This is a genomic window from Actinopolyspora alba (assembly GCF_900112765.1).
GTDB lineage: Bacteria > Actinomycetota > Actinomycetes > Mycobacteriales > Pseudonocardiaceae > Actinopolyspora > Actinopolyspora alba.
In genome coordinates this window covers 173,435-231,105 of the sequence record NZ_FOMZ01000006.1, presented here as the reverse complement: position 1 = coordinate 231,105, position 57,671 = coordinate 173,435, and the positions used below count along the sequence as shown (strand labels likewise).

The window sequence follows — 57,671 nt, the reverse complement described above, 5'->3', positions numbered from 1 at the left end:
CCCGTCGGCGACAGCGAACGCGCAGGTCGGATCGGTCCACGGTGGCACTCCCCTCTCCGCTGGTTGCCGATCCGCTGTCCGGCGGGCGCAGGCACCACGGTGTCACGCCCACGATGGTGATGTCCGTACCGCTCATGATCGCATTATTGGTGACGCGGCCGCATCGGTTCACGCACCCGCCGGGAGGTCGAGGAGTTGACCGCTCCTCCGCGGTTGTGATGTTGCCCGAAACCACCGATCCGCCGGTGGCTCTGCCAGCCGCGGTGCTACTCGATCCGTGGGCATCCGGTCGCGGTGCTGGGGTGCCGTCCGTCGTAGACCGTCCCGATGAGGTACGCGCAGGTCGGTGTTCCCGCCGGGCCGCGGAGCTCGCTGATGTTGTCGATACGCAGAACGGCGAGGCTGCGGTCATCGGCGATTTGGGAACGGCCGAAGTCGATCGTGCCCGTGGCCCCCTCGAACGAGGTGTCACGAAGTTGCTGGGCGACCTCGGCGCGGTGTGGGGTGAGGCCGCTCTTCGTCGGCCCCCGCTCGTGGCGGATGGCGATGACGGCGTTGACGAACAACCCCGCGGCGTCGTACAGGCCGCCGACCCGCTCGCCGGGCCAGGGCATGTTCGGCGCTTCCGCTCGGGGCAGCTGTGCGCGTAGTGTCTCGCGCAGCTCGCGGTAGCCGCTGCAGAACGCGTTGAGCTGCGTTCCTCCCGCGGGCAGCGAGTTGGCGCGGCCGGCCACGCAGTCCTCACCCGCCAGGATCACGGGGCTTCCCATGCCGACGTAGGAGACCGTCACACCGTTGAACTCGGTGGTTTTGCGGCTGCGCTGGTCGGAGACGAACCGTGACACCGCGTCCGAAGCCACGATCATGGGGAGTTCGGCTGAGTCCGGGCAGTTGCGGCGGACAGTGCGCAGGAAGTCGCCGAAGGTGTTCTCCCGGCCCGCGTAGAACGCGATTTCCCGGCTGCGGTCGGTGTCCTCGGCGCACAGCGGTGCCAACTCGCTGACCGAACGCTGCCACGTGCGCTCGTCCAGCGCGATGTCGGTACTGTCGAACTTCTCGGTCAGCGCCGAGACGAGCGTCGCCGCATAGATGTTCCGTCCGCTCGTGGACGGGTGGTACAGGGTGACCTTCGGCGAGTTGAGGTGTGCCGCGTAGTTGACGATCAGCTCGGCCTGTTTCTCGTTTCCCGGCACGAGCTGGAAGTAGAGCGGAGTGAGCTCGGCCAGCTCGGTGCTGGTCAGTGTGGAGCCGAGGACGGGGATGCCGTGTTCGCCGAGGATGCGGATGGCCTGTTCGGTCTCGGTCACGCTGCGGTCCATCCCCACAACGCCGAGGATGGTGGGATCGGAATCGACGAGCGGCACGAGAAGTTCCCGCGTCACCTCGGGCGCACCCCGCATTCCTGTCCCACCGTTGGCGATGATGATCCGAAGCAGCGGCTCCGTCGCGGACCGTTTGTTCTGTTCTCGCTGGCGCAGCAGCAGTCCTTCCAGTTCTTCCGCCACGGCGTGATCGGTGCGGGGACCGAACCGGCTGTTGGTCAACCCAGCGAAATAGATCAGTGTGACGTAAGGCCGATGAGGGTTATCGGCATGTAGCCGTTTCGCCCGTTCGTTCTGCGCGTGTACGGCGGACTGCGCGTAACGCAGCCGCTCGTTGGCGCCGAACACCTGTACGGCGCTGTCGCTGTAGCCGAGACACTGCTCGCCGGCGGCCCCCAGACGACTCACGCGGGTGGCGACCGTTCCTGCTGACCATCGCTCGAACGCGGCGCAGCTCGATGTCCAGGATTGGCTGACTGTGATGGCGGGCTGGATCAGACCCGCGGCCAGCAGGACCAGCACGAGTGCCTCGCACACGTACCGTCGTGCCAGCAGCGGAGCACGGCGGGGGTGCCAGCTCGCCGCGTCCTGCCAGGCTTGTCGGTCCTCGCCGGTGGTTTCTGCCTCGGGGGTGGCGGCTGGAAGTTCGATGTGCAGGTAGCGCGCGTCGGGAGCGAGTTTCTGCCGTCGGGTGGGCAGCCGTCGCTGCCATTCGGAGAGGGCTTCGTTCGCGTGTACGGCGGCGGTCAGCGAGGGATTGGGGTCCTGCGGGGCCTGTGGAGGGTCGTCGGTGGCCGCGACGACAAGGAGCGGATCGAGTTTGCCGGTCTCGTTGCGTACCTCGTTGATCAGTCGCAACAATTCCCAGCCACCGTTGGTGTCGCGGACGTTGTCCAGCAGAACCGTGGTGTAGGTGGTACGGCGCCAGCCGGCCCTGTGCGGCAGGATTCGCAATCGTCTGCGCCGGTAGGCGATGCGGAGATCCTCCAGGAAAGCGTGCAGCAGCAGTTTCTTGATCTGTTCCTGGCTTTCGGAGGCGCGCCGGTCGAGCGTCAGGCGTTCGGCGAAGCCCTGAAGGCCGATGGAGTGCCGCGGCACCATGAACGGCTGGCGCATGATCCAGCGTGCTTCGCGGCCGAGGCCCGGGACTCTCCCCGCCAGCCACCGCATCCCGAGGAGCTGGCCGATCCAGAGGAATACGCTCAGCACGAAGCGGGTCAGAGCGTGTGGAACTTCGGAGATGAGCGTGCGCAACCCTCCGGTTCCTGGGCGGCCGCCGGTCCACTCCCGCAGCAGGTGGAGTATGGGCTTGTCGCGTTTTCCCTGTTCCGGCGGCAGGTGTTGCCGTGTCAGCCACTCGATGAGCTTGTAGTTGTCGAACTCGCCGACGCCGCCCGAGGTGAACTCGTCCTTACCGAGTTCCTGTTGGATCGCGTGCAGGAGGGGTAGTAGACGCTGGGTTGTTGGATCGTCGGTGGTGGTGTCGACGACCTCGTCCGCGTCGATGAGGGCGTGGGGAACCTGCGGCAGTGCGGTGTCCAGGGACTCCTTCAGCGTCGGCAGGAAATCCGTGACCGAGTGGTCCCGGTGCAGGCAGACGAGCGGAAGAGGCTGGTCGCCACGTCGGTCGTGCGGTGACGGGGCGGTGAGCAACCGTGGCCGGTGGTACAGGTTCCGGATCAGTGTCAGAAGCGCGTGCAACCCCGTGAAATGCGGGAGGGATCGATCAGACTCCATTGAGCCCCCTCGGATCCGGCTGCGTGAACGTGTCGGGGGATGTTACTCGCCGGAGTCGTCCGCTGTGCCTGATTCGGGAAACCGGACAACCGCACATTCGTACCCAGTGGACAGTGCAGGGTAGCGGTCGTCGAACGTGTCGGGGTGCGGATCGTGTCGGTGCGGTTCGGGTCTGGTGACCTCTGTGATGCGCGGATGGTCCACCTGCTGCGGTGCGTCGCCGTGATCGTCGCCCTCTACCCCGCCGGCACGGTTCTACTCGCCCGCGGAGTGACCGCCGAACGCATCCACCGTGGCCAGCTCCCGGAGCCTGGGCACCGCCGCCGTCGTCGAGGCCCTCACCGGACGCGACCAGGATCTCGACGCATCCGCCGCGCGCCAGCAGCGTCGCCGCCTGGATCGCATCGGGCCTTGGAACACCTGACGCCGGATCTGGTGATCGCGGGTTCAGGCGAGCTCTCCGTCGAGGTGTGGTTCTATCAGCGCTCCCCCGCGCGTGCGCGGATCTTGAGCTTGGCGCAGCGGAACTATGTAGGGTGGGCGGATTCACGATGATTTCGTCACGGTGACGACGAGTAGAGCGCGGGGATCGGCGAATGCCCCGGTTCCGCGGTCGCGTGGCGGCACCCGTTCTCCCCCGATCGCCCCGGTCGCTTCGAAGATTTTCCCTCCGGGGTCCGCGGCGCGTGTTGAGGTTGACCTCGGGTCAGGGGGCACACTGCATCGCATGAACTTCTCGAACTCGACCTGTTCGTCCGATTCGATCTGGACCGGTATGGTGCCGGTCGAAGACACCGCGCTCGCCGTGACCGATACGCGTGGGCCCGGCTGTCCCGTGGTCTATCTCAACGGTTGTTATGCCGATCAGTCGCACTGGCGGCGCGTCATCGGTGAACTCGGCAGCGGCTGGCGACACATCACTTATGACGAGCGTGCCCGCGGCGAATCGAAGCGGTCCGCGGACTATTCGTTCGAGGCGTGTGTCCGTGACATCGACGCCGTCCTCGAGGCGAGGAACGTGGACCGGCCGATACTCGTCGGCTGGTCCTACGGGGCCGCGCTCGCGGTGCACTGGGCCAACCGCAACCCGGACCGCGTCCTTGGGGTGGTCCCGGTCGACGGTGCGATGCCGTACGACTGGATCGACGACGCGGCCCGGGAACGGATCCGGACATTGTTCCACCGGTTGAGTTGGATGTTTCCGATCGCCCGTCGGTTGGGCCTGGCGGCATGGTTCTCCGCCGAGCAGCACGCCGAGGTCAACATCGAGATCAACGAGAGCCTCGGCGCCCTCGGTCCCGTGCTGGACGGCCTGGCCTGCCCCGCCCGGTGGGTGATCGCCTCGGGAGGCAATCTGGGTGGCGGAGCCGAGGAGATGGAACGGGCTCGCGCTACTCTCACCCCCGCACTCACCCGCAACCCGCACCTCGAGGTGAGCTCGAAGGTCGCGAGCAATCACTCGAAGATCCTCCGCAAGGATTTCCGGGCCGTCGCCGACGCGGTTCGCGAGATCGCCTCCACCCGCGAAGCCCCACGTGTCCGGGAGGTGAGTTGACAGATGGCCTATGGCGTCACGATCGGCCAGGCGGCGACATTCACGGGTGTCACGGTCAAGACCGTGCGGCACTATCACAAGCTTGGCCTGCTCGAGGAACCACCGCGTGACCGCTCCGGCTACAGGCGGTACAAATCGGACGAGTTGCTGCGGCTGGTTCAGATCCGTACGTTGGCGGCCGCGGGCGTGCCGTTGGCCGAGGTCGGGGCCGTGCTCGACGCGGATGTCGAGCAGTTCGGTGCGGCAATCGCCGATGTGCGGCGGCGCCTGACCGAGCAGATCACGGAGCTGATCGCGCGGCGCGAGACGTTGCACCAGATCGCCGAGGGAGACCGGGCCCTGCTGCCCGACCGTGCTCTCGACCTGCTGCACCGGATGTCCGACCTCGGCTTCGAAGCTGACTATGTGGCCACCCAGCGGGAAGCCCTGGTGCTGTCCCTGGCGCTGGTCCCCGAGGGTTTCGACAGCTTCCTGACTCTGCTCGAACGTCGGCTCGACGACCCCGGATACGTCAACCTGGCCAAACGCTGCTGGGAGGCCGAGAACTGGCAGCCCGACGACCCCTGTATCGAGGAACTCGCGACCGCCGTGGCCGAGCACTTTCTCGCCAACCCCACGCTGCTGGGGGATCCCACCGATCTGCGGGTCTGGTCCGACGCTGTTCCGCAATACAGAATGATCAACTACCACCGGCAGGACCTCATGCCGATCTCGGCCCGGTTGACCGCGCTCATCGAGACCGAACTCCGCAGCGCGGGCGTACCCGTCCCACACCAATGAGGGAAGTACAGGACCTCACCACGGCACCGAGCGAGGGACACGGCCCGACATCGGGAATGTGCACCCGCTGCCCACCACGGGCTGCTGGCCTTACGAGCCCGGTTTCAACGTACGGCCGAACAGGTCCAGCAACGCCGACCAGTGCCGTTCGGTGGCCTGTTCGTCGTAGGCGGCGGTGTCGGCCTGGGTGTAGCCGTGTCCGGCACCCGGGTACACCTCGCTGTGGAAAGACACCCCGGCCTCCGTCAGCGCCCGGTCGAGCCGCTCGATCTGCTCGGGCGGCAGGGCGTGGTCCTGGTCGGCGTGACCGAAGTAGAGCTCCGCCGTGATGTTCCCGGCCAGCAGATGAGGGCTGTCGGGCTCCTCGCTCGCCAGACCACCACCGTGGAAACCCGCCATGGCCACCACCTGATCCGGATAGGTCCCGGCCGTGCGCAACGCCAGCACCGCCCCCATGCAGTAGCCGGTGACACCGACCGCTCCCCCGTCGGCCTCGGGCCGCTGTCGCAGCCAGTCCAGGTAGGCACCGGCATCACGCATCGCCAGTTCAGGGGTCAGCGCCCGCATCATCGGACCGATCTCGTCGAAGATCTCGGGACGCCTGCCCGGGTCGATGAACTCGGGCAGCTCCACGACCGGAGTACGTCCGTGCCGGTAGAAGACGTTGGGCACCAGCACGGTGTAGCCGGCGGCGGCCAGCCGGTCGGCCATCGCGGTCAGATGCGGACGTACTCCGAAGGCGTCCATGTACAACAGCACGGCAGGATGCGCGGCCCCGTCGTCGGGATGCGTCAGATAGGCGTCGGCGCCCCCGTCCGGAGTGGGTACGTCCACCATGGTTCCCTGTACGGCAGTCATCAACCCTGTCCTTTCGTCCGAGACGGTGATGGCAACGCTGCGAGGAACCGGACCCGAACAACCGTTCCGCACCGGTTTTCGCACCGTCACGGCCGTTCAGCCTATCCAGATCGCGAGCACCGCGCCGTGCCGGTAGCGAGCACACCGCTTCCCCGTCGGGAGCGCTCGGATCAGCCGCGCCGCAGCTGATCGCGCAGTGTTCGCGCCACCCACGCCATCAGCGCGTCGGCTTCGGGCTGATTGGCCGCGGCCACCCGGGATTCGGTCAGCGCGGCGATTCCGAAGGCCCGCCCGTCGGCGTGTTCGACCACGCCGATCTCGTGGCGCAGGTTGAGCAGTGTTCCGGTCTTCGACGCCCATGTCGAGGCATCGGAGACGAATTCCGGGGCCAGGCGTTGTCGCAGCAGGTTGTTGGCCATGAGTTCGCGTACCCGCGTGCCGATGCTTCGAGGTATGTCGGAGGGGGTCCACAGTGCCTGTAGCAGGTCGACGAGGGCTCTGGCCGAGCCTGCGTTGGCACGAGTGACGTCGAGTTGGGACACGGGGTGGCCGTTCCCGGTGGTACCTGCGGTGATGGCCAGTGTGTGAGCGAGCGACACCTCGGTGGGCTCGAGACGTTCCGCAGGGGTGTCGGCGAGGTCACGTATTCGGTGGCGCGCGGTGATGCCGTGCAGCTCCCACTGCCGCAGCAGCCGTGTGACCTCCTCGGGTGAGGTCAGGTCGAACAGCGCGTCGGCGGCCGTTCCATCACTGATCGAGGTGCTCAGGTACAGCAGATCGTCGAGCGCCACGCGAGCCGGGTGATGAAACCGGCTCAGTCCGGTGGGCCCCGGTGTGGTGATGCGGCCCGGTAGCACTTCGACCGTGGTGGAGCCGTCGAGCTCGCCGAGGCGGATGCGTTCGAGTGTGGCGGCGGCCAGCGGGATCTTGACCAGCGAGGCGATCGGGTACCACACGTCCGGGGCGATGCCGAGTTCGTGGCCGGAGTGCAGGTCGCGTACGAGGAACGATCCTCGCAGTCCCCCGTTCTCGAGTTCCGCTCGCAGTCCCCTGGTCAGTGATTCGATGCTCATGCCGTCTCCTGCCCGCCCACTGTGGCTCCGAGGGCTCGTGCGACGACGTGCCGGAGCCGTTCCCGGATGCGTGTGGCGTCGGCGGCGACAACGGCCTCGATGCCGAAACCACGTTCGACCCGCAGCTCACCGATCGCGCGCCACGTCATCCCGAGCTCACGGGCCTGCGCGGCCGAGCACACCAGCAGGTCCGCCGAGCCCAGCACCTCGGCTGTGGCCGCGGTCAGTGAGCCGGCGACGGTGACCTGGGCGGGTCGCAGTCCGACGGCGTCGCGGGTTCGCACGAGGCGGTCCCGGATGTGTGGAACATCGTCCTCCGGCTGGATCCAGACCCGACGCCGTGGTAACCGGCCGGATCGTCCCACACGCAGGCTTTCCAAGTAGACCGGCCCGGGGGCCAGCGCGGTAGTGCCGGCCACCCCCAGTGGAACGCTCCACACACCGGTATCGGCGGGCACCGCCGTGACGGCCGCCCGTACCTGGTGCGTGCGCACCAGCTCGGAACGTTCGCCGGGTGGAGCCGGGCGAAACTCGAGGAACAGCTCGTGAGCACGTGCTTCGGAGTCGAGTTCGGCCAGGTCTCGAGTGGTGCAGGTTTCGGGGACGGCGATCCGTAGCGGACGGAACCTGGCGTGGTGGGCGTCCTGCTCCAGCACGTCGGCGAGCCGGGCCAGGCGTCGTGCCGAGGGGAGCATGTCCCTGCCGAACGGCGTCAGTACCGCCTTCCTTCCCGAACGGTCGAACAGCAGCCCACCGAGATGGCGTTCCAGTGCCGAAACCCGACGGCTGGCCACCGACTGGGGAATGCCGGCCAGGGCGGCACCACGAGTGAAGCTTCCCGCTTCGCTGACTGCCACGAACGCCTTGCAACCACCTACCAGGTCCACAGCCACAGCTTATACGCATTCGGCATCGAATCATCCGTTCGTGACTTGTACAGGATGAGTCGGGATCGATGAGACTGCTCAGGACAAGCGACGACGAAAGGAACCGCCTTGTTCATACGGCGTGCCCGCGGAGCTCTGCTGGCTTCGGCGGCCCTGCTCACCCTGGTCGGCTGCACCGGTGTCGAGGCCGAGCAGTCAGCTCCGCCACAGAACTCGACGCCCGCACCCTCCGCCGCTTCCGTCTCCCACGAGGACTTCGAACGACTCGAACGTGAATTCGACGCTCGCCTCGGTGTCTACGCCGTCGACACGGCGACGGGTCGGGAACTGTCCCACCGTGCCGATGAACGCTTCGCCTACGCCTCCACGCACAAGGCGCTGACGGCGGGCGCGGTGCTGCGGCAAACCTCGCTGGAAGGACTCGACAAGCGGATCACCTACGATCGCGCCGATCTCGTGGCGTACTCGCCGATCACGAAGAAACACGTCGACAGCGGTATGACCCTGCGTTCCGTGCTCGATGCCGCCGTGCGCTACAGCGACAACACCGCCGCGAACCTCATGTTCGACGAGCTCGGCGGCCCCGAGGGGCTCGGCGCGGTGCTGCGCGAGATCGGTGACACCACCACCCACGTCGACCGGATCGAGCCAGAGCTCAACGCGACCGAACCCGGTGACATCCGCGACACCAGCACCCCGCGCGCACTGGCCACCAGCCTGCGTGCTTTCACCACCGGAGACGCGCTGTCGAAGGACGGACGAGCCGTGCTCAACAGGATGCTGCGCAACGTCACCACCGGTGACGAGCTCATCCGGGCCGGAACCCCGGACGGCTGGCGGGTCGGGGACAAAAGCGGCGCCGCCGACTACGGCACCCGCAACGACATCGCCGTACTGTGGCCACCGGAGCGGGCACCCATCGTGCTCGCGGTGCTGTCCGACCGGGACGCGGCCGACGCCGAGTACGACAACGCGCTCATCGCCCGAGCGGCCGAAGTGGCGCTGCGGTCCTTCCGATGAACGCTCGGACATCGGCGCGAGTGGCACCAGTACACTCCGTCCGGCGATGACAACGCGCTGTCCTGTCAAACGGGACGGGCCGATGTTGACGGATGTGGCATGACGACGATCGAGTGGGCCGATTTCGAACGGGTCGAGCTTCGAGTGGGGACCGTCGTCGCCGCCGAGCCGAATACGGCAGCACGCAGCCCCTGCTACGTGCTGTCCGTCGATCTCGGTGAGCACGGCGTGCGCACGTCCAGCGCCCAGATCACCGACTACTACACGCCCCGGGACCTGCTGGGGCGGCAGGTGCTGTGCGTCTGCAATTTCGAACCCAGACGCGTAGCGGGCGTGAAATCGGAAGTGCTGGTCACCGGTGTCCACGACGAGCACGGGGGCGTCGTGCTCGCCGGCTTCGACTTCCCCGTCCCGAACGGCCACCGCCTCGTCTGAGGCGGCTCGCGCGGACTTTTCGTCAAGCATGAGTCCCGGATCCTGCTGCGTCGACATCACCGACGGCGGTGGAACATTCTTTCCCGCTCGTCGGTGATGTTTCCCAGACGGAGCGTGGCGGTTCCGTGCACTCCCGTGGTTGTCGAGCTGGCGGAACTCCTCGAACAGCGGATTCGCGAGTCGGCTCTCCCGCCATCGAGTTCCCGCCGACGGCAAGGGCCAGCTGACCACGTTCCTCCGGTGGCCATCAGCAAAAGGTCCGCAATGGATATTTCCACCACGGACCGCTGCTTTCCATAGTTGTCGCGAATCGGATGCGGCCAACGGAAGGAAGAACATGAGGGTCCTGGTGATCGGTGCGGGCGCGGTCGGCGGCTGTGCCGCGTTACGGCTCGCCGAAGCCGGTGTCGAAGTCACACTGCTGACGCAGCAGGAGCCCGCCGACACGCTGTCCGCGCACAGCTTCGGCTGGGTCAACGCCATCGACAACAAGCACACCGGCTACTACGAGCTGAGTGTCGAGGCGTTGGCGGCACACGAACGTCTGGCCGCCGACACGGTCGACGCGCCGCAGTGGTCGTTCCGGAAGGGCAACCTGCACTGGGGCTCCGACGAGGCGAGCGCGGATGCCCAGCGCCTCGTCGCCGAGAGGTACCACGAGCTCGGCTACCCGGTCGAGGGGAAGATGCCCTCCGAGGTGCTCCGTGACCTGGAGCCGGGATTGAGTCTGGAAAACGTCGTCGGCCCCGTCCACTTCTACCCGAACGACAGGCACGTCCTCGGTGGCCTCATGCTGTCCGCCGTGCTGGCCAGGGCCCGCACGGCAGGTGTGCGGGTGCGGAGCGGTGAGCGGGTCGAGGCCGTGTCCGGTTCCAGTGTCCGGCTGATGAGTGGGGCGGAGATCACCGCCGACGCCGTGCTGTGCTGCGCGGGTCGGGGCAATGTGGATCTGATACCCGACCTGCCGTTGCTGCCGCCCGGCGTTCCGGAACGGCTGACTCGTGGCCTGCTGGTGCGCACCACACCAGTGGCCGAGCCGGTCACCCGGGTGATACACGCACCTGGGCTGAGCATCCGGCCGCACACCGGCAACCGGTTGGTGCTGCACTGCCATGACTTCGACCGCACGCTCACCGAGGACCCCGATGCGGACGCCCTCGCGCAGCGGGTACTCGCCAGGTTGCCGCACGTGTTGCCCGGTGCGGCCGAGGCCCGGGTGGAGAACGTCTTCGTGGGCGTGCGCCCGATGCCCAGTGACGGCATGTCCATCATCGGCCCAGTTCCCGGGAATGACGGTTGCTACGTGATCGCCACCCACAGCGGCGTGTCGCTGGGCCCGGTACTCGGCGAGATCGCGGCCCAGGAAGTGCTCGGCACCCCGCACCCGCTGGCCGAACCGTTCCGCCCGACACGCTTTTGAACCAGCCGGGCATGAGTGCACGGCACGTTCCCGGGCAGTGCGCGGACACGGCGAGCACGATGCCGCACCGGCCAACGGGATCGAAGCCGCGCTGGTCCGGGTATGCACAGCTCTCGCCGCACCACAGCTGTCGGTCGGTGCTGCGCGGGCTGCCCGGCGGTTTCGAGTTGACCTTGCCCTCGGGGGCAGGGTTTAGCGTTCGTGGTGGTGACAGGGATGCGGATCGGTGAAGTGGCCCGCAGGGCCGGCGTGACGAGCAAAGCGGTGCGCTACTACGAGTCGCTGGGTTTGCTCCATCCCGCGCGGCTGGCCAACGGTTATCGGAATTACGGGGAGCACGACGTGCGGCTGGTGCGGCAGATCCGGGAGCTCGGTGAGCTCGGAATTCCCGCGGGACGTAGCCGGCCGTTCCTGGACTGCCTCACGGCCGGTCACGGGCACGCCGACGACTGCCCCGCCTCACTTGCCACCTACCGGGACGCCATCGACGAGCTCACGCACCGCATCGACGAACTGACCACCCGCCGGGCGGCGCTGCGCGAGCAGCTCGCGCGGGCCGCCCGCCGCAGCGAGGTTGATTCGCAGGCCGACACGGTTCGGCAAGCGGGAGCCCACCCGGCCCCGGCCGATGACTCGCCCGCGCCTGCCGGCGGCAGCGTCAGGGAGCTGCCCGGCACGCCGATGCCGCGTCTGCCGTTGCGTGACACCCAGGGCGGGACGGTTCGCCTCGACGAACTCGGAGCGGGGCGCACAGTGGTTTATGTCTACCCGCTCACCGGCAGCCCGCGGGTCGATCTGCCCGACGGTTGGGACACGATCCCCGGAGCACGTGGCTGCACTTCCGAGGCGTGCGGTTTTCGCGATCACCACCGGGAACTGCTGACAGCGGGCGCGGCAGGGGTGTTCGGCCTGTCCAGCCAGCACTCCGAGTACCAGCGTGAACTGGTCGAACGGTTGGCCCTGCCGTTTCCGATGCTGTCCGACCCCACGCACAACCTGGCCCGAGCGCTCGGGCTTCCCACGTTCCGGGCGGATGGGCTGCGGTTGTACGAGCGGCTGACCCTGATCGTGCGCGAGGGCCTGGTCGAACACGTCTTCCACCCGGTCTCCGCGCCGCGAGAGCACGCCGGGCAGGTGTTGACCTGGTTCCGGGAGAACACTCTGCCGAGGAACCAGATCTAGTGGTCCTCGACAACCGTGATCGCGGCGGCCGGGCACAGTGTCGCGGCCTCATGGACCCGCGCCCGACGTTTCGGTGCCGGTGACTCCTCGAGCAGGAAAGCGACTCCGTCCTCGTCACGTTGATCGAAGGTTTCCGGGGCGCTCATGACGCACTGCCCGGCGCCGATGCATTTCTCCTCGTCGATCTCGATTTTCATCGTGCCTCCGTTGGTTCTTCGCCAGTTGGACAGAAAACCGTCTTGATCGTACGCCGACACCACTCCGAGAGGATCGTCTCAACGGAGGCGTGCGCGAAGTGACAGTGAAACTCCGAACGTGACCACCGGCCCTGATATCGGTCCGAGGGCGGCCGACCGACAGCCCGAGGCCACACGCGAGCTGCTGCCACACACCGGCGCCGAGCAGGAACGCGTCGCCGTCGAGACCGGCGGCCCTGTCGGTGCCCGCCGGTAGAGTCCGACTTCTCAGTGGTCGACCGACACGAGATGCCGAGGTGCGTTCCGATGCCCAGCCTGCCCGACCGGCCCCGTTCCGCCCTGCTCGTCATCGACATGCAGCGCGGTGTCGTCGCCGAGGCCCACAACCGCGATGCCGTTGTCGCCAACATCGGTGCGCTCGTCGACCGAGCCCGCGCCGAAGCGGTCCCGGTGGTGTGGGTGCAGCACTCCGACGAGGAACTGGCCTTCGGCTCGCCCGAATGGGAATACGTTCCCCAACTCTCCCGGAACGACGACGAGCCGCTGGTGCACAAGCGCTACGGCGACTCCTTCGAGGAAACCGAGCTGGAGCCGGTCCTGGCCGCACGCGGGGTGGGACGGCTGGTGGTCACCGGCGCCCGGACCGACGCCTGCATCCGCGCCACACTGCACGGCGCGTTGGTGCGCGGCTACGACACCGTGCTGGTCGGGGACGCCCACACCACCGAGGACCTACGGCAGCTGGGCTCGCCGATCGGTGCCGCGGAGGCGATCGCCTACACCAACCTCTACTGGAACCACTCCGGTGCGCCGGGACGTGCCGCCCAGACCGTTCCGACCGATGGGGTCGGGTTCGAACCGGTGGGCTGAGCGCTCCTGGGGACAGCTCCCACCACGCAGCGGGTCGGGCGGCACGGCGCGTGGTGCTACTCGGTCCGATCCGGACGAGTACCACCACGTGAATCGAGCCGACGCAGCACCCGCTCACTGACGCCCACGCAGCGGGCGGCTATCCCGACGTAGCGTTCGGCGAGCTCCTCCGGCGATACTGATCCGGCCGGGTCGTACCAGGTCACGATGGCCTGAAACATGCCGAGCAGCGCTCGTGCGGTGTCCGTGACACCAGCGGTGTCGAAAATCCCCCGCTGTGTACCCGTGTGCAGAATCGTGGCGAACAGGGTCTCGATCTCCTTGCGAAGCGCCGCGTAGTGTTCCCGGTTGACGGAGTCGAGGTGCCGCAGCTCGGAGTCCAACGAGGCCCACTGCAACCGATGTGTCATGCACAGCACGAGGCACTCGACCAGATTCGCGAACCGTTCCACGGGGTCCTCGCTGCTTTCGGCGACCGCCTGGTGAGCACGGGTGACCAGTTCCCGGAGGCCGGACTCCAGCAGCGCGGCGAGCATCGCCTGCTTGTTCTCGTAGTGGTAGTACAGCGCGGGTACGGTGACCCCCACCCTGTTGGCGATCATCCGCACGGACGTTCCGTGGTACCCGTGCTCGTGAAACATCTCCAGGGCGCCACGCAGGATCGGTGACAGCTCCTCACCGGCGAACACGCGCCAATCGGATGTTGACACGGCCGCGGCGGGGTACCGTGAAGCTCGCACGGCAGACATCCCATCACACACGTATCCGCCGACTCCGCCCCTGTGCGGCGAAGCGGGGCGAACCACTTCAGTTCGCGAGCACGTTCAACCGCTCGTCGAGGATCGAGTGCGCCTCGGTGATGATCCTGTCCACCAGCTCCGCGACGGTGGGAATGTCGTTGATCAACCCGAGCACGAGACCTGCGCTCCATATGCCGTGGTCGGGGTCACCGGTCTCGTAGACCTGGCTGCCCCGCGCACCGGAAACCAGTTCCCTGACGTCTTCGAACGCCCCGCCCGAGTCCAGGATCCGCACGACGTCGCGGCTGACCGCGTTCCGCGCGACACGTGCTGTGTTGCGCAACGGTCGAAAGATCAGCTCGGTGTCCAACTCGGAAGCTCGCACCATCTGTTCCTTGATCCGTTCGTGAACGGGGGCCTCGCTGGTGCACAGAAATCGGGTTCCCATGTTGATCCCGTCGGCGCCGAGAGCCAGCGCGGCGAGCAGACCGCGGGCGTCTCCGAAGCCGCCGGAGGCGATCATCGGAACATCGATCGCGTTCGCAGCCGCCGGGATCAGCACCAAGCCGGGAATGTCGTCCTCACCCGGATGGCCCGCGCACTCGAAACCGTCGATGCTGACCGCGTCCACTCCCACACGCTGTGCCTTGACGGCGTGTCGAACGCTCGTGCACTTGTGCAGTACCCGAACTCCGCCCTCGTGGAAGACCGGCACGTGCTCGGCCGGGTTCGCCCCGGCCGTTTCCACCACCGGCACGCCCGATTCGACGATCGCTTGGCGGTACTCCTCGTACGGCGGTGGGTTGATGGAGGGAAGGATCGTCAGATTCACACCGAACGGTCGATCCGTCATCTCCCGGCACCGAGCGATCTCCTTGACCAGGTCCTCGGGGCTCGGTTGGGTGAGTGCGCTGAGGAATCCCAGCACTCCGGATTCCGCGGCCGCCGCGACCAGTTCCGCGCGGCCCACCCACTGCATCCCGCCGAGGGTGATCGGGTGTTCGATTCCGAACATGTCACAGAAGCGCGTTCGCACGGCATGTCTCCTGGTGCCTACTCGGCGATGTGGTGGTCTCGGGACGCTGGGGAAAGCGGAATACGAGTAACGGGCGTCACAGGTCAGCGCGGTGCCATGCGCAGGACGCCGTCCAGTCGGATCGTTTCCCCGTTGAGCATGGGGTTTCGACCTGTCACCACTGCTGAACTTCCCTCGATCAGCATCCCGATTCCTCCCGAACGGTCCGGTCGGTGCCCCTGCGGACCTCCGACGGAGGAACCGCCACGTGTCGAGGTCGTGTCTCGATCGAGCACCCGCGGAGCTTACTTATCGCTCGCTAAGTATTGATCTCACGCTATGGCCCGGGGCGGTGGGTGTCAAGAACGTTCGCCGCGGTTTCCGAGAGGAGCTCGTGCCGGACGCGGCGACGAATGGCCCCGGAACCTGCGTCTCGGAACGTGTCGTCGACGGCGACGAACATCCGCACACACCGCTCGACCATTCGTTCTCCGAGATGCGGATCTCCGCTCATCCAGGCCGACAACGACCGCACCGGCCCACCGATCGTGACGAGTTCCAGCGGTAATGGGACGAGGCGCCGGCCGAAGTGGCCCTCGACGACACGATCGGCTGTGCGGGCTCTTCGTCCCGGATTCTTCCTTGGCCCTGTGCTCCTGAAGCTGTCCTGAGGGGCAGAGTAGGTCGGCGGGTCAGTCGGTATCGAGACCAGGGCGGGCTCGGGTGGTTCCAGTCAGTCCGTGGTCAAGATAGATCCGCTCGTCAGCGACGCCGAGCTCGGTCAGGCGCTGTTGTTGGGCGGTGCGGTCTTGTTCGTCGGCGGAGCAGCCGGTTGGCCTTGATGAGAGGCGAGAGAGTCGCTGCCCAGCTAATCCGCATCGGCGAACGGGCGCTTTTGTCGGTGGGAGCTGATTAACTAGCCGAATGTTCGAAACTCTCGACGAGCTCCGCAGCCTTCAAGTCCTGCTCGACACGTCTTGGACTGACTCCAGCAGCCACCTCAAATCGATCATCCGGCCAGGTGAAAGTACCTTGGACGCCGAGCAGGTCGTCCGAGTCTGCCAAGGCATGTGCACCCTGGCCATTGCCACGGTCACCCGGCATGGTGAGCCACGCATCAGCGGCGCCGACGGGCACCTCCTGCACGGCCGTTGGATCGTCGGCACCCACCGTCAGGCCGCTAAAGCCCGTCATCTCGCGGCGCGGCCCGGCATCAGCGCGACCTTCATGCGCGGCGAGCAGCTCGGCATTTTCACGCATGGACACGCCGTTCCGCTGAACTCCGAGGGGACGAGCAGCGACCCGACTTGGCCGACAATCCGCGACTACCTCGTCAACCACTACGACGGCGACGGCGACGATCCGTTCTGGGACGAGAACGTGTGGTATCGCATCGACCCCAGCTGGATGGTCGCCTACAGCGCCGACCCCGTCAGGCTGCTCGACCAACAACCGTCAGTCTGAAGAGAGCTCGCGCGGGTCCATCTCAGGCCGTCACTCCGGGGCCAGTCGAGGTTGACATCTTCACGTCCAGAAGTTGACAGCGCGATCCATGTCGGCCACGCCGATCACGGGAATCCCGAGCCTGAGCACAAGGTAAGGCTACGACGGTGCAGCTCGGGTCTCGCAAACCGCCCCCTCAGCGGGACGGGATCCCTGGGTGGCCCGAGACCGCGCCGATCCGAGGTCGGATATTCAGCGCCTGGTCTCGTACCTGGTCAGAAGCACGTCGTCGGGAAACGTCCGGATCTCCACCAGGTTCAGATTCACCCAGTTGTCCAGGGCCGTGAAGAACGGCGTGCCGCCGCCCACCAGGATCGGGTGGGCGACGATCGCGTACTCGTCGATCAGCCCGGCCCGCATGGCCGCCGCAGCAAGGGTGGCGCCGCCGACATCCATGGGACCGCCATCCTCAGTCTTGATCCGGGTGATCTCGGTTACAGCGTCGCCGGTGACCAGGCGGGCGTTCCAGTCGACTGCGCTGGTCGTCGAGGAGAACACCACCTTCGGCATGTTCCGCCAACGACGGGCGAACTCGATCTGCGCCGGTGTGGCGCCAGGCTGCTGGTCGGCGGTCGGCCAGTGGGAGCTCATCGTCTCCCACAGTTTGCGCCCGTACAGCGCCAGGCCCGTCTCCCCCACCCGGTCGGACCACCACTGGAACAGCTCGTCGCTCGGCACGCTCCAGCTGAGGTCGTCGCCGGGCGCGGCGATGTAGCCGTCCAGGCTCAGGTTCATGCCAAAAGTCAGTTTCCGCATGGCGTCAGCCTCCCGTGAGTCCGTATTCGGCGTACAGACCAACACGGCGCGGATGATTCATCGGCCAGGCCACAGTGAGGGCCGGTTGACCACCACGCCGAGCGGATGCTGCGTACGGAAGGGAAGCCCTTACGCACACCCGCAGACGCAGCGGGTGGCGTGCCGTGGCCGGGGGAAAGCTGCGTGGCAAGCAGCCCAAGCTCTCGCCCAAGCAGCAGCACGAGCTCGCACTCCGTCCAGCACCTATTCCTGTCGCGGCACCAGCACTGGTGGTCGGGACGGCGCCGGCCGGGGCACCGGTAGAACTCTCGAGGTTGACCACAGCACTCCCCGTACGACACCGAGCTCACGGAGAACATCGTTTTCCCCCACCCCACCCACTCCCGATGACCGCGATCCGGCGCACACCACGATCGAGCAGTCCCCAACCTGCGGCCCGACGTAGGAACCGGGGACTCCGCCGCCACGGATGCCGTGCTAACGACCTGTGATCAGCGGGTGGAATGACCATGGGCGCTCATGGTGTGCCGGTCTCATCGGGGTCCGGAGGCTGCTCGGCCGGATCGTGGAGCAGGGCCGTGAGCAGACGGTTCCGGAGATGCTCGTCGGTCTCGTGCGGTTGGAGAAGGACCTCGTGCAGGTTCCGTAGTCGGGTCCTGGCCTGGGTCAGTTCGCTGGTGACGGTCTCGGCGGTTGCCCGTGCGGTGGCGGCGTCGGCAGCTGCGTCGGTAGCCAGCTGGTGGACCTGGCTGAGTTGGGATTCGGCCTGTTCGGCACGGGTCTCGGCGTTGTCCGCGCGAGTCAGCGCTTGGTTGAGGTGAGTTTGGGCCTGTTCGACGCGAGTCTCGGCGGCCTGGGTGGCCGTCTGGGCGGTGTCGCGGGCGTGCCGGAGGTCTGCCTCGGTGGTCTCGTGCGTTCGGCGCTCGGTCTCCAGCGTGGACCGCAACGCGTCACGTTCGGCCTCCAGGGCGGCGATGCGTTCGCGCGCCTGGGTCAGCTCGGTGGTCGCGGTCGCGGCACGCTCCTCGGCCGTGGTGGCGCGGTCGGTGGCGGCTGTCGCGGTGGCCTCGTGCGCGGCGGCCTGGGTTTCGGCCCGGTGCTGTGCGTCGATGGCGGCGGCTCGCTCCGAGCGGGCCTGCTCGGCCTCGGACCGGGCTTGCTCGGCTTCTCCTCGGGCTTCGGTCGCGGCGGTTTCGGCCTCTGATCGGGCCTGCTCGGCGAGTGCTTGGGCCTGCTCGGCCTCGGTACGAGCGTTCTCCGCGATTCGGGTTGTCTCGTGGGCTTCGGCGGCTTCGGCGCGAGCGCTGGTGGCGGTTGCCGCGGCGGTGCCCAGTTCCTCGGTGACCTGGCCGCGTACCTGTTCCAGGGCAGCGTGCAGCTCGGACAGTGGAGCGGCGAGGGCGTCGGCGGCTCGGGCGAAGTCGCCGGCCGCGCTGTCCAACGTGGCACCGGGGGCGTCGCCGAAAGCCTCGTGCAGGGCGGACTGGGCGGCGGCGAGTTGTTTGCAGGTCTTGCCGCCGGGCCAGGTGCGGTCCGGGCAGTACTCGGGAGGTCGACCACCCCGGGGGCCGGCGGGAGGCAGTGGGGCGCGGCAGACGGCCAGCTTGCACCGGCCCTGCGGGGCCGTGTCGTCGGTGGCAGTTTCCATGATCCATCAGCCTAGTTTTAAGTTATATATATCGCAACATTGGTTTTGAGTTTTATTATAAATAACTACCTTTGCTACGAAAATGTTGTTTTGTTGCTAACCTCGATGAGACGTGCCGCAGGAGGATTCGAAAGGTGAAAATGACTAAGAACAGCCCGCTGGAGCGAGCCGCATCGAGGACGCCGAAAACTGGGCACCCCCATGAACCGTGGCCCGGCGCCGAACAACCGGTACGACTGCTGGCCGCCATCGCCGACTGGCTGGCCGGTTACGGCAATGCCGCCACCCGCCGCACCTACGCCACCGGCCTCGGCCTGCCCGCGGGACGCGAGGAACTGGCCGACTGGGCCGCCGCGGAATCAGGCCCACCCGGCTGGGGGGCCACGGTGGATGCCTACGCCGCAGTCCTCGGTCTCGACCCGCGGACACCGACTCCGCAGACGACCACCCGACGCCCTCCGCCCGCGGCACCGGGAAAACTGCGCGAGCTGCACTGGCTGCGGTGGTGCGCCGCTCACCGGATCGATCCCCTGTCAGCCCACAGCGCCCACGTCAAAGCCTGGCTGGACGAACTGGCCACCGCCGAGGCGGCCCGCACCACTCGCGAACGCATGCTCGCCACCCTCAAAGCCCTCTACGCACACCTCGCCGAAACCGGTTTGACCAGCGGTAACCCGGCAGCGCTCAACCGTCGCCGCCTCGGGCTGTCCGGAAACCGCGAGACCGGCCACGCGCTGAACCTCACCGTGGAGCAGGTGCGCGCGCTCTACACCGCAGCGGCCACTCCTCGACGCGGCGCCTCCCCGCAGGACACCGCCCGCGCCACGACCGTGGTCGCCCTGCTGACCCTGGGGCTGCGCGTCAGCGAGATGTGCGCTCTCAACCGCTCCGACCTGCACACCACACGCGGTCGCCGCGCGCTGCGTGTCCCCGGTAAGGGCGACAAACCCCGCATCGTCTACCTACCCGAGAGCGTCGAGACCACCCTGACCGACTACCTGCACACTCGCGACGCCACCCAGCAGAGCAACCGTCCAGCCCCACGCGGCCAGACCAGCTCCGGTCCCCAACCTCTGATCAGTACTCGCAGCGGCCGTCGATGCACCCGCCAAGGGCTGTGGCAGCTGCTGCGCAGGCTGGCGGGAGCCAGCCCCGAACTGCGCGAGATCGCCGAAGCGCTCCACCCCCACGCGCTGCGTCACTTCTACGTCACCACCGCCGTCGAATCCGGTGCCGCCCTCGCCGATGTCCAGGCCGACCTCGGTCACACCAGCATCGCCACCACCCAGAGCGTCTACAACCACGCCGCCCGCCACCCCGAACGCAGCGCCGCCGACCTCGTCGCCACCACTCTGCACTCGACCACCGAGGTCACCGACCCCACGACGGAACCGGATGAGGACGAAGAGGAGTGACGAACGAGAATCTCACCGCATGGGCCAATAAAATCACGGTGACGGATGTTCCGCAGGCGGCGGAGGAGATGTCTCATCACACCGCCTGCGGGGCGGGACAAAGTTTCAATGGGACAGCGGCAGGCAAGTAGCTGTGCGACCTCCGAGATTCCAGCAAGGTCCGTGGCCATGATCGACCGGATCATGCCTCGTAGTCGAGACCGGACCTCGTCACAGGACGCGGTGGCCGTGGTGGCCCCTGGGCCCAGTCGTCCCGGGGCTCCCGCGAACCGCAAGGTAGGGGTTGCTGGTTGGTGTTGGTGAGGTAGCCGTAAACGGTGGTGCGGGGCACGCCGGACGATTCGCTGCACGGTGAGTTTCGCTCGCCGTCCGCCTTGAACCAACCGGCAGCCGACACCACCCGACAAAATCACCAGATCGATCAAACCGAAATACGATCAGCAACAGCAGTAACGAGTCAGGGTTCTGCACCGAGCCTCATCACAGGTCAACACTGGTTTCCTCCATCCGTGTGGAACGCCCGTGTAGCCGAGCGTCGCTCAGTCCCGGCGAGCTGATGTGTTCGGCTCCGGAACAGATCGGGGCACTCCAGCAGCCCGAGTCCGTCCTCGACGAACTCGCCGGTTTAAGCCCAACGTTGGAGATTGACCGCGCGTAGAAGCCGATCTTGTTTCCCTCGGCGACGAGCACAACCCAGTGCCCGCGTTCGGTGTCCCGGCCGACCTTCGGGTCACGGAAGTGCGGCACACCGGGGGTGGGCGGCACCGGTCCGTCTCCCAGTGGTGAAGGTGTGGCCGGAGTCGGTCGAATACCAGAGGAACTGCGCCTGTGCGTCACCGTTGGCGTGATCGCGCTGGGTGGCGAGCACGATAACGCTGCCCGCTCCGAAACCGGCGGTATCGTCGGTGTCAACGATCGCCGAGCCGGACCACAGATCACCGTTGGCCGTTGTGCTCTTCGGAGTCGCGATCCTTCATCGCGGAACACCATGTTGTCCTCGGTCTTGGCCAGTCACCACGTGGTGCTTGACCCACTGCTGGCGTAGTCCGCGTTGTACAGGTAGTAGTAGTACGTGCCGTTGATGAAGACGGGACGTTGCGGATCATGCTTCCATTCCTTCGGGACGGTAAAGTGGAAATCCGACCGGTGGGTTTCCAGAGAAGTCGGGCGGTCTCCCCGGTAGGCGGCATCGTCCACACAGTCGTTCCCACCGCGGCGAGCCGGAACAGAACTCTTCGGGACATGTCGAACATGGCGCTTCCCATGGTTTCCCTGCCGCCGTCGAGAACGTCCTCTCGACTGCCTGGCTCGTGCGCCCGCGCAGTGTGGTCGGGCGACGTTCTCCAAGCTGGATCCCTTGGTCTCCGGCAGATTCCGGTCCGGGTAGGCCAGCCCCAGCCCCCGGTCGTAGCCAACCGGGCCCCTGACGTGAGTGAGGAGGAACCGGACGCTGTGGACGACGCGTCCGTTTCCACCATCTACGGCCCTCCGCGCCTGGGATGCCCCGCTCAGTCCAAGCTCTGGATCGGAGCAGACCTCGCGGCGCGGAATTTCCATCTTCGGGGTGGCACGCGCCGCGCCGTGCATCAAGAGTCGAGTTGAGTGCTTTCTGTCCGTGCTGGTATGGGAAGCTGGCGGTCTCAGTGGGCGTCGAGTTCGTAAAGTTCCCACGAGTTCAGGGTGACCTCGCCGTTCTCGGCGAACGGACGCACGCGGTTGCCGCGCGGCTGCGGGAACACAAGGTCGGTGAGTACGACCTGGCCACGATCACCGAACACTTCTACGCAGCAGCGGTCCAGCAGAATCCGCATCCGCACGACGCCGTCGTTCGGGATGTGCTCGACTGAGTGCCGTGCCGGGAACCCGTCGCTGACAGTGGCGCCCGAGGCGGCTCGGTCGACGAAAAGCTGCCGAGCAGTGACATCGTAGCCGACGCGGGTGACCTGGTCGCTGCCGGTGAAAACCTCCAACCCGAACGACGTCGCTGAGGCACCGGCGAGCTGGAACTCGGCGGTCATGTCCAGCTCGGATCCACGATACTCCGGCGCGTCGGAGACCGCGCCGGACCAGCGTCGTGGTCTCCTGCGCACCCGTTCCAGTTCTGCGACTGGTCGCTGGGCCAGTCGCAGGTCGGTATCGGTTTCGATGAGGAGCAGTTCCCGCGGTACGGACATGCTGCCCCGCCACGGTGAGGTGGGGACGTCGCTGGCGTACCGCCAGTTGCTCATCCAGCCCAGCCACAGGCGGCGGCCGTCCGCCTCGGGGATGTTCGACCAGGTCACGGCCGCGTAGAAGTCCGCGCCCTGATCGATCCACCGGACTTCGTCGGAGTCGCCGTCGTTATGGAACCGGGTCCCGTCGAACTCACCCAGAAAGTACTGCGTTCCGGATCCGCCGGCCGGACCGCCCGGGTTGATGCTGACTATGAGGACCCACTTGCTGCGGCCGGGGTGCCCCTCGACGGGGAGTCGGAACAAATCGGGGCACTCCCACACACCGCCGTGTGCCCCCTGGTCGGCGCCGAACTCGCTGAGCCGCTGCCAGTTCAGCAGGTCGGGGGAGGCGTAGAAACCGATCCGGTCCCCCTCGGCCAGCGACATGACCCACCGCTGCGTCTCGTCGTGCCAGAAGACCTTCGGGTCGCGGAAGTCGGCCACACCCGGGTTCTCGATGACAGGGTTTCCGGAGTATTTCGTCCAGGTGCGCCCGCGGTCCGCGCTGTAGGCGATGCTTTGCTGTTGGGTCTCGCCTGCGCTGGTGTAGATCGCCACTAGGCCAGGTTCGGCGTCGAAGAGACCACTCGTGTTGTCGTGATCGACAACGGCGCTACCGGAAAAGATCGTGCCGAGTTCGTCGGGCTCGAGCGCGACCGGAAGTTCTTCCCAGTGCAAGAGGTCGTGGCTGACCGCGTGGCCCCACGACATGTTTCCCCACTGATCGTCGTAGGGATTGTGCTGGAAGAACAGGTGGTACTCGCCTCGGAAGTAGACCATGCCGTTCGGGTCGTTCATCCAGTTGCGTTGCGGCGTGAAGTGCACGGTGGGACGCCAGTAAGGGGTGCCTGAGCTCTCGCCCGCGATCGCAGCTCGTGGCTGTGGTGCGATGAGTCCGGTCGTGACGAGCACACCGGTTCCGAGTAGGAAACCACGCCGCCCGAGGTGAGCCGGTCGGTGAACTTCGAACGGGTTGTCGGGGTGATGCATACCGACCTCCTTATCCTTGTCACGCTGGCAACGGCACCAGCGGTGGTTTGGTGTTGGCTGCGCGCCGAGCACGCCGAAAGTCGTCCAGCTCCAGAACAGCCCGGTCATGGTGACGACGTCGATGGAGCTCGGCACCGAGCTCGAGACGGTGACGTCCGGCGTCCAGTACGTCGCCGTACCCAGCCCGGTCTGCCGTGCCGCGCACCGCCATCGGGAACTCGCTGTTGAACATCCAGATGGTCGGGTGGCGGCGAATGCCGTTTCGGCGAAGCTGAGTCCGGTGAGGACACCCCCTGCGATCATTGGGCGCAGCGAACGAAGTGGACATAAGCAGGAACCCTTTTCGGCACGGACAGTTCGTCCCCGGGACCTCTCATCTCACGGCGACGCACAGGATCTCTGGGCGCACGCAGAGATACGGACTCGAAGCCGGGTCAACGGGTTGATGGCCAGCACAGTGACCGGTTTCGACTGGTTCTGTGTGACTTTGGTTTTGGTATTGACCGAGTATGCTTGCTGTCGCGGTGTTGTCAATGGGGCGGTCTCCGCTCGGCGGAGAATCATGATCATCCAAACCGAGCCCTCATCCGAGCTCACGAGCCCGCTGCGAGCTCGTTCTTGAACACAACGTGGCTCAGAAAACTGGGCAACGGCGGTTCCCACCGTTGCCGCCCCTTCCATGGGATCCCGGGGTGTGTGCTCTCCGGAGACGTTCGAATCTGGATAGGCGTCGGGCTCTGTTCGCTCTCGACACGTGTCCGTACGTGCAGCTGGTGGTCGGCGAATGCCTGCGGGGTGCACCCTTGCCACCGTCGAACCCTGTGCATCGCAGGGCCTTCGTCGAGGTTGCCTTCATCGGCCCCGAAAGGGGCATCGGTCTAGGGTGGAATGACGACTCCGGACCAGTCCGAGCTGATGTCGAGCGGAGCACGATCCAGTGCGCGCAGAACCGTCCTACTTGTCGATACGGAAGTCGAGTGACGGTAGCTGCTACATCGCTTTCGGGAGGTACGGCGACCGCACCTCTCTAAAGCGTGTGGCGACCGACTATCTTTCCGGCCGGGACGCATCCGCTGTCCGAGACCGCAAACCCAGTCGCGGACGCCGCTGCTGCCTGCCCCGTGGACAAAACGAAGTACGTATCAGTCGCTGCCGGATAGACCAGGAGCAGGCCTGGATCCCCTGGTGGAGGGGTGCGGTGATGACGCCGGGCGCTCACCCGAGCCCCGCTGGACCAATCGGGTCGGCAAGGAGATCCGTTCTGGTGTACCGGTGCCTTCCCTGATTCTCCGGAGCGCGATCTGGCCGGCGTAGTTGCCCATCTCTCGGGGATCGTTGGTGACCACGCTGATGCCCAGGGTCTCGCCGAGGTCGAAGTCGTCGAAGCCGACGAAAGCGCACGTCGGGTCGTCTCGCAGTAGTGTGCTGACCGCCCCGATGCTGATCCTGTTGTTGAGGGCGATGATGGCGGTCGGAGGGTCGTCACGAGCGAGTAGGTCGGCAGTGGCGGAGGCGGCGGACGTGGCATCGTGGATGCTCGTCAGGATGAGCGTTTCATCCGGGGCTATACCTGCTTCGGTCAGCGCCTCGCGGAATGCGGTGAGTCGTTCGGTGGCGGTGAAGAGTTCGGGGCTGTCGGCCAGGGCAGAGATGCGTCGGTGGCCACGCGTGGCCAGCTCGTGGACCGCCTTCCGCACGTCGGTGTGGTTGTCCCAGAGCACACTGTCGGCGACCACCGTGACCGGCGGTCGGTCCAGGAAGATGATCGGCAGCCCCAGCTGCCGCTCCCCTTCGAGATAGCTGTGGTCGGTCGCGGAGGGAACCAGCATCAGGGCGGTGACCCGGCGTTCGAGCATCGCCTGCACGACGACCTTCTCCCGCTCCGGTTCGTCGTCGGTCGAGGCGATGATCAGTTCGAGGTCGTGCTCACGAAGGGCATGATCGACGCCTGCGGCGAGCTGGGAGTAGAACGGATTGTCGAGATTGCCGATGACCAGTCCCACGGCACCGGTACGCGCGCTCTGACGCAGCTCGCGGGCAAGTCGGTTCGGCCGGAATTTCAACGTCGCTGCCGCCGTGAAGACGCGCTCCCGCGTGTCGGAACGGACGTTGCTCTCGCCGTTGATCGCACGCGCGGCCGTCTTGGCACTCACCCCGGCCAGCCTGGCGACATCCTGCAGCGTGGTGCGCCCCTGCCGCGGAGGGATCTCAGCTGTCACGTCCGCCTCCTTCCTCGTCCTTGAGCCTAACCGCCAACGACGGCTTCGGTCTGGACCACCCGCATCATGTCTATCGATGACATACGTGTCGCTCGATGTTTCCGGTTTTTCCCTGACTAGGCACTTTTTGCCTTCCAGTGCCGGTGTTTTGGCGGCCACTGGTTGTGCAAGCACTCTGTATTCCCTGTTTGACATCGATGACATTCCTGCTAAGTTGACTCGCCAACTGTGGTTTCGGGCACAGCAACTCAGGCCACGGCCGGTCATCACGAAGGAGTGAACAGATGCCCAGTCCCGGCGACCGCGCCCATCTCGCCGCACAGCGCGCCGACCTCCTCCGGTTCGCCCAGGGCGCTCGTCACGAGCTCGGCTTCGGCTGGCTCGACGAGTCCGGTCAGCTCGTCGCGGAGCGACCCGTCGAATTGTGGATCACCTGCCGAATGACCCACGTCATGAGCCTCGGGGTACTTGCCGAAGAACCTCCGGCACCCGGCGGTCCCGATCAAGCCGTCCTCACGGATCTCGCGGCCCACGGCGTACGGGCGCTCACGAGTACCTTCGCCGACGAGGAACACGGCGGTTGGTTCGCCGCCGTGGGGCCACGCGGTCCGGTCGAGGACGCCAAGCAGGCCTATGCTCACGCGTTCGTGTGCCTGGCCGCGAGTTCCGCGGCGGCAGCGGGGATCTCCGGTTCCGACGCCCTGCTCCGCGAGGCCCTCGACGTACACGAACGCCACTTCTGGGACGACGAGGTGGGCCTGGCGGTCGAGGAGTGGGATCGTGCCTGGACGGTGCTCGACGACTACCGCGGCGTCAACGCCAACATGCACACCGTCGAGGCCTACCTCGCAGTCGGGGATGTACTCGGCGACGCGGTGTGGCACCACCGCGCCGGCCGGATCGCCGCCAACATCGTCGGCTGGGCCCGGGCCAACGACTGGCGTATTCCCGAGCACTTCGACTCCAGCTGGACACCGATGCTCGATTACAACCGCGACCGACCGGCGGATCCCTTCCGTCCCTTCGGCGCCACGGTCGGACACGGTCTGGAGTGGGCCAGGCTGCTCGTGGCGGTCGACGCCAGTCTGGGGCAGGCAGCCCCGGACGGTCTGCTCGAAGCCGCGGTCGCGCTCACCGAGCGGGCCGTCGCCGACGGATGGGCGGCCGACGGCGTCGACGGATTCGTGTACACCACCGACTGGCAGGGCCGCCCGGTCGTGCGGGAACGTATGCACTGGGTACTCGCCGAGGCGGTCAACACCGCCGAGACGCTGCGCCGAGTCACCGGCGACAACGCGTATGCCGACCACGCCGATCGTTGGTGGACCTACATCGACCGTTACTTCGTCGACCGCGAGCACGGCTCCTGGCGACACGAGCTCGGTCCCGACAACTTTCCCAGTGCCGAGGTGTGGGCCGGTAAGCCCGATGTCTACCACGCCTACCAGACGGCTCTGCTGCCCGAGCTCCCGATCGTGCCCTCGTTCGCCGCGGCGCTGGCCGACGGCAGTCGACCGGCACGGACCACGACCGCAGCCCCTGGCACCCAGCACCGGTCCGAGAAGGGTTTCCCGGCATGAAAGATCGCACCGCACCAACCCCCGCGGGCAACCTCGCAGGCAAGCAGCTCGTACTCCGAAGCGCCGTCATCGCCGCGCTCGGCGGCCTGCTGTTCGGCTTCGACACCGCCGTGATCTCCGGCACCACGGAGGCGCTGAAGCGGGTTTTCTCCCTGGGCGGGGCAGGCCTCGGCTTCACCGTCGCCACGGCCCTGATCGGCACCATCGTCGGTGCCGCCGCCACCGGGCTCGGAAAGCCGGCCGACCGGATCGGACGCAAGAAGGTCCTGTACGCGATCGGGATCCTCTACACGATCTCCGCCCTCGGCAGCGCCCTGGCCCCCGGCTGGGTGTCGTTCATGGTGATGCGCTTCGTCGGCGGCATCGGGGTGGGCGCGGCCGCCGCGGTCGCACCGATCTACAACGCCGAAGTGGCACCGCCGAAACTCCGCGGCCGCATGGTGGGGCTGTTCCAGTTCAACATCGTGCTCGGCATTCTGCTGGCCTACCTGTCGAACTACGTCGTGCTCCAGGTGGCACCCGAGACGACGGCCTGGCGGTGGATGTTCGGCGTCGAGGCGCTTCCCGCGCTCGCGTTCGTGCTGTTGCTGGCGCTGGTACCGGAGAGCCCACGCTGGCTGATGAAGGTGGGACGCGTGGCGGAGGCTGATCGCTTGATCATGGTCCTCGCCTCGGACGCGCACCAGGCACAGCTGGCCCGCGAGGAGATCATCGAGGCGAACGAGGCCGAGCACACCGAGCAACGAACCTCGTTCTTCACCCGCCCGCACCGCAAGATCATCCTGCTGGCGCTCGCGATCGCGGCTTTCAATCAGCTCTCCGGAATCAACGCGGTGCTCTACTACGCTCCCTCGATCTTCGAATCGGCCGGAATGGACGAAAGCGCCTCGTTCCTCAGCAGCGCCGGTGTGGGGCTGATCAACCTGATCTCGACGATGCTCGCCCTCGTCGTGATCGACCGGCTCGGACGGCGCAAGCTGATGCTCGTCGGATCGTTCGGTTACTTGCTCACACTGGGAATTCTCGCGGTGACCTTCCTCAGCCAGGGTGAGGCGTTCTCCGGCACGGCAAGCCTGCTCGTGGTGGTCATGGTGATGCTGTTCGTCGCCGCGCACGCTTTCGGTCAGGGTGCAGTCATCTGGGTGTTCATCTCCGAGATCTTTCCAACCTCGATTCGCGCACGAGGTCAGGCATTCGGCTCACTGACTCACTGGGGGTTCGCTGCCGCCATCTCCTGGATCTTCCCGTTGCTGGCAGAGGCGATCGGTGGCGGGATAGCCTTCACCTTCTTCTTCGTTTGCATGGTCGGCCAGCTCGTCTGGGTGCTGTTGCTGATGCCCGAGACCAAGGGCGTGCCGCTGGAGGAGATGAAGGACGTCCTCGGGCTGCGGCACAACCCGGAAACCCAGCTCGACGCTGGCAGGGTCCGGGGCGACTCCGACTCCTTGACCCATAACTGACCGAACACCGGCAGTGGGTGCCCCGGGTCGGCCTAGAGCAGTCACCCCGGGGCACCCCCATGCGCCGGCACAGCCCAGTGCCAGTGCCTGCGCCTCGGCCACGAAAGGTGATCCAATGCAGCAAGGAGCCCTCGTCGTGGGGGAGTCCCTGGTCGACATCGTGCACGAACGAGACGGATCAGTGATCGGTTATCCCGGCGGCAGCGCCGCCAACGTCGCGGTCGCCCTCGCCCGTCTCGGACGGCCGACCTGGTTCGCGACCAGCTACACCGACGACGATCACGGCCGGCTCATCGCCGACCACCTCGGGCGGGACCAGGTACGTCTGGCCACCGACGTCGCTGCCATCGACCACACCTCCGCGGCGGTGGCTACCATCGCCGCGGACGGGGCCGCACGGTACCGGTTCGACATCGATTGGCGGCTGAACCCACTCGCCCTGCCCGACAGCGTGCAGCCGGTCGCACTCCATGCTTGCTCCCTTGGAGCGGTACTCATGCCGGGCTGTGAGCAGGTCTACGAGCTTGTCGACCGCCTTCGCGTGGGCGCTCTGGTCAGCTATGACCTCAACGCTCGACCCGCCGTGACCGGATCAGGTCCCGAGGTGCTCGCCCGCCTGCAGCGCTTGGTCGCGATCAGCGACGTGGTCAAAGCCTCCGAGGAGGACTTGGATGTGCTCTACCCAGACCTCGATCACCTCGCTGCCGCCCGAGACCTCCTGGCACACGGCCCCCGCGCCGTGGTGGTCACGAAAAGCCACGAGGGTGCTCTCGTGCTGACACACAGCGGCACAGTGCATGCCCCAGCCCCGATGGGAGTGGTCGTCGCGGACACCATCGGCGCTGGAGACACCGTCGGCGCTGCCCTGCTCGACGCGCTCTGGGCAAAGGATGTAGTGGGCCACGACGCACGCACTCGGTTGGATGCGCTCACGCCCGACACATGGCGCGAAATCCTGACCTACGCCGGTCGCGCCGCCAGCGTGACGGTCTCGCGCCCCGGCGCGAACCCGCCCTATCGTGGTGAGCTCATTGCCGGGTGAGTTCGGGACCGGTTGTTGCCGCCGACGGGACGGCGGTCCGAGCTACGCCGGGACTACTCGCACCCTCGTGCACCCCTTGGCGAACACCCGTGCTCTGTCTCCGTGCTGTGATCATGTGGCCGGCTCCGACGCTGCTCACGTGATGGTGTCGAGGTCCAGGACGCCGGTCCGAGTCGAGCCCGAACCGGCCACAGGGGTTGATGTTCGACCAGAAAAGTGGAGTCAGGCCGTGCCGCGTCGGAAAACACCGCTCCGGCTTCCCGAGCTCGCGCACCGCTGTGAATTTGTCGATCTCGTACAGCATCGCACCAGCGCTTCCTGGTGCACGTCCGTCAATTCGACAGGGCAAACTTCCTCATAGCCTGTTCCTGAACTGATCTTGGTGTCTGGGCTGGGTGCGGGGACAATAAGGGACTCCTGGTAGATCGATTGGTGTCTAGTCAGTCGCCCTACCAAGGAGTCCCGGACAGCCGCCCGCAACCTGTTCGCACGCGTGACATACACCTGCCCCAGCCTGCGCTACCTGTGGGCCGACTCCGGCTGCACCGGAACTCTGCTGGACTGGGCGAGGCCCCTGTACGGAGCAGGCGGGGTGGGACCGTCATGATCTTTCGTTCGGACCGAACCGGACAGGAACTTTCCTGTGGGAGGATCAATCATATAGGCAAATATCGTCACGGTGACGTATGTTCATCAGGTGTGGAGAAGATGTCGCATCACCCCTGCCGCCCGGAAACCGAGGTTCCGATGGGACCGCTGCGGGCAAGTGCCCGTGTGACCTCGCAGGAATTCCATCCGGAGTAGGGGGCGTGGCACGGATCGGCCGGCGCATGATCCGTGGTCGAGGCCGGAACTCGTCATGGAAGGCGTGATTCCGCCTTCGGAGAGGAGTCCGACGACTGGTGTGAGCATCCGGAATCGCCTGCTCGCTCGGGCGCCACAAGTGCGTCCCTGGTTGAGGAAAGCTCAACCAGCGGAGAGCTGCAGCAGCCGTTCGGCGACCCGGACAAGGTCGGCGCCGCTCACATCGGGGGAGGTGAAGACGTCACCGTAACGGCCTTCCAGTCGCTCGCACCAAGGAGTCTCGCTGGAAACGTATGAACCACGGGTGCGGCAGCTGCGGGGATTGCCCGATCTTCTCCAGCCGCTCGCGGAGCGGATCCAGGTTCAGCAGAGTTTCGAGCACATCGAACGCAACGGCGTGCGAGTGATCGGACACGGTCTTTCCTTCGGTTGGCGGTGTTGCTTCCTCGACGATAGGAGACATACCGGTAGCGGAGCATCTGCTGCTTCGTGCACCGACGGCTCCACAGCGAATCCCGACTGGATTCTTCGGGTGGAGTTCCCGTCACCCGGCGTCGGACCGGATCGCCGCCTGCTGGATCGTCGCCGTCATGTGCGCGGCGAACTCGTCGAGCCCGGTGATCACGGCGTGGGCGCGGATCGAGGCCAGCAGCACCGCCCGCTCGTGAGCCGGGTCGGAGCTCGGGACGGAGCCGGTGGCCAGCTCGATGCGCAACCACTCGCCGTACTGCGGATCCACGCGGGAGGGGTATCACCAGGGCAGGACTTCACCGGCGTCCACGACAGCCAGCTCCCCCGGGCTTGGCCGCGCACGGGGATCGGCGTCCGTCGTCACTCCCCCGTCCAGTAGGGAGCCCGCAATTTGAACTTCTGGAGCTTACCGGTGGCGGTACGCGAGAGCTCGTCGCGGAACTCGACCGACGTGGGGGCCTTGTAGCCGGCAGCCCGCTGCTTGCACCAGGCGATCAGTTCACTTTCGCTCGGCGCCTCGACCTCGGGGGTCAGCACCACGAGTGCCTTGATGGTCTCGCCCCACTTGTCGCTGGGAACGCCGATGACAGCGACCTCCGAGACCGCGGGGTGCGAGAAGAGAACGTCCTCCACCTCGATCGAGGAGACGTTCTCGCCCCCGGTGATGATGACGTCCTTCTTGCGGTCGCTGATCGTGAGATAGCCGTCCTCACCGATGGTGCCGCCGTCGCCGGTGTGGAACCAACCGTCCCGCAGCACCGCTGCGGTCTCCTCGGGCTGCTCCCAGTAGCTGTCGAGCACGACGTTGGAGCGGGCCAGGATCTCCCCTTCGTTGTCCTCCTCGGTGGAGACCCCCAGCCGTACGCCCAGCGCGGGAGCACCGGCCCTGACGAGTTTGGCGGCCCGCTCCTCGGTGGCGAGCTCGTCCCATTCGGAACGGGAGCGGTTGATGGTCAGCAGCGGGGACGTCTCGGTGAGCCCGTAGATCTGGACGAATTCCCAACCGAGCTCCTCCTCCACTCGCGCGACCGTCCTGGTGGGAGGTGGCGCACCGGCCACGATGATCCGAACGCTGCCGCGACCGGGAATCTCCCCCTCCCAGTCGCGGGCCGCGTCGAGCACGGCCGCGACGACGGCCGGGGCCGCGCACATGACGGTGACACCGTGGTCACGGACACGCCGCAGAATCTCTGCTCCGTCGACCTTGCGCAGCACGACCTGCTTGATGCCGAGCCCGGTGGTGGCGAACGGCATCCCCCACCCGTTCGCATGGAACATCGGCAGGGTGTGCAGGTACACGTCGCGGTCGCTCAAACCCGCGTGCAGCCCGAACGTCAGCGCGTTGACCCAGATGTTGCGGTGGGTGATCTGCACGCCCTTCGGGCGGGCCGTCGTGCCGGAGGTGTAGTTGATGCAGGCGGTGGCGTTCTCGTCCGGTTGCCAGGCGCGTGGTTCGGCACCGCCCGGTGCGTACAGGTTCTCGTCCTGGCCCAGCGTGTAGCGATGCTCGGCCGTCACCGCCCCGAGTTCCGCTTCGAGGGCCGGATCCACGTACAGCGCTCGCGCGCCGGAGTGCTCGACGATGTAGCGCACCTCGTCGGGCCGCAACCGGAAATTGATGGGGACGAGCACCCGACCCGTTCCCGCCACGCCGAAGAAGGAGGTGAGCAGCCGCGCGCTGTTGTGGCTGACAACGGCAACCCGTTCTCCCACTCCGATGCCGAGTTCATCGAGGTGGGCGGCCTGCCGTGCCGCCAGACCCGCGAATTCACGGTAGGTCAGCTCACCGAGGGACGGTGCCGGCTGGTCGGGTTCGTCGACGACACCGACGCGGTCGGCGTAGACCCGCGCGGCACGGTCGATGAAGTCGGAGACGCTGAACGGAACGAACACGGGGCCTCCAGATCACAGTAGCCCGCAACTGTACGAGTCGTGGCGCCGCATCTTATACGAAACGGTTGGTTCCATCCACAGCTTGTCGGCGCGAGTCGGTGAGACCGTCAAGGAAGGGGCCGGATCGCGAGGCTGGTACTCGAATCGCCGTGCCGGTCGGTGCGAAGCACCGTGACAACGGACAGACTGGGCCAATGCTGCACCTGCGCGTGGTGTGCCCGTCCGAACACACCGACTCGGTGATCGACCTGCTGAGCACCGACTCCGGCATCGCGCACCTGGTCGTCGTCCGTGAGGTGGCCGTCCGACCGGCCGGAGACCTGATCGAGGCGGCGATCGCCCGGGAGAGTGCCGAACACGTGCTCGACCAGCTCACCTCGCTCGGAGTGAGCCACAGTGGTGAGATCAGTCTGCACAACATCGACACCCTGTTGTCGCGCACCGCCGACACCGTCGAGGCCGCCACCCCCGGCCAACCCGCCGACGCCGTGATCTGGGAAGAACTGGTGGCGACCACCGGTGAGGAATCCCGGCTCAACGGGATCTTCCTGGCATTTCTCACCCTGGCCTGTCTGCTGGCCGCCGTCGGTGTGCTCACCGAGTCGGCCATCACCATCGTCGGCGCGATGGTCGTCAGCCCCGACTTCGGCCCGCTGGCCGCACTCGCCGTAGCCACCATCGGTAATCGCCGCGACCTGGCAACCCGGGCGGGCGTCGCGCTCGGCGTCGGCTACCCAGTCGCGATCCTCGTCACCGTCGTGCTGGCCGTTCTGGGACGTGTGGTCGGTATTTTCGACGCCGCCGAGCTCGGCCGGCTACACACGGCATCCTTCATCTATCACATCGGCCCCTATTCGATCGTCATCGCACTGCTCGCCGGTACCGCGGGCATGCTCGCGCTGACTTCCGAGAAATCCGGCACCCTCATCGGGGTGTTCATCTCGGTGACGACCGTGCCCGCCGCCGGTTTCGCCGCGCTCGCCGCCGTCGCCGGCCACTGGGGCCACTGCGGCGAGGCCATGCTGCAGCTGCTGATCAACCTCGGCGGTATCACCGTGGCAGGCGTACTCACCCTGCTCGTCCGCCGACATCGTGTACTCCCCGACACGACCCGAAACGCCCTCCGATAGGAAGTTCCCACCGGCCGCGGAACTTTCTCACCGCCGGACAGGACTTCTCGTGCCGGAACCTGTCGAAATCGTAACTGTCCGACGTATCCTTACCGAGTCCGTCAGAGTCACGTCGAGCACAGCCGGAAAGCACCCGATCCGGATCGTCGGAACATGTGTGATCCGCGACGAGCCCGCCCGCCGGAGGGACATGACCGAGTACTGCTGGTTGCTCGCCGATTCCGCCTGGTGGGGACAGGACACGTGGTGGGGGCGGTGCGCGCTGCCGTTGCACGACGGCCTCCCGGCCGGACCACCACGCACGAGGGAGCAGGTGCCGGATTCGGCGCGGGCAACGTATCTTCGCGGGACGTTGCTGCCGGGACTTCACGACGCGCACGTGCACTCCGGGCTGGTCGAGCTGCGCGAAGTTCGAGCCGGCGGAATCGCGCGAGTCGACGACCTCGGCAGCAGCCCGACCCGGATCGCCGAACTGCTCGCCCACGACGACTCGTCCCTGCCGGTCTGCCGGTTCGCCGGGGCGATGCTCACCGCCCCCGGCGGCTATCCGAGCACGCGGGACTGGGCACAACCGGACCTCTACCGGCAGGTAACCTCCGAACGCGACGCACGCCTCGCCGTGGCCGAACAGCGGGATCTCGGTGCGAACTCGATCAAAATCACCCTGCACACCCGTGCCGGACCGGTACTGGGGGACGACGTGTTGCGGGTGATCGTGGACACCGCCCACGACAACGGCCTCTACGTCGTCGCGCACACGGAAGGAACCGATACATTCTCGACAGCGTTGCGGCACGGTGTCGACCGGCTCGCCCACGTCCCGTGGACCGAACGGATCGACGAGGCAGCACTGGCCGCGGCCCGCGGCATGATTTGGATCAGCACACTGGATATCCACGGCTACGGCCACCGCACGGCAGAGCTCGAGTGCGCGCAGGACAACCTGCGTCGTTTCCGGGAGCACGGTGGCACGGTGCGCTACGGAACCGACCTGGGCAACGGCCCACTGCCACTCGGCGTCAACGCTCGCGAGGTCGCGGCGTTGCAACAAGCCGGCATGTCGGTCGATGACGTACTGCTGGCCATGACCGATCCGGACCTGTCCGCACCACCGTGCGTCATCCCCGAAGGCCTGGATTCCGACCCGACCGGGTTGGCGACGGCGCTGTCGACTGCTCGAGTGGTGCGACTGACCGACGAGAAGCATCCCGGGAAGAGGCGCGCTCATGACTGACCGGACGGATTTCGCGGCCAAAGCACGCGAACTCGACGAGGCCGACCCACTCGGTGACTATCCGGACCGCTTCCTGCCGACCGACGACGACATCGTCGCCTACTTCGACGGAAACTCACTGGGACGCCCTCCCGCCGTGTCCGCCGAGCGCATGGATCACTTCGTTCGCCACCAGTGGCGAGCACGACTGGTCCGGGGGTGGGACGACGAGTGGCTCGACTGGCCCACCGCTGTCGGAGATCGACTCGGCAAAGCTGTGCTGGGGGCCGCACCCGGCCAGCTCGTGGTGGCCGACTCGACGACCGTGCTGTTGTACAAACTGGCACGAGCCGCGCTGCGCACTCGTCCCGAACGTCGGGAGATCCTGCTGGACACCGACAACTTCCCCACCGACCGCTATGTCGTCGAAGGCATCGCCGACGAACACGGACTGACCCTGCGGTGGATCGAGACCGATCCGGACGCGGGTATCACGCCCGACCAGGTCGCGAACGCGATCGGTCCGAACACGGCACTGGTCGTGTTCAGCCACGTGGCCTACCGCTCCGGCTACCTCGCCGACGCCGCGGCCATAACGCGACTCGCGCACGAAACCGGAGCGCTCGTGCTCTGGGATCTGAGCCACTCGGCCGGATCGGTGCCCGTCGAACTCGACAACTGGGGCGTGGATTTCGCCGTCGGATGTGGTTACAAGTATCTCAACGGTGGACCCGGCGCACCGGCTTTCGCATACGTGAACGATCGCCACCAGCACACGATCCGCCAACCCGTCCAAGGATGGATGGGGCACCGTCACCCCTTCACGATGGGGCCCGGTCACGAACCGGCTTCGGGCATCCGGAGCGTGCTCAGCGGCACACCGCCCGTTCTGGGGATGGTGCCGCTGCTAAGCGGGGTGGAACTGCTCGAGCAGGCGGGCATCGACGCGATACGCGCGAAGTCTCTGTTGCTGAGCGATTTCGCGCTGGAGCTCGTCGATGCCTGGTTGTCGCCGTTGGGAGTACGGCTCGCCTCCCCACGTGAGCACGCCCGAAGGGGCGGACACATCACGCTGTGCCGCGCCGACTTCGACGTGGTCAACGAAGAACTGCGTCGGCGCGGTGTCGTTCCCGACTTTCGGTCCCCGGACGGGATCCGCATCGGACTGTCACCGTTGAGCACCCGATTCAACGAGGTGTACACGGGGATGGCCACGCTCGCCGAGGTCGCCGCGGCACGACGCGGACGAACCGTTCCGCGGCGGGAAGAATGACTCCGAGGTGACTTCCGGCACGACCGGACCCGCACAATCGGAGATGTGGTGTGGCTGCGCGGCCGAGAAGCGGCGGTTCCACGCCGATGCCCTCGGTGAAGACGCGCCCCGACTTCGGCGCATGCCCCGGCCTCGGCGAGAGCCGACCGTAGCCCGCCCCGCTGTGGCTGCTGCTTACCGGGCACACCAGCTTTCGAGGCTCGTCGGACGAGGGCGCGCATCCCATGACGCTGTGGCAGACGATGCTGCCGCCGCTGGTCGGGATGGTACTGACACGGCTGGTGCCACTCCGGATCGCGTTAACCGATCCGCTCTCCCGCGCCCGACAGGCGCTGGTGTTCCGGGAGATGTGGGTGCTCCTGCTGGCGGCTATCGCGTTTCCCACCGTGATAGCCGTGCTGCCCGCCGGGATATCCCGTGGATTGTGGTACGCGGTACTGAAAGTTCTGCTGTTCCTCGTGGTGCCGCTTGTCACCTTCCGGCTGCTCCGCGGGGCGGAGCAGTCCACCTCAGCGATCGCGGTCCGAGTGCCCCGGTCGTGTTGGCTGGCTCCGCTGCTTGTTGTCCTGGCGTGGTTCTATCTGTCGCGAATCAGTCCACTGGCTCCGCCGCCCTATCCGGTCACCGGGTTGCCGGACCCGGTGACCCTGGCTGTGGCCTCACTGGTGACGTTGCTTACCGCCGGTGTTCTCGAGGAGATCTTCTACCGTGGCTTCCTGCAGACCAGGCTGGAGAACCTGGTCGGTCGCTGAGTTGAACCGGAAAACGCCGTGTGGAAACGGCGTTCCGGCCCGGAACTGGACCATCGGGCCGGAACGCCGGGTCGATCACGGGTTTCTAGTCGCGATAACTGAGCCCGTAGCCGTAGGGATACAGCGGATCCTTACCGTCTCCCTGGTTGATGGGTTGTTGCTCGAACGAGCGCATCCAGGTCATCGGAAGTTCACCCGTGGGGTCGTACTTGCCGAACAGCACGTCGGCCACCCCACCGCCCTGGGTTCCGGGGAGCCAGGAGGCCAGCAGCGCGTCCCAGTTACCGACCTCGGAGGCGATGTCCATGGGACGGCCCGAGGCGAGCACGACGATCACGGGCACGCCGGAGGAACGCAGCTTGGCGATGGTGCTCAGGTCCTCCTGGGAGAGCTCGAGCCCGTTGGGGCGGTCACCCTGGTACTCGGCGTAGGGCTTCTCCCCCACGACCGCGATGGCGGCGTCGTAGCTGTCGTTGATTCCCTCACCGTGGCGGTTGTAAGTCACCGAGGAGTCCGAGACCTCGCGAATCCCCTCCAGGATCGTGGTTCCCTCGGTGATGTCACCGCTGGATCCCTGCCAGGAGATCGTCCAACCGCCACTCTGGTTTCCGATGTCATCGGCATTGGAACCGGCCACGAACAGGTTGTCCGTTCCCGAGGACAGCGGCAGCACACCCTCGTTCTTGAGCAGCACCTGCGACTCGCGGACCGCCTGACGTGCCAGTTCACGGTGCTCGGCGCTTCCCACCGTCGACAGCAGATCACGCTGGGCGTACGGGTGTTCGAACAGCCGGAGCTCGAACTTCTTGGTCAGCACGCGGCGGGTGGCGTCGTTGATGCGCTGCATCGGGACGCGGCCGGACTCCACTTCCCGCCGCAGGTGGTTCAGGAACTTCTCGTGGTCCTTGGACAGCATGATCATGTCCAGGCCGGCGTTGACGGAACGTCGCACCTCGGAGGCCGTCAGCGTGCTGTCGTCGCCGTCGAGCTGGTGAATCGCATTGTAATCGGACAGCACGATACCGTCGAAACCGAGTTCGCCCTTGAGCACGTCGTTGATCAGGTACTCGTGCTCGTGCAACTTGTCGCCGTTCCAGCTGCTGTAGGAAACCATCACCGAGCCCACGCCGCGTTCGATGGCTTCGTGGAACGGCGCGAGATGGATCCGGCGCAGTTCCTGCTCGCTGAGCTGGGTGTTTCCCTGGTCGACCCCGCCGGTCGTTCCGCCGTCACCCACGTAGTGCTTGGCCGTGGCCATGATCGACGTCGGGTCCCCGCCCAGAGTGGCACCCTGATAGCCGGTGATCTCGCTGCTCATCGCCGAGGCCAGTTCCGGGGTCTCCCCGAAGGACTCGTAGGTTCTGCCCCAGCGGTCGTCCCGAGCCACGCACAGGCACGGTGAGAACGTCCAGTCGACGCCCGTGGCCGCCACCTCCTCGGCGGTCGCGGCGCCGATCCGGCGCACCAGCTCGGGGTTGCGCGTGGCACCGAGACCGATGTTGTGCGGAAAGATCGTGGCTCCCCGCACGTTGTTGTGACCGTGCACGGCATCGACGCCGTACAGAACCGGAATGCCCAGCGGAGTGTCGAGCGCGGCACTTTGGTACCGGTCGTACATGTCTGCCCACGCCTCGGGCGTGTTGGGGCTCGGTGCGGATCCGCCCCCACTGAGCACGGAACCGATCCGGAGTTCGGCGACCTCGGAGGGGCTGGCCGCACCCCGCGTGATCTGAACCATCTGTCCCAGTTTGTCCTGCAAGGACATGCGCGACATCAGCTCGTCGACCCGCTCCGTCACGGACGACCGCGGATGGTGCGGGTGATGATCGTGATGACCGTGGTGATGCGTGGTGTGCGCCGCGGCGGGGGCAAGCGCGCCGGTCAGCAGCGTGACCACGGCCATGCCCGCCACGGCGGGCAACGATCGCCGAAGGCGGCGACCGGTCGCTCGATGCGACATGGAGGCTCCTCACGGGAACGTGAACGATGCAGTTTCTGGCACGCTCGTAGCATGCTTGTGAGCGCTCCCAATACCAATCGGCCGGTCGTCGTCACCGGCGCTGCTCCACCCGGAGCTGTTCCCGACCTGTTCGACGGGTCGGCTGCCGCGCCCTCGCTGCACAACACGAACTGAACAGTCAGTACTACCGGCCGGAGGTCTCCCACGAACTGCCGAGGGTGCTCTGCCGCGTGACCAGTTCCGGTGGAACGACGGCACTGGTCGCCGCCTGGGTGGGATCGTCGATCCGCTGCAACAGCAGCTCCATGCCGTGCCTGCCGACCGCGTCGAAATTCTGCCGAACCGTGGTCAACGGCGGTGTGAAGAAGGCGGAGTCCGGACTGTCGTCGAACCCCGCCACCAGCACGTCATCCGGTATTCGGAGACCGCGCTCGTGGAAGGCGCGAAGTACGCCGAGCGCCATCTGGTCGTTGGCGACGAACACCGCGCGAACATCGCCGCGCTCGGCCAACAGCTGCCCGTTGGCATAGCCGGAAGCGGGAGTCCAGTCACCTCGCAGTACTTCCGGGGCGGTGATCGCCGCACGTTCCAGCTCGGACCGCCACCCCGAGACACGTCCCTGCGCCTCCAGCCAGTCGATCGGTCCGGCGACGTGCCAGACGGTACCGACCTTCCGGTCCAGCAGATGCCGGGTGGCCAACCGCGCCCCTTCGACCTGGTCCACGCAGACCACGGGATGTCCACCCCCGTCACCGCCCTCGACCACGACCAGCGGGAGGTCGGACGGCACGTGCCGCAACGCCTCGACCGCCACCCGCTGCGGTGCGATGGCGATGATGCCCTCGACGAACTGGCTGCCGAGACGTTCCACGGCATGCCGAATGGCGTCCTCGTCGACGTCTTCCACGTTAGCCACGCTGACGAAGTAACCGGCAAGCCGCGCGGCTTGTTCGATGGCGTACAGCGTGTTGGCGGGACCGAACAACGTGGTGGTGAAGCTGACGACCCCGATACCCCTCGTGCGCCGTGTCACCAGCGCACGAGCGGCGGAATTCGGACGATAGTCCAGCTGCTCGATCGCGGCGAGGATTCGGTCGCGAGTCGCCGGTGACACCGAGGGGTGCTCGTTGAGCACCCGGGAAACCGTCTGGTGTGAAACCCCCGCCAACCGAGCGACGTCGGCCATCACCGCCGGACGCCGTGGCGAGATGTCGTTCCGGGTCATCGCCAACCTCCGTGGTGTCGGTCCCGAACCGACGTTACCGCCTCCTTCCCACGAGCTCGTTCGACAGTGGACGGATGGCCGGAACCAGCGGTGGAGCTTGCACCGGTCGATGGCGGTCCCGTGTCGATTCAGTCGTCGAACCGTGCTCTGCCCGCGGCCGCGACGATGTTTTCCCGCTCGGGATCGGTGAAAACACCGTCCTGCTGCCAACGTCGCGCAACGCGGGCGACGTGGCTGGTGAACTCTCCCCCGCTCTCGAACGGCGCCGCCGACCAGATCTCGTCGAGGAAAGTGACGCTCCCCGAGGAGCCGCGGTTGGGAACGCCGGAATCGACCGAATCGAACACGACTCGTGGCTCCCTCCTGCGAAAGTAGGAATGAAAGGCATCCGTCGTCCCCTCGAAGAACGGAGCCAGCTCCACATCACCGAGCAGGAAGTGCAGTGGCTTGTCCGGTAATTCGGTCAACGCCGGCGACAGATCCCCGGACAGCCGCGCTGTGTCGTACAACGTGAACTGGAGGAACTCGGAGCGTTCGTCCAGCGCGACGAGGTTGAGCGGCCCGTACATCAGGTTCTGCACCGTCGGGTCGTCAGGAGTGCGTTCCGCACGTAGCCGGAACGGCAACTCGACGTCGACAGTGTCGCCGGTGCGCCACTCCCGCGAGAGAACGAGGTATCCTTGCTCGCTGGTCTCGACCGGTTGGCGGATCCCGTTGATCCGGACGGCGAAACCGGGCCCCACCCATTCCGGAACACGCAAGTGCAGTTCGAACCATGCCGAACCGGTCACCCGCAATCTGCTGTGCTGTTCGTACGGAAAACTCGTGTCCTGTTCGATCGTCACCGCTCTGGAGCTCCAACGCAGTGTCGAAGGCAGGTAGAGGTTCACGTAGAGCGCGCTTCGATCCTCACGTGCGAAATAGACCGAATCCTGGTACTTCGTCGCGCTTTCCATGCCCGTTCCCTCACAACACGTGGTGCCGTTCTTGGGAGTGAAATCGCGGATCGCGCCGGGACCGAGGTCGACGAAGTAGGTGGTCAACGGTTTCTCGGCATCGTCGTGGTCACGTTTGGAACCGAGGATCTGGTTGAACAGAGCGCGCTCGTAGTACTCGGCGTAATCGCGCTCGCCCTCCCACCGGAACAACGAGCGCGTCAGCTTGAGCATGTTGTAGGCGCAACACGTCTCGGCGGCCTCGGAGCTCAACAGCTGAGCCACCCGGCCGGGACGGTGGAAGAACTCCCCCTCGCCGGTTCCCCCGATTCCGAACATCCTGGTCGGTACCACCATGCCCCAGAAGTTGCGCGCCGCCCGCAGGTAGCGCTGCTCACCCGTTCGCTCGTACAGCAGCACCAGGCCGGTCAGGATCGGGATGTGCTGGTTGGCGTGCTTGCCGTCGAGAACATCCGTGTTCTGTGCACAGGCGTCGATGAACGAGTCCAGGTCGAAGTACTCGGCCAACCGCAGGTGGTGCGGTTGTCGAGTGTGCTCGTGAGTACGCAGGATCGCCTCTACGACACCGCCGTACTCCCCGCTGGAGAAGAGGCTCCACATCCGTTGGCGATCGGCCTCGGTCAACTCGCTCAGGCGTGAGTACATCCAGTCGCACATCCCGGAGGCCAGATCGAGCGCGCGCCCGTCACCGGTGGTTTCGTAGGCGTCCAGTACTCCCTGCAGGATTTTGTGCGCGGTGTAGTACGGCGCCCACACCACGGGGTAGCTGCTGCTGGTCAGCGATTCGAGCCGGATGAACTGGGTCTCCGGGTAGGCGGCCAGGAAACCGGGGTGGCTGGGTTTCCCCCACGTCCGGGCGTAGGTGGCGTGCCGGTGGGCGCCCGAGCGGTCGTGCAGTACGGTTCCGCCCCGCTCCCGGCACGGGTACGAGAACCGGTCACCGGAACCGGCGGTGGTCGCTGCCGCCTCGGTGTGCCTGAGCTGTTCGATCTGTCGCGGAGCCAGTACGCTCGACCACAGGTTGAGGTCCGCGTAGCCGCCGGAGTGGACGGGATCGTCGTAGTGCGACCGCCCGAGCCAGCAGTGCGCGAGGCTGCCGAGCTCGGCCGGGGTCAACGACAGCTCCGCGTTGTGGCCGACCTCCCTGCCGTTGATGTAGAGCGCGCCGGAGCCCTCGGAGAGGGTCAGGGCGACGTGGCTCCACTCCCCCACCGGAAGCGACTCGGAACCGACGATCCGTTCCTCGCTGCCACCACCTGCCCGGGTGATGGCGAACCGTGGTACTCCGTCGCTGTCTCTCGGGGTGAGGAAGAGGTTCGTGTCGGTGTCGTTGCCGAAGTCGAAGATTCGGGTCCACTCGTCGGCGGCTGCCGGGCGAACCCACCCCGCGAAGGTCATGGCTCGCAGACCGTTGACCGTCTCCGGGGGGACAGAGAAGTACAGACAGGACCCGCGCCGCACCTCGACGGCGCGGTCGAGCGGACCAGCCGCGCCGCGAATGGCCGGTTCCCGGTTCAGCGCCTGGCGGCACTCGTGCAGTGCGGCGACCATCGTGGTCAGCTTCCGGTGGAACACCGCTTCACCGGTGCCGGCGTGCGCCTGGGACAGCATCGTCATGAAGTGCCCGGCGAAATGACCTCGTAGATTGCCGTTGCCCTGCCCGTCCAGGTTTTCCCAACCCTCTGGTGCGACGGCGCCGTGGGTGGGAAGGTCCGCGTTCGCGCGGAACGCCAACAACAGCCGGTTCTCGTCGTATCCCCGCGCGAAATCCAGCATTCGAGCACGTTTTCGGGCGAACAGGCCCCGCTCGAGACGCACGTCGGACAGGGAGAACCCACGTAGTGGTGGTTCGGTGCTTGTCGCTGCCGCTCGTGTTGTCGCGGAGACGGCGGTGTCGGGAGTCGTGATGGAAGTCAGGAGGGGAAGGGACGCCGAGGCCGCCCCGAACCGGAGCGCGTCCCGACGGTTGAAGTGGCGTGCCATGAGGTTTTCCTGCCTTCGGAGTGGAACTGAGCGTCGGGAAACAGTCACACGAAGTTGTGTTAGCGCTAACACGAATCGAGTTCGCACAGTAACAACACGTGATCTCGGTGGCCATGCGTGAACCGGTTCAGGCCCGGTAAGCACAGAATCTTTCACGAAACCCGCCTCGTCCTCGGGGCGGCTGACACGCAGGGCCCGTGAGCCGGGGGTGTCGAACCGGCGAACGCGCGCGCTCACGGAGGAATCGACACTACGCACCTACCCATCGGCAGTGTTCGTCCCACGGTGTCGAGCACACGCCGCCGCGGGACGGCTCGTGCGACGAGTCGTCCCCGACACGAGGCGCATCGCGATTTCTCAGCCGGGCGTCACCGAGTACTCATCGGTGACGAAGTCCAGGCCATCGCTGGAGCTGGTGATCTCGAAACCGAACTGGACCTCGCCGACCGAGGCCTGGGCGTCCAGCCATCCCTGCCCGACGATCCAGGACATCACCGAATCGATGTCCACGGTCGCCGCGGTCGTATCTCCTCGCCGAACGAAGGAGAACACCTCGTTGGAACCATTGGATCCACGGTGCACGTTCCAGGTGTGGCCGCCGACGTCCACGGTGGCCACCCGAGAACCGATCGGGCCCACTGCACCGTGCTGATTCATCCAGAGCATGATCTCGTAGCTGTGGTCGTCGACCCAGATGTCGTAGGCGGTGGCATACGCCCCGGAGTTCGGAACCGTTACATCGAATTCGCTGGTCAGATCGCCGAGATCGCTGATGGGGCTGTCGATGGCCCTGGCCGAGTGCGGATAGGACTTGACTCCACCGGTATCGGGGTGGCTGGCCCACACTCCCCAGTTTCCGTGGGAATTCGCCCAGATCGACTGGGGGCCCACCCCGCTTCCCCAGACGTTGTTGCGCACCGTGTAGGCCCCGTCGGACCAGGTGGCGAACTTGGCCGAGGAACCCCACACGGCGGCATGGGCGGTGGTTGTGGTCAGGCCGAGGACGGCGAGAACGGCCACACACGTAACGGCCACTCGGGACAGTCGCATGCTGTTTTCTCCAGTGCTGTTGCCGGTTGTCGTTTCGGGCGCGAAGCCGACATACGATCGCGGTGAGACGGACGGGAGGGATCCGAGGTGGCCCTGTCCGGGTTGTGCCGGCTCCATCACCGACCACGAACCATTCGCGCGGTAGAAGGCTTCCGTCGATGATTTCAACAGCGCGGTTCGTCGAATCGCATCGATTGATCCAGCAGCAACGACGTTAGTTCAGTGTGGCGCACCACACAACACAGCACGGGAAAGCATTTGGAGGAAAGGCGCATTCCTGCAAAAAGAGCTGTTGACCCGCAGGATCCTCGGTGTCACAGTTCCTGTCATCGTTTTTTGTCGTGTAAGCGAAGTCGTCGAAAAGCAATCGAATCGCTTCGATTTATTTTCGACACTTCCGGGAAGTGGGTTGCGTCCATGCGTTCCGTTCCGCCCCAACTGCTCTCCCGCCGCCGCGTGTTGTCCCTGGCCGCCGGTCTCGCCGCCGGATCAGCGCTGACAGGGAGCGAGGCGCCTGCCGCCTCGGCCGAGCCGGTCGGTACATCCGGGTTCCGTGACTCCGCCCTCGCCCGAGGAACACGGATCGAGGACCTGCTGAGCAGGCTGACCCTCGACGAGAAGGTCGCCATGCTGCACCAGTACCAACCGGCCGTTCCCCGGCTGGGCATCGCGGCGTTCAAAACCGGCACCGAGGCGCTGCACGGCCTCGCCTGGTCCAACGACAGAGCGGCGGACGGTGCGGTGGTCACCGCGACGGCCACGGTGTTCCCGCAGGCCATCGGGCTGGCCAGCACGTGGGATCCCGAACTGATCGAACGGGTCGGTGCGGCCGTGGGCACCGAAGCACGGGGGTATCACGCCGAGGCCCCCGACATCTGGGGGCTACAACTGTGGGCACCGACGGTGAACCTGCTACGTGACCCGAGGTGGGGCCGCAACGAGGAAGGCTACTCCGAGGACCCGTACCTCACCGGTGCGATCTCCACCGCCTACGGGCGCGGTATCCAGGGTGATGATCCCGATCGGATACGTGCCGCACCGGTACTCAAGCACTACCTGGCCAACAACAACGAGGTCCATCGGCACACCACCTCGTCGATGCTGCCGCCACGGGTCAGACACGAGTACTACGAGGCCGCTTTCCGGCAGATCTTGTCGGCCGATGCCGCCACCGGGGTGATGTCGGCCTACAACCTGGTCAACGGCAGGCCGATGACCGTCCACCACGACATCGACGAGGTGGTGCGGGGCTGGGCACGACGAACACTGTGCAATGTCACCGACGCGGGTGGGCCGAACAACCTCACCGGTGCGCAGGACTACTACGCGAGCCAGCCGGAGGCCGACGCGGCGATCCTGAAGGCCGGGCTGGACAGTTTCACCGTCGACGGCACCGATTCCGGCAAGACCATCGCCGCGGTCAAGACCGCACTCGAACGCGAGCTGCTCTCCGAGAACGACGTGGACGAGGCCGTCCGCCACATACTGGACATGCGGTTCCGCCTCGGCGAGTTCGATCCACACGGTGGGCCGTACGGTCGGATCGACAAGCGAGTCGTGGACAGCCCCGCCCATCGGACGTTGGCCAGAAGAACCGCGACCGAGGCGATCGTGCTGCTGAAGAACGACCGGGACGCGTTACCAATGGACCGGCACCGAGTACGACGCGTCGCGGTGATCGGTCAGCTCAGCCAGACGCTCTACACCGACTGGTACTCCGCTGATCTGCCCTACGAGGTGACTCCGCGCGACGGCATCACCGCAGCGCTAGGACCGAACACCACCGTCTCCTCGACCGAAGGGGTCGACAGGATCGCACTGCGAGCACCGAGCGGGAGCTACGTGACCGCCGCGGCAGCTGAGGAGCCGCTGGCGGTCACCTCGGAGTCCGACGCGGCGACGCGGTTCGACGTGTTCGGTTGGGGCGAGGGGGTCGTGACGCTGCGCGCGGTGTCCAACGGCAAGTACGTCTCGTTCGGCGCGAACAGCACCCTGGTCAACAACGCCGAGCAGCCCAACGGCTGGTACGTGCGGCAGCAGTTCGAGTTGATCGATCACGACGGGGGATGCGTGCTGCGCTACGCGGGCAACGACACCGGGGAGTCGTGGTTCGGGGACAGCACCTACGTCGTCGTCGACGGGGAGGGGCGGTTGCGTGTCACGGCCTCCTCACCGGCCGCGGCGACCACCTTCACCCGCGAAGTGGTGCGAAGCGGCAGCGATGCCGCCGTCGAAGCCGCCACCGGCGCCGACGTGGCGATCGTCGTGGCGGGCAGCATGCCGTTCATCAACGGACGGGAGAACGACGACCGCCAGGACATGAAGCTGGCTCCGACGCAACAAGCGGTGCTGGAACGGGCGCACCGGGCCAATCCGCGCACCGTGCTGGTGCTGCAGAACAGCTATCCCACCACGATCACCTGGGCGCAGGACAACGTGCCCGCGATCGTGTGGACCACGCACGCCGGTGCGGAAACGGGCAACGCGCTGGCCGATGTGCTCTTCGGCGCGGCCAACCCCGCAGGGCGGCTCACCCAGACCTGGCCTCGCTCCGCCGACGACCTCGCCGACATCCTCGACTACGACATCGTCAAGGCCGAACGCACCTACCAGTACTCCACCGCGCCACCGCTGTATCCCTTCGGGCACGGCCTGTCCTACACCTCCTTCGACTACACCGCGGCACGCACGAGTGCCCCGGTGATCCACGCCGACGGCGAGGTCAGCGTCAGTGTCACGGTCGGCAACACCGGCCGACGTGCCGGCGACGAGGTGGTGCAGCTGTACACGCACCAGCGGGAGTCCCGCGATCCGCAGCCACGGAAGCGGTTACGCGCCTTCCGCAGAGTCAGCCTGGCGGCGGGCGAACGTCGGACCGTGACTTTCACGCTACGTGCCGCCGATCTCGCGCATTGGGACGTCACCAGGGAGAAGTGGGTGGTCGAAGCGGCGACGCACGACCTGATGCTCGGCGCTTCCAGCACCGATGTCCGCAGGCGACTCGCACTGCGGGTGTTGGGCGAGACCATTCCCCCGCGGAATCCGTACCACCGGACCAAGGCCGTCAATTTCGACGACTATTCGAACATCACGCTCACCGACCGGACGAAACAACACGGCACCACGGTCACTGCCTCGGATGACGGTGGCTGGATCCAGTTCCGCGATGTCGACCTCGCGGCGGGTGCGGACACGATCACCGCGCTGGTGGCCAACGGCTCCGCGAGCACCGCGCGCGTGCGCGTACGACTCGACGGCCCGGAGGGGAGACGGCTCGGGACCTTGCGCGTTCCGCCCACCGGCGGTGAACACGCCTACCGAACGGTGCGGTCCCGGCTGGCGCGGGCACACGGCCGTCACGATCTCTACCTCGTTTTCGAGGGCGGGGCAGGTCTCGCCGAGTTCCGGCTCGAGGGGTGATCGGCCCCGAGGGTGCTCGCCTCGAGTCGTGGTGTTCGGGTGGCCGGGAACTCGCCCACGAGCGCGCCGCCGGTTCGTTCCCGGTCACGGGTGGACCCGGTGCGTTTTCGCACGGGACCGAGCCGTCCACGGTGAATCGCTTCGATCCGTGCCGAGGAACCGCACGAGGACGAAGGAGAGCGCTGTGAGCGAAGTACGATCCCGGTGAGCGGTGTGGTCCCGACACGTTCTCCCACCGGGTGTGATTGTCGCCGAGCGACAGCATCGCCGGTGTGCGAGCCGGTCCGACCAGTGCCGTTCGGCACGATATCGTTCGATGCGATTCGACGCACCACGCCGGAGGACGAGATGGTCTCCATCGCCGACGTAGCCCGGGACGCGGGGGTTTCCTCCAGCACCGTCTCCTACGTGCTGTCCGGAAAGCGCTCGATCTCCTCGGAGACGCAGCGCCGGGTGGAGGCCAGCATCCACCGGCTCGGTTATCATCCCCATGCCGGGGCCCGTGCGCTGGCCAGCAGCCGCACCAGTGTGCTGGCACTGATCATGCCGCTGCGCACCGACATAGACGTTCCGGTTCTGATGGGGTTCGTCAACTCGGTGGTCACCACCGCCCGGAACTACGACTACGACGTGTTGCTGCTGACCAACGACGAGGGACCGGCCGGGTTGCGGCGGGTCGCTGATTCGGCGATGGCCGACGCGTTGCTGCTGATGGACGTCGAGGACGAGGACTCCCGGGTGCCGGTGTTGCAGTCGTTGTCCTGTCCGGGTGTGTTGATCGGGCTTCCGAACGACCCCGGGGATTTGTCCTGCGTGGATCTGGATTTCTCGGCCGCGGCGAAACGATGCGTTCGACACCTGGCCGACCTCGGACACGAACAAGTCGCCCTGATCGGTCCCTCACCCGTGGTATACGAACGCGGTACCAGCTTCGCGGGCCGGTTCCTGCGGGGGTTCACCTCCGCCGCGCGGGAACGCGGACTGCACGCCACCAGCCAGGCGTGCTTACCCTCGTACGAAGGGGTGCGCGACTGCCTCGACAGGATTCTCACCGAACAGCCGCGGCTGACCGGTCTGGTGGTGCACAACGAAGCGGTACTCGACCCCTTGCTGTCCGAACTGCACAGCCGTGACATGCGAATTCCCGAGGACATCTCGGTGGTGGCGGTAACCCCCGACGAGATGGCCGCGAACCGCTCCGTGCCGCTGACCACGGTGTCGCTTCCTTCCGAAGACATCGGAAGGATCGCCGTGGAGATGACGATGCGTGAACTCCAAGGAGTGCGGTCTCCCGAGGTTCGACTGCTCTCGCCTCGACTCACTCCCGCCCGAAGTACCGCGCAACGACACTGAGCGGCGCACCGTTCCGCACTGTCGGGGTGGTCAACGCTTACTGTCCGGTGCTCGTCGACATCCGTTCGTCCACCGGGCGCGATCGGGGCCACCTCGGAGCCGCTGTCCACGAGAAGCGGATATCCGAGCAGTGCTTCCCCTCGTGCTGCCTCGATCTGGGATTCAGCCATATTGAAAACGATATTCGTTTTCATGGGGATGTCAACATCGCCTCTTCCTGGAATCCTCCCCGCACACACCGTGTGCCCGCTCGGTGGCGACTCCGTGCCCCTTGGAGCCGCCACCGAGCGAGGCGTGTTTCGCGCTGCTACCCGGGCCAGCAAGGTGAAGTTGAATCCCTCTCGCGCCGGACGGCGAAGTGGAATCCGGCTCGACCCGCTCGACGTCCGTGCGTCCGCTTTCAACGCATCGTCGAGCGGATCAACGACGGGTGAGGTGCAGGCCGACCACCCCGTTCGCCAATGCGGTGACACCTGCCGTTGTGAAGCGTGCGTTCACACCGTCGGGAAACAGGCGTAGCCCCCCGCCGACCAGTACGGGAATCACGAACAGCCGCAGGTCGTCGATGAGGTCCAGGCGCAGCAGCTCGGCGATGACGCTGGCACTGTTGGCCACCAGGATGTCGCGCCCCGGCTGGTCACGTAGCTCTTCGACCTCGGAGGCGAGGTCGCGGGCGATGCGCGAGTTCTCCCACCGCGCTTCGGTCAACGTACGCGAGACCACCACCTTCTCGGTGGTGTGGAGCCAGCGTCCCAGCTCGCGGGTCCGTGGATCGGTGTTCTCGTCCCGGGTGATACCGGGCCAGACGGAGTGGAAACCCTCGTAGTTGGTGCGTCCGAGCAGGATCGTGTCGGCACCGCGCCAGATACCTTCGAAGTACTCGGCCGTCTGCGGATGCACCGCCTGTTCGTGCAGCCAGCTGTCACCGGCCGGGCCGTCGGGACCGCTGGTGTAACCATCCAGGCTCAGCCCTGCCCAGGCGACGATGCGACGAGAAGCGCTCATGACTATGTTCCGTTCGTTGACAGACGTGGCGGAGCTTCACGGGCACGAGACGGTCTGACGGGCGAAAGAGCTGGTGGGGCCGATGATCGTCTCGCTCGTGTCGGATGAGTGTACGGTCGAGCACCGACAAGTGAGACCGTCACGTGACTGTCCGCTCGGGGCCACCGTTGGTTCACGGCTTGTCCTGTCCGGCTCGGCAGCGGCGGATGTCCGCTGGAGATCGCGTCACCGGAATGGCACCTGTAACAGGAGAACCGGAGGCGTGACGACTGTGACCGGTGATTTCGAGCTGATCGTGGACGAGCTCCGAGTCGTGGCGCGTTTCGTGGTGGACAGCGCTCAGCAAGTCCTGCCGGCGTTCGAGGAAGCCGTTCCCGGGGGTTAGCGCCCGCGCGTGGCTGTTGAGGCCGCGTGGTGGGGTTCCTCGACGGCGGAGCTGTCGCGAGCGACACGGTGACGATGCGACCAGCTCCGCCGCTGCGACGCTCCGGTCACGCGTAGGGGTCGAAGGGGATCCCCTCCGGTTTGGCGTTGCTGAGATTGTCCTCGAAGGCGCCGTCGCTGATCGCGAGGCTGGCGCTGCCGAAGTCGGCACCGGTCAGGATCGAACGCGTGTCACCGGGAAAACGGTGCCAGCTCACCAGGTCCGGGTAGTGCCAGTCGTTCCAGTGATTCTCCGGTTGCTCGTCCTTGCCTGCCGTTCGAAAGGCGTGGGTGCCGAGCCCGTCCTTGTGGTAGACGACTTTGGCGTGGGTGCCGTCGTCCCAGCCGACCTCGGAGGCTGGGTGCACGTTGTAGTCACCGTGTGCGGAGGTGGCGACGTAGCGGGCACTGCCCTCGTGCACCCACACCACGACGTGCTCGATGTCGTGCCGGTGGCCGAAGGCGTCGAGTCCCGCAACGGCCTGGTCCTTCTGGAAATACATGTCGTAGAGGTAGGCCTGCCACCCGTTGTTGCGCTTGGCTCGGGCGTAGACATTGGAGTTTTCCAGGTCGGACGGATCGTGGCACTGACCGTCCAGCGCCCCGGAGTTGTTCAGTCCCCCGTTGAGCGTCCCGTTCACCCCGACGGCCACACTGGGATAGCACCCGTCGCCGTCGTAGTCGAAAGCGGGCGCCCACTTGGCGTCCTCGGCGGCGAAGTCGGCCGGAATCTCGGGCGGAACCTCCTCGGCGAGGGCGGTGCCCGGCAGAGCGAGCAACAGCAGAACCGTTCCGCCCACGGTTGAGAACAGCTTGGACACTTGCTTGCCGACTCCTCCCCGATCGATCGGAAACGGGGTTCGACGACGTGACTTCGGCGGGTCCGAGGGGACACTCGTGCTCGTCGCTGGTTCGCTGCGGTGCATACGATCCCTTTCGGTTCGTTGCGGTGGCGACGAGCAATGATCGTAACCATCGTGGGGGACTCACAAGGCACGTTTCGCTGAACGAAGTTTGACCGGACACCGTCGAAGAACCGACATGTTGTGGTGGCGTTGCCTCGTGCGGGACGCGGCGAACGACACGTCGGTCGCTGGTTAATCCGAGTGGTGTGCGGAACCCGGCTTCGCTCGGTGATACGTTGCCGCCTGCTCGGTCGGTGGCGCCCGGTGGTTCCGGCCGACCGGGGACGGCTGGGGACCGGCACGACAGGCGGAAAGGAACGTCGGTATGACCAAGGACGAGATCATCGAACGGTGCCGGTGGGCACGCGACCACAACGAGAGCCATCCGTCACAGCAGTGGTCGACGGGTGAACAGCTGGCGGTGGCACTGGTGCTGCGCGACCGCTCGTGGCTGGACTCGACGAACCACACCACCGAAACCGCCACCGACATGGTTTGCGAGCGGGCCGGGCTGTCGGCGTTCGAATTCACCGGTTGGCTCAACGACATCCGTGCCGCCCTCGAGTCGGAGCAGCGCTGATTCACGGCAGCTCGGCGGGCGAGGCATCGGCTGGCATCGTCAACCGCGTTCGAGTGCTTGCCCGGCCGGGCGCTTCGGAACTGTGAACCGCCGCAGCGGTCGGTTCGTCACCGCGAGAGCGAGGATTCCCAGGCCGCAGCAGAGCGCACCGGATACCGCCGCGAACGTGGCCGAGGTGGCCGCTGCCACGAGCCCACCCCGGAACTCGCCGAGATCCGGCCCGGAAGCACCGACGATGTGGTCCACGGCACTGATCCTGCCGCGGTGGGAGTCCGGGATCGCCAGCTGCACCAGAGCACCCCGTGAGATCACCGAGATCGTGTCGGCGGTTCCACCGAGCGTGAGACATCCGAGCAGTAGCCACAGTTGCTGACTCACGCCGAAGCCGGTCAGGGCCACCGCCCAGATTCCCGCCGCGGTCAGCATGACCACCCCCGGACGAGGAAGCCGCGTGATCGGGCCGGAAGCCAAGCCCGCCGCGATACCTCCCAACGACAGGGCGGACCAGAACAGACCCAGCGTCTCGGGGCTTCCGCCGAACCGCTGCTCGTTGATCATCGGGAACAACACGGTGGGCATCGCGAGGACGGTGGCCAGCACATCGGCGAGAAACGCACCGTGCAACTCGGGTCTGCTCGCGACGAACCGCAGTCCCGCGCCGATCGCAGCCGGTTTCCGGCGGTACCCGCCGGATTCCGGACACATGCTCGGCAGGCGCAGCACGGCGTGGAACGCTGCCGCGAAGGTCACCGCGTTCAGCAGGTAGCAGCCCTCCACTCCCCCAGCGGCGATGATCACCCCCGCGAGGACGGGCCCCGAGAGCATGGCCGTCCGCATGCCGAGGTGGTTCAGCGCCATCCCGGTGGGGAGTTGCCACTCCGGCAGCAGTCGGGCGGTGAAACTCCTGCGGGCGGGGGCGCCAGTGGCACCGCAGATCTCCTGTGCGGCGACCAGCACCAGCAGCAACCACCACGAGCCGAGACCGGCCAGTGCCTGCGAGGTCAACGCCCCGGCGCAGGCGAACTGTCCCGAGGTGGTCAACAGCACCAGTCGCCTTCGGTCGACGCTGTCGGCCACCGACCCGCCGAGCAGCCCGAACAGCACCGCCGGTACGGCACGTGCGATTCCCACACCGCCCACCGCCAGCGAGCTGCCCGTGCTCTCCCAGGTCTGGTACAGCACGGCCACGGTCGTCAGCTGCCCACCGAACACGGACAGCGTGCTACCTGCCCACCAGCGGCGAAAAGCGGCGTTGGAACGTATCGGGCGCGTGTCGAGCAGCCTGTCGCAGACGTTCATGGAAGTTCGCCCTCAAGGGGTCCGGCGAAGCCCCGAGTCGTCACCGGGTCCGGCAGTGCCACCGAAGGACTGCGCGGTGACACGCGACACGACACGGTAGCACTTTCCACAGTGGTCCAGAATCGCCGCGGTTCCCCAGCGAGTAGCACCACCGCGGATGTGATCTTGTTTCTGCCGGGCCGATTCCGGCCCGGCCGGCGGCCCGCTTCTCGGGCGCCGGTTCACTCCGAACGCGACGAAACGGTCTTTCTGCGATGATGAACGGTGCGCACGCCGCCACGGGCCTGTTGACCGGCACCACGGTGGCCAGCTTCGCCCAACCAACCCCACCGGGAATCGCCCTGGGTGCGCTGGCCGGGGCGGGGGCGGCCTTACTGCCCGATATCGACCACGACCAGTCCACCATCACCAAATCCGCCGGTCCTGTCACTCGAGGGGCGGCGGAGCTGTTGCAGACGCTGGCCAGGTGGACCTATCGCCGTACCCGCTTACCCCACGACCCCAGGGCTTCCGGCAAGACCGGCGAGCATCGAGGGCTCATCCACACACCGGTTTTCGCGCTCCTGGTGGGGGCGGCGCTGGCCGGTGCCACACTGGCCTCGAAGTGGGTGGGCATCGTGGCGGTGTACGTGCTCACCAGTGCGGCGCTGCGTTCGCTGCGTTGGTCGTTGCCCACTCAGGTGCGTGGCACGCTGCAGCTGCAGCGTCGTGTCGCACCGCCGCTGTACGCCCTGCTGGCCACCGGGCTGTTGGTGTATGTCCATGCCGTCGCCGACGCCGGTGTGTGGCTGGGGGCGATCGTGGCGCTGGGGATGATCGTGCACAGTGTCGGCGACGGGGCCACCAATTCGGGGATCCCGTTCGTGTGGCCGTTCAAACGCGCCTGCGACCGGTGCCGCGGCGGCGCCGGTTGTCCGGGCGCCAGGTGGGACCGGCAACACGTGCTTCCCGAATCGCTGCGGTTTCCCGCCGGTGCGGGGGTCGAGAAGTTCGTCGAGGCCGGATGTCTGGTGGTCGCGGCGTTCGTGGCCTGGCCCACCCTGACCACGCTGTTGACGGCACCGGCCTGACGCCGGCCTCCCGGGTGGTTCTCGGGCGCGGAAGGCTCAACGTAGTCGCCGCAGCACGACTCCGGACCCGATGATCAGCAGTAACGTGGCCAGCACCCATTGTCGTTTGGTCTCCGTGTCGAGGGGCCGCACGGGCCGACGCTGTGTCGGGACGGGTAGAGCGGTCGCGTTCGGTGGGCGGGACTGTGGGACGGATGTGCTCGGTGGCCGCGACGAGGGGGGCGGTCGCGGTGTACTGCTCCGACTCGGCGTGTTGGTGGGGGGCTGTTGGGTGGTCACCTCTGGAGGGGTTTCGGTGGGTGGGGACGGTGTGGTTGTTTCCGGTGGCGTCGACGGTGGACGGGGCGACGTGGTGGATGGCGGGGGTGTGGGTTGTGGTGCGGCGGGAAGGCACCCCGCCGCGTCGTTGTGGTGCAACGGCCTGCCCCGTGCCAGTTCGGCGGTCTCCGCGGGGTCGGCACCGATCCGGTAGAACCTGCTGTGGCCGGCCACGTTGTCGGCGACGACGTAGCGGCCGCCGTCGTCGGTGATGACGATCGCTCCGTACCGGGCGGGCGGGAGCGCCACAGGCTCGGTGGAGACAACCGTTCCGTTGTCGACGGCGAGTTCGAGCAGCACGGCTTCGTGCTGGTGGTTGGTCGTGACGGTGAGCAGCGTTCCGTCGGAGGTGGCGGCGAGATCTCCGATCGGCAGCGGGACGAGCCGGGGCGCCAACCACGTGACGTGGGTGACGGACAAATACGTGGCACTGTCGGGATCGATGTCGACGGTGTAGAGCCGATGTCTGGTGACCAGATACCACTCGTACCCGTCGACGGCCCCCGCCCGGATCTCGCCCGTCCGCGGTGGCGACATCCGCGGCGCGAGGTCGCGTAGCGGACCGAGGTCGTGCGTCGTTCCCTGCGGGTCGACGGTGATCACGCGCGTGCCACGGAAGGGGAACGTGCCGGTGCTGCTGAGCCCGTAGGCCTTCCCCTGCTCGGCGGAATAGCCCAGTGTCTCGACGGGGCCGGGAGGTTGCGGCAGTTCCTCGGTCGTCATGCCGGACAGCGTGACGCGCCGAAGCGTGGTGGCGGCTCCGAGCGGACTCGTGACGTGCAGCAGCGAACAGCCCGGTGCCACGGCGCGCTCTCGTGCCACCACGGTCGGGGACGACAGGCCGAGCAGTGCCAGTGTGGTCAGCAGCGCGGATATCGCCCGTGGGCTGCGGCGGCGCCCCCTCATCGATCGGAACCGAGTCGTTCCAGCGCCCAGCGGAACGCCTCCGGATCGATCCGTGAGTCACCGGCGAACGGGTTCTGCAGGTGATAGATCGCGAACACCAGCAGCGCGAGGGTACCCGCCAGGGTGGAGACGATCATGACGTGCGGCATCAGTCGCGTTCCCCCGAACAGGTTCGGCAGCAGCACCACGAGCACGCTTCCCAGGATGAGAACGAACCAGACCACCGTGGACACGTCGCGGTTGAAGGCCATGTTCAACCGGTCCTGTCGCTGCTGATAGACCGTCCGGAGACGATCCAACGCCTCTGCCTTACGTCCCTCCTGCCACTCACCGCCGGCGGGAGCGTCGAGAACGGCCCCACGTATTCGCTCGAGCTGGTTCCAGCCGTTGCCGGAGATGCCGTTGTCGCGCCGCATGCCGGGCCATTCCTGTTCGATGACCGTGTGGGCATAGGACTGGCTGAGAGCGCGGACACGCTCGGCGGTGTCGCCGGAAAGCGCCTCGGCCGCCCAGGAAACGGCGACCAGGCTCTGCGCCTCCCGGTACGCCCCTTCCCGCGCCACACCCACCGCGTCGAAAAGAGTCACCATGACAAAAGCCAACACCACGGCGTGCATGCCGCTGACGATGACGAAAACCTGCCCGGCCGCGTCGTTGTTTCCGGGCCTGCCCTCGTCCAGCCCGAACCGGCGCACCGCGTATCCGATCAGCCCGGCCGAGACCGCCGCAGCGATGACCCACAGCAAACCGCTGATGTAGGTGTTCATTCACGTTCCCGTACGTTGATCGTCGCGACATGTTGCCGCGGCGGTGCGCCCGGTGAGTTCGTTGACCGGAACCGACGCTGTTTCCGGGACGAGCAGTTCACCGATCTCGCAGTCGAGTGCGGCACAGATGATGTCCAGGTCGGACAGTTTCAGACTGACCGGCGCACCGGACCACAGTCCCGACATCTTGCCCGCTGAGACGGTCAGCCCGTACTCGGCCAGTCTGTTCTGCAGCTCTCCCGCTTTCCAGATACCGCGGTGCGCGGCCACCAACCGCAGATTCCACTTCAACTGTCACTCCTTCGCCGGATCACGAAAGTACGCCCTGTTCACAGAACCGGAGGAAATCTCGGAAATCCCGAGATCCTCACACCGGAGAAATGTCGAACACCGTCGGACATTAATAGCGGCTGATCCCGCCGTTGGCAAGTGCTCCCCGGAAGGCGCAACGATGTTTTCCTCCCTCGGACGGAGCATCGCGAGGTCCGTCCGAACGGTGCGTGTTGCTACGTTCGATGCCGTGAATCACAATCGCTCCCGACGCGAACCCGCACTCGGCGGATTGCCAACTACACTGCGTACCGATCAAGCGGCTGATTCGGTGAAATACAGCTAACAACACAGGACACGGAAAGAAGTCGTATCTTTCCACTTTCGAGCGACTTTGAGCTGCTCGCGTGTGCTGCTAATCTCGTGATCGTCCGGCGTTGAAAAAAGTTTCCATCTTCGATGGTTTTACTTCCGGGCGGGCAGGAAATACAGGCAGATCGGGACGGACACTGGATCCGGATTTTCGGTTTTTCTCACTACTGTTTCGACGCTGTGTGCGCGACAAGATTGGTGGAATGAACGTGACCACGGTGGATCCGGCCGGAGCAGACACGTATTCGCGGCTGAGCCTGGGAACCGAGGCGGCCCGCAATTTGGCGACGACGACGAAGTCGGCGCCGCAGATGCAGGGCATCACCTCGCGGTGGTTGCTGCGGATGCTGCCCTGG

At 66.5% G+C, this 57,671-nt stretch carries 49 protein-coding genes and 2 pseudogenes (1 of these 51 cut by a window edge); 24 read left to right on the top strand and 27 right to left on the bottom strand.

Features of this window, described 5'->3' with window-relative positions:
• On the bottom strand, positions 1-136 hold the beginning of the coding sequence (locus BM150_RS10915; RefSeq protein WP_217641548.1) for a hypothetical protein. The gene continues 479 nt to the left of window position 1, outside the view; 136 of the gene's 615 nt are visible here — the first part of the coding sequence; it begins with the start codon at positions 134-136; its stop codon lies off the left edge, out of view.
• A 130-nt stretch (positions 137-266) separates the two neighbouring features.
• A complete protein-coding gene (locus tag BM150_RS10910; protein WP_092926695.1) occupies positions 267-3,059 on the bottom strand; it encodes an ABC transporter substrate-binding protein in 2,793 nt (930 codons plus the stop codon).
• A 207-nt stretch (positions 3,060-3,266) separates the two neighbouring features.
• Here BM150_RS10910 and BM150_RS25325 point away from each other — a divergent pair.
• The 3 genes and pseudogenes from BM150_RS25325 to BM150_RS10900 form a co-directional block, all read left to right on the top strand.
• A pseudogene (locus BM150_RS25325) lies at positions 3,267-3,399 on the top strand (EamA family transporter); the annotation flags it as partial.
• A gap of 387 nt (positions 3,400-3,786) precedes the next feature.
• The gene (locus tag BM150_RS10905; RefSeq protein ID WP_217641547.1) at positions 3,787-4,614 is read left to right on the top strand and encodes an alpha/beta fold hydrolase; all 828 of its coding nucleotides are present in this window, start codon (positions 3,787-3,789) and stop codon (positions 4,612-4,614) included.
• Between the two features lie 3 nt (positions 4,615-4,617).
• Entirely contained in the window at positions 4,618-5,394 is a 777-nt protein-coding gene (locus tag BM150_RS10900) for a MerR family transcriptional regulator (RefSeq protein WP_092926693.1), read from the top strand.
• A gap of 90 nt (positions 5,395-5,484) precedes the next feature.
• On the opposite strand, the gene BM150_RS10895 is transcribed toward BM150_RS10900, so the two are convergent.
• From BM150_RS10895 to BM150_RS10885, 3 genes are all read right to left on the bottom strand, one after another.
• Positions 5,485-6,252 (bottom strand): dienelactone hydrolase family protein, encoded by a 768-nt coding sequence (locus BM150_RS10895; protein WP_092926691.1) that lies wholly within the window; start codon positions 6,250-6,252, stop codon positions 5,485-5,487.
• Between the two features lie 170 nt (positions 6,253-6,422).
• Positions 6,423-7,325, bottom strand: coding sequence for a serine hydrolase (locus tag BM150_RS10890; protein ID WP_092926689.1), 903 nt, complete (start codon positions 7,323-7,325; stop codon positions 6,423-6,425).
• Positions 7,322-8,218 (bottom strand): LysR family transcriptional regulator, encoded by an 897-nt coding sequence (locus BM150_RS10885; protein WP_175496776.1) that lies wholly within the window; start codon positions 8,216-8,218, stop codon positions 7,322-7,324. Before BM150_RS10885 ends, BM150_RS10890 begins: the two co-directional genes overlap by 4 nt.
• Positions 8,219-8,320: 102 nt before the next feature.
• Here BM150_RS10885 and bla point away from each other — a divergent pair, with 102 nt between their 5' ends.
• From bla to BM150_RS10865, 4 genes are all read left to right on the top strand, one after another.
• A complete protein-coding gene (gene bla / locus BM150_RS10880) occupies positions 8,321-9,232 on the top strand; it encodes a class A beta-lactamase (protein ID WP_092926685.1) in 912 nt (303 codons plus the stop codon).
• Between the two features lie 99 nt (positions 9,233-9,331).
• Positions 9,332-9,667, top strand: coding sequence for a tRNA-binding protein (locus BM150_RS10875; protein WP_092926683.1), 336 nt, complete (start codon positions 9,332-9,334; stop codon positions 9,665-9,667).
• Positions 9,668-10,004: 337 nt separating this feature from the next.
• Positions 10,005-11,087, top strand: coding sequence for an NAD(P)/FAD-dependent oxidoreductase (locus BM150_RS10870; RefSeq protein WP_092926681.1), 1,083 nt, complete (start codon positions 10,005-10,007; stop codon positions 11,085-11,087).
• A 216-nt stretch (positions 11,088-11,303) separates the two neighbouring features.
• Positions 11,304-12,269: a MerR family transcriptional regulator gene (locus BM150_RS10865; RefSeq protein WP_092926679.1), complete on the top strand. Its 966-nt coding sequence runs from the start codon at positions 11,304-11,306 to the stop codon at positions 12,267-12,269.
• On the opposite strand, the gene BM150_RS10860 is transcribed toward BM150_RS10865, so the two are convergent.
• Positions 12,266-12,466, bottom strand: a complete 201-nt coding sequence (locus BM150_RS10860; protein ID WP_092926929.1) for a ferredoxin — start codon at positions 12,464-12,466, stop codon at positions 12,266-12,268. The genes BM150_RS10865 and BM150_RS10860 overlap by 4 nt on opposite strands.
• Positions 12,467-12,584: 118 nt before the next feature.
• Here BM150_RS10860 and BM150_RS24100 point away from each other — a divergent pair, with 118 nt between their 5' ends.
• Together BM150_RS24100 and BM150_RS10855 are read left to right on the top strand one after the other, a co-directional pair.
• Positions 12,585-12,722, top strand: a complete 138-nt coding sequence (locus tag BM150_RS24100; RefSeq protein WP_175496775.1) for a hypothetical protein — start codon at positions 12,585-12,587, stop codon at positions 12,720-12,722.
• Positions 12,723-12,772: 50 nt separating this feature from the next.
• Positions 12,773-13,336: an isochorismatase family protein gene (locus BM150_RS10855; protein WP_092926677.1), complete on the top strand. Its 564-nt coding sequence runs from the start codon at positions 12,773-12,775 to the stop codon at positions 13,334-13,336.
• 56 nt (positions 13,337-13,392) lie between these two features.
• Here the strand turns inward: BM150_RS10855 and BM150_RS10850 are convergent, their stop codons facing one another.
• From BM150_RS10850 to BM150_RS25255, 3 genes are all read right to left on the bottom strand, one after another.
• A complete protein-coding gene (locus BM150_RS10850) occupies positions 13,393-14,046 on the bottom strand; it encodes a TetR/AcrR family transcriptional regulator (RefSeq protein WP_217641545.1) in 654 nt (217 codons plus the stop codon).
• Between the two features lie 97 nt (positions 14,047-14,143).
• Positions 14,144-15,091 (bottom strand): NAD(P)H-dependent flavin oxidoreductase, encoded by a 948-nt coding sequence (locus tag BM150_RS10845; RefSeq protein ID WP_092926673.1) that lies wholly within the window; start codon positions 15,089-15,091, stop codon positions 14,144-14,146.
• Positions 15,092-15,195: 104 nt separating this feature from the next.
• Complete coding sequence (locus BM150_RS25255) at positions 15,196-15,387, bottom strand: hypothetical protein (RefSeq protein ID WP_092926671.1); 192 nt, start codon at positions 15,385-15,387, stop codon at positions 15,196-15,198.
• A gap of 628 nt (positions 15,388-16,015) precedes the next feature.
• On the opposite strand from BM150_RS25255, the gene BM150_RS10830 reads away from it, so the two are divergent.
• Positions 16,016-16,555, top strand: a complete 540-nt coding sequence (locus BM150_RS10830) for a pyridoxamine 5'-phosphate oxidase family protein (protein WP_092926669.1) — start codon at positions 16,016-16,018, stop codon at positions 16,553-16,555.
• A gap of 231 nt (positions 16,556-16,786) precedes the next feature.
• Here the strand turns inward: BM150_RS10830 and BM150_RS10825 are convergent, their stop codons facing one another.
• Both BM150_RS10825 and BM150_RS10820 read right to left on the bottom strand, forming a co-directional pair.
• Positions 16,787-17,350, bottom strand: a complete 564-nt coding sequence (locus tag BM150_RS10825) for a dihydrofolate reductase family protein (protein ID WP_092926667.1) — start codon at positions 17,348-17,350, stop codon at positions 16,787-16,789.
• Between the two features lie 517 nt (positions 17,351-17,867).
• Positions 17,868-18,998 carry a coiled-coil domain-containing protein gene (locus BM150_RS10820; protein WP_092926665.1) on the bottom strand — a complete coding sequence of 377 codons (1,131 nt, stop codon included), beginning with the start codon at positions 18,996-18,998 and terminating at the stop codon, positions 17,868-17,870.
• 140 nt (positions 18,999-19,138) lie between these two features.
• Here BM150_RS10820 and BM150_RS10815 point away from each other — a divergent pair, with 140 nt between their 5' ends.
• On the top strand, positions 19,139-20,413 hold the full coding sequence (locus tag BM150_RS10815; RefSeq protein WP_092926663.1) for a tyrosine-type recombinase/integrase: 1,275 nt from the start codon (positions 19,139-19,141) through the stop codon (positions 20,411-20,413).
• 730 nt (positions 20,414-21,143) lie between these two features.
• On the opposite strand, the gene BM150_RS25065 is transcribed toward BM150_RS10815, so the two are convergent.
• From BM150_RS25065 to BM150_RS10790, 4 genes are all read right to left on the bottom strand, one after another.
• Positions 21,144-21,383, bottom strand: a complete 240-nt coding sequence (locus BM150_RS25065; protein WP_217641583.1) for a hypothetical protein — start codon at positions 21,381-21,383, stop codon at positions 21,144-21,146.
• 41 nt (positions 21,384-21,424) lie between these two features.
• Positions 21,425-21,610 (bottom strand): hypothetical protein, encoded by a 186-nt coding sequence (locus tag BM150_RS24450; RefSeq protein ID WP_217641542.1) that lies wholly within the window; start codon positions 21,608-21,610, stop codon positions 21,425-21,427.
• A gap of 443 nt (positions 21,611-22,053) precedes the next feature.
• A complete protein-coding gene (locus tag BM150_RS10800; protein WP_092926657.1) occupies positions 22,054-23,616 on the bottom strand; it encodes a glycoside hydrolase family 32 protein in 1,563 nt (520 codons plus the stop codon).
• Between the two features lie 1,142 nt (positions 23,617-24,758).
• The gene (locus BM150_RS10790; protein WP_175496774.1) at positions 24,759-25,835 is read right to left on the bottom strand and encodes a LacI family DNA-binding transcriptional regulator; all 1,077 of its coding nucleotides are present in this window, start codon (positions 25,833-25,835) and stop codon (positions 24,759-24,761) included.
• A gap of 284 nt (positions 25,836-26,119) precedes the next feature.
• Between BM150_RS10790 and BM150_RS10785 the strand changes: the two genes are divergently transcribed.
• The 3 genes from BM150_RS10785 (at position 26,120) to BM150_RS10775 (ending at position 29,917) form a co-directional block, all read left to right on the top strand.
• Positions 26,120-27,415, top strand: a complete 1,296-nt coding sequence (locus BM150_RS10785; protein WP_092926651.1) for an AGE family epimerase/isomerase — start codon at positions 26,120-26,122, stop codon at positions 27,413-27,415.
• The gene (locus tag BM150_RS10780) at positions 27,412-28,875 is read left to right on the top strand and encodes a sugar porter family MFS transporter (protein WP_092926649.1); all 1,464 of its coding nucleotides are present in this window, start codon (positions 27,412-27,414) and stop codon (positions 28,873-28,875) included. Before BM150_RS10785 ends, BM150_RS10780 begins: the two co-directional genes overlap by 4 nt.
• Positions 28,876-28,990: 115 nt before the next feature.
• The gene (locus BM150_RS10775) at positions 28,991-29,917 is read left to right on the top strand and encodes a PfkB family carbohydrate kinase (RefSeq protein WP_092926647.1); all 927 of its coding nucleotides are present in this window, start codon (positions 28,991-28,993) and stop codon (positions 29,915-29,917) included.
• A 1,348-nt stretch (positions 29,918-31,265) separates the two neighbouring features.
• Here the strand turns inward: BM150_RS10775 and BM150_RS10765 are convergent.
• Positions 31,266-31,460 carry a hypothetical protein gene (locus tag BM150_RS10765; protein WP_092926645.1) on the bottom strand — a complete coding sequence of 65 codons (195 nt, stop codon included), beginning with the start codon at positions 31,458-31,460 and terminating at the stop codon, positions 31,266-31,268.
• Positions 31,461-31,552: 92 nt separating this feature from the next.
• Positions 31,553-33,085 (bottom strand): AMP-binding protein, encoded by a 1,533-nt coding sequence (locus BM150_RS10760; RefSeq protein WP_092926643.1) that lies wholly within the window; start codon positions 33,083-33,085, stop codon positions 31,553-31,555.
• A gap of 194 nt (positions 33,086-33,279) precedes the next feature.
• Here BM150_RS10760 and BM150_RS10755 point away from each other — a divergent pair, with 194 nt between their 5' ends.
• The 4 genes from BM150_RS10755 to BM150_RS10740 all read left to right on the top strand — a co-directional run bounded on the left by BM150_RS10755 (position 33,280) and on the right by BM150_RS10740 (position 37,453).
• Positions 33,280-34,215, top strand: a complete 936-nt coding sequence (locus tag BM150_RS10755) for a DUF389 domain-containing protein (protein WP_092926641.1) — start codon at positions 33,280-33,282, stop codon at positions 34,213-34,215.
• Between the two features lie 190 nt (positions 34,216-34,405).
• Entirely contained in the window at positions 34,406-35,449 is a 1,044-nt protein-coding gene (locus BM150_RS10750) for an amidohydrolase family protein (RefSeq protein ID WP_092926927.1), read from the top strand.
• Positions 35,442-36,701, top strand: coding sequence for a kynureninase (kynU, locus tag BM150_RS10745; RefSeq protein ID WP_092926639.1), 1,260 nt, complete (start codon positions 35,442-35,444; stop codon positions 36,699-36,701). Before BM150_RS10750 ends, kynU begins: the two co-directional genes overlap by 8 nt.
• A 224-nt stretch (positions 36,702-36,925) precedes the next feature.
• The gene (locus BM150_RS10740; protein ID WP_092926637.1) at positions 36,926-37,453 is read left to right on the top strand and encodes a CPBP family glutamic-type intramembrane protease; all 528 of its coding nucleotides are present in this window, start codon (positions 36,926-36,928) and stop codon (positions 37,451-37,453) included.
• 85 nt (positions 37,454-37,538) lie between these two features.
• Here BM150_RS10740 and BM150_RS10735 read toward each other — a convergent pair whose 3' ends face one another.
• From BM150_RS10735 to BM150_RS10720, 4 genes are all read right to left on the bottom strand, one after another.
• Positions 37,539-39,413, bottom strand: a complete 1,875-nt coding sequence (locus BM150_RS10735) for a glycoside hydrolase family 3 protein (protein WP_245755420.1) — start codon at positions 39,411-39,413, stop codon at positions 37,539-37,541.
• A 184-nt stretch (positions 39,414-39,597) separates the two neighbouring features.
• Positions 39,598-40,638 (bottom strand): LacI family DNA-binding transcriptional regulator, encoded by a 1,041-nt coding sequence (locus BM150_RS10730; RefSeq protein ID WP_092926633.1) that lies wholly within the window; start codon positions 40,636-40,638, stop codon positions 39,598-39,600.
• 128 nt (positions 40,639-40,766) lie between these two features.
• The gene (locus tag BM150_RS10725) at positions 40,767-43,577 is read right to left on the bottom strand and encodes a beta-L-arabinofuranosidase domain-containing protein (RefSeq protein WP_092926631.1); all 2,811 of its coding nucleotides are present in this window, start codon (positions 43,575-43,577) and stop codon (positions 40,767-40,769) included.
• 357 nt (positions 43,578-43,934) lie between these two features.
• On the bottom strand, positions 43,935-44,627 hold the full coding sequence (locus tag BM150_RS10720; protein ID WP_092926629.1) for a GH12 family glycosyl hydrolase domain-containing protein: 693 nt from the start codon (positions 44,625-44,627) through the stop codon (positions 43,935-43,937).
• A 417-nt stretch (positions 44,628-45,044) separates the two neighbouring features.
• On the opposite strand from BM150_RS10720, the gene BM150_RS10715 reads away from it, so the two are divergent.
• Together BM150_RS10715 and BM150_RS10705 are read left to right on the top strand one after the other, a co-directional pair.
• The gene (locus BM150_RS10715; RefSeq protein ID WP_092926627.1) at positions 45,045-48,047 is read left to right on the top strand and encodes a glycoside hydrolase family 3 protein; all 3,003 of its coding nucleotides are present in this window, start codon (positions 45,045-45,047) and stop codon (positions 48,045-48,047) included.
• Positions 48,048-48,395: 348 nt separating this feature from the next.
• On the top strand, positions 48,396-49,400 hold the full coding sequence (locus BM150_RS10705) for a LacI family DNA-binding transcriptional regulator (RefSeq protein WP_092926925.1): 1,005 nt from the start codon (positions 48,396-48,398) through the stop codon (positions 49,398-49,400).
• Positions 49,401-49,820: 420 nt separating this feature from the next.
• On the opposite strand, the gene BM150_RS10700 is transcribed toward BM150_RS10705, so the two are convergent.
• On the bottom strand, positions 49,821-50,405 hold the full coding sequence (locus BM150_RS10700) for a dihydrofolate reductase family protein (protein ID WP_092926623.1): 585 nt from the start codon (positions 50,403-50,405) through the stop codon (positions 49,821-49,823).
• Between the two features lie 262 nt (positions 50,406-50,667).
• Between BM150_RS10700 and BM150_RS24910 the strand changes: the two genes are divergently transcribed.
• Entirely contained in the window at positions 50,668-50,790 is a 123-nt protein-coding gene (locus BM150_RS24910) for a hypothetical protein (protein ID WP_281243680.1), read from the top strand.
• Between the two features lie 106 nt (positions 50,791-50,896).
• Here the strand turns inward: BM150_RS24910 and BM150_RS10695 are convergent, their stop codons facing one another.
• Positions 50,897-51,649, bottom strand: a complete 753-nt coding sequence (locus BM150_RS10695; RefSeq protein ID WP_245755418.1) for an NPP1 family protein — start codon at positions 51,647-51,649, stop codon at positions 50,897-50,899.
• A gap of 409 nt (positions 51,650-52,058) precedes the next feature.
• Here BM150_RS10695 and BM150_RS10690 point away from each other — a divergent pair, with 409 nt between their 5' ends.
• Positions 52,059-52,313: a hypothetical protein gene (locus BM150_RS10690; protein WP_092926619.1), complete on the top strand. Its 255-nt coding sequence runs from the start codon at positions 52,059-52,061 to the stop codon at positions 52,311-52,313.
• Positions 52,314-52,352: 39 nt separating this feature from the next.
• Here the strand turns inward: BM150_RS10690 and BM150_RS10685 are convergent, their stop codons facing one another.
• Complete coding sequence (locus BM150_RS10685) at positions 52,353-53,612, bottom strand: MFS transporter (RefSeq protein ID WP_092926617.1); 1,260 nt, start codon at positions 53,610-53,612, stop codon at positions 52,353-52,355.
• A gap of 257 nt (positions 53,613-53,869) precedes the next feature.
• Here BM150_RS10685 and BM150_RS10680 point away from each other — a divergent pair, with 257 nt between their 5' ends.
• Entirely contained in the window at positions 53,870-54,682 is an 813-nt protein-coding gene (locus tag BM150_RS10680) for a metal-dependent hydrolase (RefSeq protein WP_175496773.1), read from the top strand.
• A gap of 36 nt (positions 54,683-54,718) precedes the next feature.
• Here BM150_RS10680 and BM150_RS10675 read toward each other — a convergent pair whose 3' ends face one another.
• Genes BM150_RS10675 through BM150_RS10665 form a run of 3 tightly spaced genes read right to left on the bottom strand, consistent with a single transcriptional unit; the run spans position 54,719 to position 56,964 of the window.
• Positions 54,719-55,906, bottom strand: coding sequence for a hypothetical protein (locus BM150_RS10675; RefSeq protein WP_092926613.1), 1,188 nt, complete (start codon positions 55,904-55,906; stop codon positions 54,719-54,721).
• Positions 55,903-56,673, bottom strand: a complete 771-nt coding sequence (locus BM150_RS10670; RefSeq protein ID WP_092926611.1) for a bestrophin-like domain — start codon at positions 56,671-56,673, stop codon at positions 55,903-55,905. Before BM150_RS10670 ends, BM150_RS10675 begins: the two co-directional genes overlap by 4 nt.
• Positions 56,674-56,964, bottom strand: coding sequence for a helix-turn-helix domain-containing protein (locus BM150_RS10665; RefSeq protein WP_092926609.1), 291 nt, complete (start codon positions 56,962-56,964; stop codon positions 56,674-56,676).
• 554 nt (positions 56,965-57,518) lie between these two features.
• On the opposite strand from BM150_RS10665, the pseudogene BM150_RS25060 reads away from it, so the two are divergent.
• Positions 57,519-57,671, top strand: a pseudogene (locus BM150_RS25060) (Crp/Fnr family transcriptional regulator); the annotation flags it as partial.

Excerpts from the sequence above, each read along its gene's own strand:
- BM150_RS10675 (WP_092926613.1), bottom strand. The coding sequence starts at position 55,906 with ATGAGGGGGCGCCGCCGCAGCCCACGGGCGATATCCGCGCTGCTGACC.
- BM150_RS10905 (WP_217641547.1), top strand. The coding sequence starts at position 3,787 with ATGAACTTCTCGAACTCGACCTGTTCGTCCGATTCGATCTGGACCGGT.
- BM150_RS10855 (WP_092926677.1), top strand. The coding sequence starts at position 12,773 with ATGCCCAGCCTGCCCGACCGGCCCCGTTCCGCCCTGCTCGTCATCGAC.
- BM150_RS10825 (WP_092926667.1), bottom strand. The coding sequence starts at position 17,350 with ATGCGGAAACTGACTTTTGGCATGAACCTGAGCCTGGACGGCTACATC.
- BM150_RS10730 (WP_092926633.1), bottom strand. The coding sequence starts at position 40,638 with ATGACCCGGAACGACATCTCGCCACGGCGTCCGGCGGTGATGGCCGAC.
- BM150_RS10860 (WP_092926929.1), bottom strand. The coding sequence starts at position 12,466 with ATGAAAATCGAGATCGACGAGGAGAAATGCATCGGCGCCGGGCAGTGC.
- BM150_RS10870 (WP_092926681.1), top strand. The coding sequence starts at position 10,005 with ATGAGGGTCCTGGTGATCGGTGCGGGCGCGGTCGGCGGCTGTGCCGCG.
- BM150_RS10780 (WP_092926649.1), top strand. The coding sequence starts at position 27,412 with ATGAAAGATCGCACCGCACCAACCCCCGCGGGCAACCTCGCAGGCAAG.
- BM150_RS10755 (WP_092926641.1), top strand. The coding sequence starts at position 33,280 with ATGCTGCACCTGCGCGTGGTGTGCCCGTCCGAACACACCGACTCGGTG.
- BM150_RS10740 (WP_092926637.1), top strand. The coding sequence starts at position 36,926 with ATGACGCTGTGGCAGACGATGCTGCCGCCGCTGGTCGGGATGGTACTG.
- BM150_RS10910 (WP_092926695.1), bottom strand. The coding sequence starts at position 3,059 with ATGGAGTCTGATCGATCCCTCCCGCATTTCACGGGGTTGCACGCGCTT.
- BM150_RS10670 (WP_092926611.1), bottom strand. The coding sequence starts at position 56,673 with ATGAACACCTACATCAGCGGTTTGCTGTGGGTCATCGCTGCGGCGGTC.
- BM150_RS10865 (WP_092926679.1), top strand. The coding sequence starts at position 11,304 with ATGCGGATCGGTGAAGTGGCCCGCAGGGCCGGCGTGACGAGCAAAGCG.
- BM150_RS10845 (WP_092926673.1), bottom strand. The coding sequence starts at position 15,091 with ATGTTCGGAATCGAACACCCGATCACCCTCGGCGGGATGCAGTGGGTG.
- BM150_RS10830 (WP_092926669.1), top strand. The coding sequence starts at position 16,016 with ATGTTCGAAACTCTCGACGAGCTCCGCAGCCTTCAAGTCCTGCTCGAC.
- BM150_RS10715 (WP_092926627.1), top strand. The coding sequence starts at position 45,045 with ATGCGTTCCGTTCCGCCCCAACTGCTCTCCCGCCGCCGCGTGTTGTCC.
- BM150_RS10895 (WP_092926691.1), bottom strand. The coding sequence starts at position 6,252 with ATGACTGCCGTACAGGGAACCATGGTGGACGTACCCACTCCGGACGGG.
- BM150_RS10700 (WP_092926623.1), bottom strand. The coding sequence starts at position 50,405 with ATGAGCGCTTCTCGTCGCATCGTCGCCTGGGCAGGGCTGAGCCTGGAT.
- BM150_RS10680 (WP_175496773.1), top strand. The coding sequence starts at position 53,870 with ATGAACGGTGCGCACGCCGCCACGGGCCTGTTGACCGGCACCACGGTG.
- BM150_RS10800 (WP_092926657.1), bottom strand. The coding sequence starts at position 23,616 with ATGCATCACCCCGACAACCCGTTCGAAGTTCACCGACCGGCTCACCTC.
- BM150_RS10735 (WP_245755420.1), bottom strand. The coding sequence starts at position 39,413 with ATGTCGCATCGAGCGACCGGTCGCCGCCTTCGGCGATCGTTGCCCGCC.
- BM150_RS10890 (WP_092926689.1), bottom strand. The coding sequence starts at position 7,325 with ATGAGCATCGAATCACTGACCAGGGGACTGCGAGCGGAACTCGAGAAC.
- BM150_RS10775 (WP_092926647.1), top strand. The coding sequence starts at position 28,991 with ATGCAGCAAGGAGCCCTCGTCGTGGGGGAGTCCCTGGTCGACATCGTG.
- BM150_RS10750 (WP_092926927.1), top strand. The coding sequence starts at position 34,406 with ATGACCGAGTACTGCTGGTTGCTCGCCGATTCCGCCTGGTGGGGACAG.
- BM150_RS10690 (WP_092926619.1), top strand. The coding sequence starts at position 52,059 with ATGACCAAGGACGAGATCATCGAACGGTGCCGGTGGGCACGCGACCAC.
- BM150_RS10875 (WP_092926683.1), top strand. The coding sequence starts at position 9,332 with ATGACGACGATCGAGTGGGCCGATTTCGAACGGGTCGAGCTTCGAGTG.
- BM150_RS10685 (WP_092926617.1), bottom strand. The coding sequence starts at position 53,612 with ATGAACGTCTGCGACAGGCTGCTCGACACGCGCCCGATACGTTCCAAC.
- BM150_RS10785 (WP_092926651.1), top strand. The coding sequence starts at position 26,120 with ATGCCCAGTCCCGGCGACCGCGCCCATCTCGCCGCACAGCGCGCCGAC.
- BM150_RS10720 (WP_092926629.1), bottom strand. The coding sequence starts at position 44,627 with ATGCGACTGTCCCGAGTGGCCGTTACGTGTGTGGCCGTTCTCGCCGTC.
- BM150_RS10725 (WP_092926631.1), bottom strand. The coding sequence starts at position 43,577 with ATGGCACGCCACTTCAACCGTCGGGACGCGCTCCGGTTCGGGGCGGCC.
- BM150_RS10705 (WP_092926925.1), top strand. The coding sequence starts at position 48,396 with ATGGTCTCCATCGCCGACGTAGCCCGGGACGCGGGGGTTTCCTCCAGC.
- kynU (WP_092926639.1), top strand. The coding sequence starts at position 35,442 with ATGACTGACCGGACGGATTTCGCGGCCAAAGCACGCGAACTCGACGAG.
- BM150_RS10815 (WP_092926663.1), top strand. The coding sequence starts at position 19,139 with ATGACTAAGAACAGCCCGCTGGAGCGAGCCGCATCGAGGACGCCGAAA.
- BM150_RS10900 (WP_092926693.1), top strand. The coding sequence starts at position 4,618 with ATGGCCTATGGCGTCACGATCGGCCAGGCGGCGACATTCACGGGTGTC.
- BM150_RS10820 (WP_092926665.1), bottom strand. The coding sequence starts at position 18,998 with ATGGAAACTGCCACCGACGACACGGCCCCGCAGGGCCGGTGCAAGCTG.